53 protein-coding genes, 1 tRNA gene and 1 pseudogene (1 of these 55 cut by a window edge) are annotated in these 55,234 nt (G+C 65.9%); 31 read left to right on the top strand and 24 right to left on the bottom strand.

The annotated features are described in order from the left end of the window. Both EJI00_RS10445 and EJI00_RS10440 read right to left on the bottom strand, forming a co-directional pair. A protein-coding gene (locus EJI00_RS10445) for an ATP-binding cassette domain-containing protein (protein ID WP_126747400.1) crosses the window boundary here: on the bottom strand, positions 1-522 show its 5' end (the start). Its footprint begins 1,290 nt before the window's first position; only the first 522 of its 1,812 coding nucleotides appear in the window; it begins with the start codon at positions 520-522; its stop codon lies beyond the left edge, outside the window. Positions 523-684: 162 nt separating this feature from the next. Then, on the bottom strand, positions 685-1,695 hold the full coding sequence (locus EJI00_RS10440; RefSeq protein WP_126747399.1) for an HlyD family efflux transporter periplasmic adaptor subunit: 1,011 nt from the start codon (positions 1,693-1,695) through the stop codon (positions 685-687). Between the two features lie 97 nt (positions 1,696-1,792). On the opposite strand from EJI00_RS10440, the gene EJI00_RS10435 reads away from it, so the two are divergent. Further along, positions 1,793-2,515 (top strand): TetR/AcrR family transcriptional regulator, encoded by a 723-nt coding sequence (locus tag EJI00_RS10435; RefSeq protein WP_126747398.1) that lies wholly within the window; start codon positions 1,793-1,795, stop codon positions 2,513-2,515. Here EJI00_RS10435 and EJI00_RS10430 read toward each other — a convergent pair. The 3 genes from EJI00_RS10430 to EJI00_RS10420 are packed head-to-tail and all read right to left on the bottom strand — an operon-like array spanning position 2,493 to position 5,748. Continuing rightward, positions 2,493-3,872, bottom strand: coding sequence for a phospholipase D-like domain-containing protein (locus EJI00_RS10430; RefSeq protein ID WP_126747397.1), 1,380 nt, complete (start codon positions 3,870-3,872; stop codon positions 2,493-2,495). The two genes, EJI00_RS10435 and EJI00_RS10430, sit on opposite strands and share 23 nt — an antisense overlap. A gap of 40 nt (positions 3,873-3,912) precedes the next feature. After that, complete coding sequence (locus EJI00_RS10425; protein ID WP_126747396.1) at positions 3,913-4,599, bottom strand: glutathione S-transferase family protein; 687 nt, start codon at positions 4,597-4,599, stop codon at positions 3,913-3,915. Between the two features lie 27 nt (positions 4,600-4,626). Then, the gene (locus tag EJI00_RS10420; protein ID WP_126747395.1) at positions 4,627-5,748 is read right to left on the bottom strand and encodes a 5-methyltetrahydropteroyltriglutamate--homocysteine S-methyltransferase; all 1,122 of its coding nucleotides are present in this window, start codon (positions 5,746-5,748) and stop codon (positions 4,627-4,629) included. 145 nt (positions 5,749-5,893) lie between these two features. On the opposite strand from EJI00_RS10420, the gene EJI00_RS10415 reads away from it, so the two are divergent. From EJI00_RS10415 to EJI00_RS10375, 9 genes are all read left to right on the top strand, one after another. Continuing rightward, positions 5,894-7,000: an aromatic ring-hydroxylating dioxygenase subunit alpha gene (locus tag EJI00_RS10415; RefSeq protein ID WP_126747394.1), complete on the top strand. Its 1,107-nt coding sequence runs from the start codon at positions 5,894-5,896 to the stop codon at positions 6,998-7,000. Next, positions 6,997-7,779, top strand: coding sequence for a GntR family transcriptional regulator (locus tag EJI00_RS10410; protein WP_126747393.1), 783 nt, complete (start codon positions 6,997-6,999; stop codon positions 7,777-7,779). Before EJI00_RS10415 ends, EJI00_RS10410 begins: the two co-directional genes overlap by 4 nt. Before the next feature lie 41 nt (positions 7,780-7,820). After that, on the top strand, positions 7,821-8,807 hold the full coding sequence (locus EJI00_RS10405) for a PDR/VanB family oxidoreductase (RefSeq protein ID WP_126747392.1): 987 nt from the start codon (positions 7,821-7,823) through the stop codon (positions 8,805-8,807). A 154-nt stretch (positions 8,808-8,961) separates the two neighbouring features. Beyond that, a complete protein-coding gene (locus EJI00_RS10400) occupies positions 8,962-10,137 on the top strand; it encodes an ABC transporter substrate-binding protein (protein ID WP_126747391.1) in 1,176 nt (391 codons plus the stop codon). Between the two features lie 328 nt (positions 10,138-10,465). Next, positions 10,466-11,338, top strand: a complete 873-nt coding sequence (locus EJI00_RS10395) for a branched-chain amino acid ABC transporter permease (protein ID WP_126747390.1) — start codon at positions 10,466-10,468, stop codon at positions 11,336-11,338. Then, entirely contained in the window at positions 11,339-12,322 is a 984-nt protein-coding gene (locus EJI00_RS10390; RefSeq protein WP_126747389.1) for a branched-chain amino acid ABC transporter permease, read from the top strand. It begins immediately after the preceding gene. Beyond that, positions 12,319-13,080, top strand: coding sequence for an ABC transporter ATP-binding protein (locus EJI00_RS10385; RefSeq protein ID WP_126747388.1), 762 nt, complete (start codon positions 12,319-12,321; stop codon positions 13,078-13,080). Before EJI00_RS10390 ends, EJI00_RS10385 begins: the two co-directional genes overlap by 4 nt. Beyond that, on the top strand, positions 13,073-13,777 hold the full coding sequence (locus EJI00_RS10380) for an ABC transporter ATP-binding protein (RefSeq protein WP_126747387.1): 705 nt from the start codon (positions 13,073-13,075) through the stop codon (positions 13,775-13,777). Before EJI00_RS10385 ends, EJI00_RS10380 begins: the two co-directional genes overlap by 8 nt. Positions 13,778-13,810: 33 nt before the next feature. Further along, a complete protein-coding gene (locus EJI00_RS10375; RefSeq protein WP_126747386.1) occupies positions 13,811-15,511 on the top strand; it encodes a tannase/feruloyl esterase family alpha/beta hydrolase in 1,701 nt (566 codons plus the stop codon). A gap of 21 nt (positions 15,512-15,532) precedes the next feature. Here EJI00_RS10375 and EJI00_RS10370 read toward each other — a convergent pair whose 3' ends face one another. The 3 genes and pseudogenes from EJI00_RS10370 to EJI00_RS10360 all read right to left on the bottom strand — a co-directional run bounded on the left by EJI00_RS10370 (position 15,533) and on the right by EJI00_RS10360 (position 18,186). Then, positions 15,533-16,261: a DsbA family protein gene (locus EJI00_RS10370; RefSeq protein WP_126747385.1), complete on the bottom strand. Its 729-nt coding sequence runs from the start codon at positions 16,259-16,261 to the stop codon at positions 15,533-15,535. Then, positions 16,255-17,148, bottom strand: a pseudogene (locus tag EJI00_RS10365) (MBL fold metallo-hydrolase); the annotation flags it as partial. The gene EJI00_RS10370 and the pseudogene EJI00_RS10365, both read right to left, overlap by 7 nt. A 135-nt stretch (positions 17,149-17,283) precedes the next feature. Continuing rightward, on the bottom strand, positions 17,284-18,186 hold the full coding sequence (locus tag EJI00_RS10360; RefSeq protein WP_126747383.1) for a LysR family transcriptional regulator: 903 nt from the start codon (positions 18,184-18,186) through the stop codon (positions 17,284-17,286). A 117-nt stretch (positions 18,187-18,303) separates the two neighbouring features. On the opposite strand from EJI00_RS10360, the gene EJI00_RS10355 reads away from it, so the two are divergent. The 3 genes from EJI00_RS10355 to EJI00_RS10345 are packed head-to-tail and all read left to right on the top strand — an operon-like array spanning position 18,304 to position 21,514. After that, entirely contained in the window at positions 18,304-19,275 is a 972-nt protein-coding gene (locus EJI00_RS10355) for a hydroxymethylglutaryl-CoA lyase (protein ID WP_126747382.1), read from the top strand. Continuing rightward, positions 19,272-20,486, top strand: coding sequence for a CaiB/BaiF CoA transferase family protein (locus tag EJI00_RS10350; RefSeq protein WP_126747381.1), 1,215 nt, complete (start codon positions 19,272-19,274; stop codon positions 20,484-20,486). Before EJI00_RS10355 ends, EJI00_RS10350 begins: the two co-directional genes overlap by 4 nt. A 41-nt stretch (positions 20,487-20,527) precedes the next feature. Then, positions 20,528-21,514, top strand: coding sequence for a tripartite tricarboxylate transporter substrate binding protein (locus EJI00_RS10345; RefSeq protein ID WP_126747380.1), 987 nt, complete (start codon positions 20,528-20,530; stop codon positions 21,512-21,514). A 10-nt stretch (positions 21,515-21,524) separates the two neighbouring features. On the opposite strand, the gene sugE is transcribed toward EJI00_RS10345, so the two are convergent. From sugE to dnaG, 5 genes are all read right to left on the bottom strand, one after another. Then, complete coding sequence (gene sugE / locus EJI00_RS10340) at positions 21,525-21,845, bottom strand: quaternary ammonium compound efflux SMR transporter SugE (protein WP_126747379.1); 321 nt, start codon at positions 21,843-21,845, stop codon at positions 21,525-21,527. Between the two features lie 20 nt (positions 21,846-21,865). Next, positions 21,866-22,999, bottom strand: a complete 1,134-nt coding sequence (locus EJI00_RS10335; protein ID WP_126747378.1) for an HPP family protein — start codon at positions 22,997-22,999, stop codon at positions 21,866-21,868. 4 nt (positions 23,000-23,003) lie between these two features. After that, positions 23,004-24,239, bottom strand: coding sequence for a multidrug effflux MFS transporter (locus EJI00_RS10330; protein ID WP_126747377.1), 1,236 nt, complete (start codon positions 24,237-24,239; stop codon positions 23,004-23,006). A gap of 89 nt (positions 24,240-24,328) precedes the next feature. Beyond that, positions 24,329-26,683 (bottom strand): RNA polymerase sigma factor RpoD, encoded by a 2,355-nt coding sequence (gene rpoD, locus EJI00_RS10325; protein ID WP_126747376.1) that lies wholly within the window; start codon positions 26,681-26,683, stop codon positions 24,329-24,331. 337 nt (positions 26,684-27,020) lie between these two features. Next, entirely contained in the window at positions 27,021-29,003 is a 1,983-nt protein-coding gene (dnaG, locus tag EJI00_RS10320; protein WP_126747375.1) for a DNA primase, read from the bottom strand. A 93-nt stretch (positions 29,004-29,096) separates the two neighbouring features. Here dnaG and EJI00_RS10315 point away from each other — a divergent pair, with 93 nt between their 5' ends. After that, complete coding sequence (locus EJI00_RS10315; protein ID WP_126747374.1) at positions 29,097-30,038, top strand: YihY/virulence factor BrkB family protein; 942 nt, start codon at positions 29,097-29,099, stop codon at positions 30,036-30,038. Here EJI00_RS10315 and EJI00_RS10310 read toward each other — a convergent pair. Together EJI00_RS10310 and EJI00_RS10305 are read right to left on the bottom strand one after the other, a co-directional pair. Continuing rightward, a complete protein-coding gene (locus EJI00_RS10310; protein ID WP_126747373.1) occupies positions 29,986-30,744 on the bottom strand; it encodes a 3-hydroxyacyl-CoA dehydrogenase in 759 nt (252 codons plus the stop codon). The two genes, EJI00_RS10315 and EJI00_RS10310, sit on opposite strands and share 53 nt — an antisense overlap. A gap of 136 nt (positions 30,745-30,880) precedes the next feature. After that, positions 30,881-31,432, bottom strand: coding sequence for a phasin family protein (locus EJI00_RS10305; protein ID WP_126747372.1), 552 nt, complete (start codon positions 31,430-31,432; stop codon positions 30,881-30,883). A gap of 185 nt (positions 31,433-31,617) precedes the next feature. On the opposite strand from EJI00_RS10305, the gene EJI00_RS10300 reads away from it, so the two are divergent. Then, positions 31,618-32,544: a histone deacetylase gene (locus EJI00_RS10300; protein WP_126747371.1), complete on the top strand. Its 927-nt coding sequence runs from the start codon at positions 31,618-31,620 to the stop codon at positions 32,542-32,544. Then, positions 32,541-32,984, top strand: coding sequence for an acyl-CoA thioesterase (locus EJI00_RS10295; RefSeq protein ID WP_126747370.1), 444 nt, complete (start codon positions 32,541-32,543; stop codon positions 32,982-32,984). Before EJI00_RS10300 ends, EJI00_RS10295 begins: the two co-directional genes overlap by 4 nt. 68 nt (positions 32,985-33,052) lie before the next feature. Here EJI00_RS10295 and EJI00_RS10290 read toward each other — a convergent pair whose 3' ends face one another. Both EJI00_RS10290 and EJI00_RS10285 read right to left on the bottom strand, forming a co-directional pair. Beyond that, the gene (locus EJI00_RS10290; protein ID WP_126747369.1) at positions 33,053-33,460 is read right to left on the bottom strand and encodes a hypothetical protein; all 408 of its coding nucleotides are present in this window, start codon (positions 33,458-33,460) and stop codon (positions 33,053-33,055) included. An 85-nt stretch (positions 33,461-33,545) separates the two neighbouring features. Further along, the gene (locus EJI00_RS10285) at positions 33,546-33,779 is read right to left on the bottom strand and encodes a CsbD family protein (protein WP_126747368.1); all 234 of its coding nucleotides are present in this window, start codon (positions 33,777-33,779) and stop codon (positions 33,546-33,548) included. A gap of 174 nt (positions 33,780-33,953) precedes the next feature. Here EJI00_RS10285 and pncB point away from each other — a divergent pair, with 174 nt between their 5' ends. Genes pncB through EJI00_RS10260 form a run of 5 tightly spaced genes read left to right on the top strand, consistent with a single transcriptional unit; the run spans position 33,954 to position 40,178 of the window. Then, on the top strand, positions 33,954-35,174 hold the full coding sequence (gene pncB / locus EJI00_RS10280; RefSeq protein WP_126747367.1) for a nicotinate phosphoribosyltransferase: 1,221 nt from the start codon (positions 33,954-33,956) through the stop codon (positions 35,172-35,174). Between the two features lie 25 nt (positions 35,175-35,199). Further along, positions 35,200-36,612: a sodium:proton antiporter gene (locus tag EJI00_RS10275; protein WP_126747366.1), complete on the top strand. Its 1,413-nt coding sequence runs from the start codon at positions 35,200-35,202 to the stop codon at positions 36,610-36,612. A 14-nt stretch (positions 36,613-36,626) separates the two neighbouring features. Continuing rightward, entirely contained in the window at positions 36,627-37,613 is a 987-nt protein-coding gene (locus EJI00_RS10270; RefSeq protein ID WP_126747365.1) for a 2-hydroxyacid dehydrogenase, read from the top strand. Positions 37,614-37,662: 49 nt separating this feature from the next. Continuing rightward, the gene (locus EJI00_RS10265; RefSeq protein ID WP_126747364.1) at positions 37,663-39,018 is read left to right on the top strand and encodes a DNA recombination protein RmuC; all 1,356 of its coding nucleotides are present in this window, start codon (positions 37,663-37,665) and stop codon (positions 39,016-39,018) included. Beyond that, positions 39,015-40,178: an MFS transporter gene (locus EJI00_RS10260; RefSeq protein WP_126747363.1), complete on the top strand. Its 1,164-nt coding sequence runs from the start codon at positions 39,015-39,017 to the stop codon at positions 40,176-40,178. The genes EJI00_RS10265 and EJI00_RS10260 overlap by 4 nt, the downstream gene beginning before the upstream one ends. A gap of 31 nt (positions 40,179-40,209) precedes the next feature. On the opposite strand, the gene EJI00_RS10255 is transcribed toward EJI00_RS10260, so the two are convergent. From EJI00_RS10255 to earP, 4 genes are all read right to left on the bottom strand, one after another. Then, positions 40,210-41,073 (bottom strand): TIGR00730 family Rossman fold protein, encoded by an 864-nt coding sequence (locus tag EJI00_RS10255; RefSeq protein ID WP_126747362.1) that lies wholly within the window; start codon positions 41,071-41,073, stop codon positions 40,210-40,212. A 61-nt stretch (positions 41,074-41,134) separates the two neighbouring features. After that, on the bottom strand, positions 41,135-41,914 hold the full coding sequence (locus EJI00_RS10250; RefSeq protein ID WP_126747361.1) for a crotonase/enoyl-CoA hydratase family protein: 780 nt from the start codon (positions 41,912-41,914) through the stop codon (positions 41,135-41,137). Positions 41,915-41,998: 84 nt separating this feature from the next. Next, positions 41,999-42,553: an elongation factor P gene (gene efp / locus EJI00_RS10245; protein WP_012746921.1), complete on the bottom strand. Its 555-nt coding sequence runs from the start codon at positions 42,551-42,553 to the stop codon at positions 41,999-42,001. A 164-nt stretch (positions 42,554-42,717) separates the two neighbouring features. Beyond that, the gene (gene earP, locus EJI00_RS10240) at positions 42,718-43,815 is read right to left on the bottom strand and encodes an elongation factor P maturation arginine rhamnosyltransferase EarP (protein WP_126747360.1); all 1,098 of its coding nucleotides are present in this window, start codon (positions 43,813-43,815) and stop codon (positions 42,718-42,720) included. A 106-nt stretch (positions 43,816-43,921) separates the two neighbouring features. Here earP and uvrC point away from each other — a divergent pair, with 106 nt between their 5' ends. The 3 genes from uvrC to EJI00_RS10225 are packed head-to-tail and all read left to right on the top strand — an operon-like array spanning position 43,922 to position 47,390. After that, positions 43,922-45,883 carry an excinuclease ABC subunit UvrC gene (gene uvrC, locus EJI00_RS10235; RefSeq protein ID WP_126747359.1) on the top strand — a complete coding sequence of 654 codons (1,962 nt, stop codon included), beginning with the start codon at positions 43,922-43,924 and terminating at the stop codon, positions 45,881-45,883. 56 nt (positions 45,884-45,939) lie between these two features. After that, on the top strand, positions 45,940-46,506 hold the full coding sequence (gene pgsA / locus EJI00_RS10230) for a CDP-diacylglycerol--glycerol-3-phosphate 3-phosphatidyltransferase (protein ID WP_126747358.1): 567 nt from the start codon (positions 45,940-45,942) through the stop codon (positions 46,504-46,506). Beyond that, complete coding sequence (locus EJI00_RS10225) at positions 46,503-47,390, top strand: DMT family transporter (protein ID WP_126747357.1); 888 nt, start codon at positions 46,503-46,505, stop codon at positions 47,388-47,390. Before pgsA ends, EJI00_RS10225 begins: the two co-directional genes overlap by 4 nt. Before the next feature lie 20 nt (positions 47,391-47,410). Here the strand turns inward: EJI00_RS10225 and EJI00_RS10220 are convergent, their stop codons facing one another. Beyond that, positions 47,411-48,358 carry a LysR family transcriptional regulator gene (locus EJI00_RS10220; protein ID WP_185868110.1) on the bottom strand — a complete coding sequence of 316 codons (948 nt, stop codon included), beginning with the start codon at positions 48,356-48,358 and terminating at the stop codon, positions 47,411-47,413. 85 nt (positions 48,359-48,443) lie between these two features. On the opposite strand from EJI00_RS10220, the gene EJI00_RS10215 reads away from it, so the two are divergent. From EJI00_RS10215 to EJI00_RS10190, 6 genes are all read left to right on the top strand, one after another. After that, complete coding sequence (locus EJI00_RS10215) at positions 48,444-49,358, top strand: alpha/beta fold hydrolase (RefSeq protein ID WP_126747355.1); 915 nt, start codon at positions 48,444-48,446, stop codon at positions 49,356-49,358. Beyond that, positions 49,355-50,440 carry a tartrate dehydrogenase gene (locus tag EJI00_RS10210; RefSeq protein ID WP_126747354.1) on the top strand — a complete coding sequence of 362 codons (1,086 nt, stop codon included), beginning with the start codon at positions 49,355-49,357 and terminating at the stop codon, positions 50,438-50,440. The genes EJI00_RS10215 and EJI00_RS10210 overlap by 4 nt, the downstream gene beginning before the upstream one ends. 212 nt (positions 50,441-50,652) lie before the next feature. Beyond that, complete coding sequence (locus EJI00_RS10205) at positions 50,653-50,925, top strand: HU family DNA-binding protein (RefSeq protein WP_007830705.1); 273 nt, start codon at positions 50,653-50,655, stop codon at positions 50,923-50,925. 27 nt (positions 50,926-50,952) lie between these two features. Further along, positions 50,953-51,028: transfer RNA gene (locus tag EJI00_RS10200), tRNA-Val, on the top strand. Between the two features lie 75 nt (positions 51,029-51,103). Further along, positions 51,104-53,014 carry a SurA N-terminal domain-containing protein gene (locus tag EJI00_RS10195; RefSeq protein WP_126747353.1) on the top strand — a complete coding sequence of 637 codons (1,911 nt, stop codon included), beginning with the start codon at positions 51,104-51,106 and terminating at the stop codon, positions 53,012-53,014. Positions 53,015-53,074: 60 nt separating this feature from the next. Next, complete coding sequence (locus EJI00_RS10190) at positions 53,075-53,749, top strand: histidine phosphatase family protein (RefSeq protein WP_126747352.1); 675 nt, start codon at positions 53,075-53,077, stop codon at positions 53,747-53,749. A gap of 41 nt (positions 53,750-53,790) precedes the next feature. Here EJI00_RS10190 and EJI00_RS10185 read toward each other — a convergent pair whose 3' ends face one another. Together EJI00_RS10185 and EJI00_RS10180 are read right to left on the bottom strand one after the other, a co-directional pair. Continuing rightward, positions 53,791-54,123, bottom strand: coding sequence for a hypothetical protein (locus EJI00_RS10185; protein ID WP_126747351.1), 333 nt, complete (start codon positions 54,121-54,123; stop codon positions 53,791-53,793). Between the two features lie 19 nt (positions 54,124-54,142). Beyond that, a complete protein-coding gene (locus EJI00_RS10180; RefSeq protein ID WP_126747350.1) occupies positions 54,143-54,391 on the bottom strand; it encodes a GlsB/YeaQ/YmgE family stress response membrane protein in 249 nt (82 codons plus the stop codon). Positions 54,392-54,600: 209 nt separating this feature from the next. Here EJI00_RS10180 and EJI00_RS10175 point away from each other — a divergent pair, with 209 nt between their 5' ends. Further along, on the top strand, positions 54,601-55,233 hold the full coding sequence (locus EJI00_RS10175; protein ID WP_126747349.1) for a YbhB/YbcL family Raf kinase inhibitor-like protein: 633 nt from the start codon (positions 54,601-54,603) through the stop codon (positions 55,231-55,233). Position 55,234 lies beyond the last annotated feature (1 nt).

Below are 55,234 nucleotides of genomic sequence, written 5' to 3'. Positions count from 1 at the left end.
ACCCACGGTGGGCTCGTCGAGCAACAGCAGGTCGGGCGAGCGCACCAGCGTGCACGCCAGGCCGAGCTTCTGCTTCATGCCACCTGAGAGCTTGCCCGCGGGGCGATCGGTAAAGCGGCCGAGGTCGGTCATTTCCATCAGCCGCGCATAGCGTTCGCGCCGCCTGGCCGGCGGCACGCCGTGCAGGTCGGCGTAAAGGTCGAGGTTCTCCTGCACGCTCAGGTCTTCGTACAGGCCGAAGTGCTGGGGCATGTAGCTGATGCGGTCCTGCACCGATTGCGGGTCGGCGGAAACATCGATGCCCAGCACGCGCAGTTCGCCTTCGTCGGCACGCATCAGGCCGGCCATGAGCCGCAGCAGCGTCGTCTTGCCCGCGCCGTCGGGGCCGACCAGCGCGGTGAGCGTGCCGGCGGGAATTTGAAGCGACACGTCGTTGAGCGCGTGCACGGCCGTCTTCGTCGCCTTGACCGTGAAGCGCCTGTGCAGCGAGCGTCCGCTGACGGCCGGCTCAGCGCGCAGCATTCAACGTCCCTCCGGGTATGCGGTCTTGCTCCTTCCCCTTCCGGGGGAAGGTTGGGATGGGGGCAGGGCAGAGCGCCCGATAGACACGCCGCTTGCCCCCACCCCAGCCCTCCCCCGAAAGGGGAGGGAGCAATGCGCGACGACGAGCGATGAGGTTCGTCATCACGGGCTGCCATTCGAAGTCAGCTGAAGCCGCACCGTGGCCGGCATGCCGAGCCGCAGCCGGTCTTCCTTGTCGTCGACCATCACGCGGATTTCATACACAAGGCTGCTGCGCAGCTCTTCGGTCTGCACCGTCTTGGGCGTGAACTCGGCCACCGAGGAGATGTAGCCCACCTTGCCCGCAACCGGCCGGTCGGGACGGCTGTCGGTGGTCACGCTCGCCTGCTGGCCCGGTCGCACGCGGCCGAGGTCGGGCTCGGCCACGTAGGCCCGCACCCACTTGGGATCGGTGATGGCCAGCGTGAAGGCCGGGCGCTGCGGCGAGGCCATGTCGCCGGGTTCGAGCAGGCGGGCGCGCACCACCGCGTCGATGGGAGACGTGAGCTCGGCTTCGGCCAGCTGGTGGTTCATGAACGCGAGGTCGGCGCGGGCCGATTCGAGCTGCGCCTGCGCCTGCGCAATGTCTTCCTTGCGCGGACCGGCCACGGCAAGCTGCTGCGCCTTGCGCGCGTTGTCCAGCTGCGCAAGCGCCACCTTGCGGCGCGCCTGTGCGCTGTCGAGGTCTTGCTGGCTCACGGCGCGGCCGGCCGTGGTCTGGCCGATGGCCTGCAGGCGCTCGAGCTGCTGCTGCGCCAGGTCGGCATCGGCCCGCGCGGCGGCCACCTGCGCGCCGGCCTGGGCGAGTTCTTCAGGGCGGCTGCCGGTCTTCAGGCGCAGCAGCGCCTGTTCCTGCACGCCGATGCGCGCCTGCGATTGCGCCACGCGCAGCGCCAGCGAGCGGGTGTCCAGTCTGCCCAGCACCTGCCCGGCGTGAACGTGGTCGCCTTCGCGCACGGCGAGTTCCGCCACGCGCTCGTTGGCGTTGAAGGCCAGCGAGACCTGGCGCACATCGACATTGCCGTACAGCACGAGCGTGTCGGACGGCGGTGCCGAGCGATGGAGGTACCACCAGCCACCCGCCGTGACGGCGAGCGCCACGAGGGCAACGGCGATGAGAGGTTTCTTGTTCATGAGCGGTTCCTGCCGGGTTCCAGACTTGGAGTGGCCGCATGTTATCAAATTCAAATTTGAATTTGAAGTATTTTTTCAATTCGATTAACCTTAGGCCATGGCTTCACGCTCTTCCAGTACCCGTTCTCCCGCTCCACGCCAGACAGCCGCCCGCACCTCGCGCACCGATGGCAACGCCACCCGGCTGCACATCCTCGAGACGGCCGGCCAGCTGTTTGCGGAACGCGGCTTCGCCGAAAGCACCAGCAAGGAAATCTGCACACGCGCCGGCACCAACATGGCGGCCGTCAATTACCACTTCGGCAGCAGGGACGGCCTGTACGAAGCCGTGCTCATCGAGGCGCACCGCCAGCTCGTGAGCATGGATGAGCTGGTCAGCCTGGCCAGCGTGCCGGCCGACCCGCGGCTAAAGCTGCGCACCTTTCTCACGCATCTGATGGAGATGGGCAGCCAGCCCAAGGCGCCGTGGGGATTTCGGGTGGTGCTGCGCGAGGCGCTGTCGCCTTCACCGGCGCTGCCGGTGATGGTGCGCCAGGCTGTGCTGCCCAAGGCCAAGCTGATCCGCGGCCTGATCGGCGGCATCATGGGCCTGCCGGACGATCATCCCTCGGTGCAGCGGGGCATGCTCTTCGTGGTGCTGCCCTGCATCGTGATGACGGTGGCCCCCAAGGACCTGCGCAATGAAGTGCTGCCGGCCCTGAAGAACACCGAGGGCCTGGCGGACGACCTGATGCGTTATGTCTTCGCCGGCCTCGACGCCGTTGCGAAGGAGGCCAAGGCCGCGGCGCCCGCTGCCGCTACAGCTGGAAAGCGACGGTGAGCAGCAGCCCCTCGGCCACGTCGCGCAAAAGGCCCGGGCGCCGGGCGCGGTAGGGCTCGCCGGCGGAGGCCGTGGTTTCGATCCACTCGGCCAGCCAATCGATTTCATGCGGGCCGTAGAACACCACGGCCGCCTCGTGGTTGAGCAGCAGGCTGCGCAGGTCGAGGTTGATCGATCCGCACATGGCCAGTTCGTTGTCGACCACCACCGCCTTGGCATGCGCCATGAAGGGCAGCATGCGAAAGCTCACGCCCGCGCGGGCCAGGTCGCGCATGGCGCGTGCGCGCACGAAGTCCGCCAGGCGGTGGTTCGACTGCGCAGGCATTGCGATGGTGACCTGCACGCCGCGCCGCGCGGCCAGCCGCAGCGCATCGCGCAACCCGTCGCCAGGCACGAAGTAGGGCGTGATTGCAAGCACGCGGTGCTCGGCCCGAAAGCAGGCATCGATGAGCAGCGCGTGGGCGGTGTCCTCGGTCTGGTCGGGGCCGCTCGGCAGGAACTGCGCCATGGCGCAGCCCGGGCCTTCCTGCACGTCGTCGGCCGTGATGGTGCGCGCCTTACGGCTGCGCACCGAGCTCCAGTCATGGTCGAACTGCCGCGCCGCCGCCGCGGCCACGCTGCCGCGCAGGTCGAATGAAAGATCGTGCCAGGCCTGGGGGTATCTCTCGCTGCCGGTGAAGTATTCGCCTGCCAGGTTGCGGCCGCCCGACCACAGCCAGCCGTCGTCGGCGATGGTGAACTTGCGGTGGTTGCGCAGGTTGCGCGGTCCGATGCGGCGCAGGCTGAAGAAGGGTCGGAACACGGCAATCTCGCCGCCTGCCGAGCGCAGCACTTCGAAGTGGCGGCGCGGCAAGGTCAGCGCGCCAAAGCCGTCGAGCAGCACGCGCACCTTGATGCCTTCGCGCGCGCGCTGCGCCAGCCGCTCGATGACGGCGCGGCCCATCGCGTCGTCTCCGATGATGAAGGTGCACACGTCGATGCGCTCCCGCGCGCCTTCGATCACCTGCCACAGCGCCTCGCGCGCGGCTTCGCCGTCGGCATGCAGGCGGATCGCGCAGCGCCCGGGCGGCGCAAGGCCGAAGCTCTCGATCAGGTCGGCCGCCCAGTGCCCCGGCGGCATCGAGCGCGGCGGCCGTGGCGAGCCCGCCGGGCGCAGCTTGCGCTGGCCGAACAGCAGGTAGGCCGGCAGGATCAGGTAGGGCATGAGAACCAGCCCCATGACCCAGGCAATGGCGGTGGTGGGCGCGCGCTGCTCGCGGCGCGCGCGCGTGGTCAGTATGTAGACCAGCAGCGCGAAGGTGACGACGAGAAAATGCTGTGACGGTGAAGGCAGCCAGTCGAAACTCGTGTTCGGCATGCGGCAATGATGCCTGAGGACCGGGTGGTGCCGCCAGCGATCAGCGCGGCATCAGGAACGAGGCCACGTCGCGCCCCTCGGAGGCGAGAAAGCGCATCATCGGATCGACCACCATTCGCACCGCGGGCCGCTCGCCTACGCGGCTGCGCCACGCCAGGAGCCGCGGCGTGGCGTCGGTCATGCGGGCGCCCTTGCGGTCGGCAAAGATGCAGGCCATGTAGAAGGCGATGTCGGCGAAGGAATACGGACCGGCGAGGTAATCGCGCGTGGCCAGCAGGCCTTCCATCTCGTCGTAGTAACGCGCGCAGGCGGCGCAGGCCGCGACGGCCGGTGCGCTTTGCATGTCGTGCTGCAGGCCGAAGAGCCTGATCACGTTGGGGAAGAAGACCTCGTCGGACTTCTGCTCCAGCTGCCGCGCCCGTGCCCGTTCGGCAATGCCCTGGGGCCAAAGCGCGAGGTGCGCGGGGCCTGGGTAGCGGTCTTCGAGGTATTCGAAGATCTGCGTCGAGTCGAAGAGCTCGACCTCGCCGTCGATCAGCACCGGCACCTGCTGCTTGACGGGGTTGATGCGCAGCACATCCGGGTGCTTGGGCTCGTAGGCATCGCCCTTGGTGAACGGCACCATCACCAGTTCGAAGTCGATGCCTTTTTCGAGCGCGGCGATCTGCACCTTCGCGCCGAACATGCTGAGGGGGCCTGAGTAGATTTTTGTGGTGGTCTTTGTCATGCCCCCGACTTCACCAGAAATGCCGCTTCAGGTCGAGCCCCACACCTCTTGTGCCGTCTCGACCACGAGGCGCAGCTTGTTGCGTTGCGCTTCCACCGCAATGTTGTTGCCGTGCACCGTGCTCGAGAAGCCGCACTGCGGCGACAGCGCGAGCTGCTCGAGCGGCGCGTACTTGGCGGCGTCCTCGATGCGGCGCTTGAGCTCGTCCTTGTCTTCCATCTCGCCGAACTTGGTGGTCACGAGGCCCAGCACCACGGTCTTGCCCTTGGGCAGGTAGCGCAGCGGCTTGAAGTCGCCCGAACGCGCGTCGTCGTATTCCATGAAGTAGGCGTCCAGGTCCATCTCCTTCAAGAGCGCCTCGGCCACGGGCTCGTAGTTGCCGGCCGCGGCGTGCGTGCTCTTGAAGTTGCCGCGGCACAGGTGCATGGCGAGCAGCATGCCCGGCGGCTTCTGCGCCACCACCTTGTTGATGAAGGCGGCGTAGCGGTGCGGCAGTTCGTTCGGGTCGTCGCCGCGCTTGCGTGCGGCTTCGCGCATGTGCTCGTCGCACAGGTAGGCCAGGTTGGTGTCGTCCATCTGCACGTAGGTGCAACCGGCCGCGGCCAGCGAGCGCAGCTCGTCGCCATAGGCCTTGGCCACGTCGTCGTAGAACACGGGGTCGAGCTCTGGATACGCGTCCTTGCTGATGCCGGCGCGGCCGCCGCGGAAGTGCAGCATGGTGGGCGAGGGAATGGTCACCTTCGGCGTGCGGCCCGCGGACACCTGGCTCTTGAGGTACTGGAAGTCGGCCAGCTGGATGTCCTTGACGTGGCGCACCTTGTCGATCACGCGCATTGCGGGCGGCGCGAGTTCCTCGGTGCCGTCGGGCTTGCGGATGGTGACCGGAATGTCGGTTTTCACGCCGCCGAGCTGGTCGAGAAAGTCGATATGGAAGTACGTGCGGCGGAACTCGCCGTCGGTAATGCTCTTCAGGCCGATGTCTTCCTGGAACCGGACGATCTCGGTGATGGCCTTGTCTTCGACCTTGCGCAGCTGCTCGGGCGTGATCTCGCCCTTGGCGTTCTGCTCGCGTGCTTCGAGCAGGTATTTGGGACGCAGAAAACTGCCGACGTGGTCATAGCGGGCGGGCAGGGCGGCGTGCTGGGACATTGAGTATCTCCGTCGTGGCTGTAAACGAATCGAGCATCGTATCGCCTTGGAAACTCTCGCGTCTGTATACATCTTTCTTGGTAATTACCCTTAATTCAGTGATTTTCAGTGGCATTTTTCTGATTTCTGTATACATTGAGTATTCATGAAGACACCAAAGCCCACTTTCCCGCTGAACGCTTGGTATGCCGCCGCTTACGACGTCGAAGTGCGTCACGCGCTGCTGCCGCGCACCATCTGCAATGAAAAACTGGTGCTGTTCCGCCGCACCGACGGCCAGGTCGCCGCACTCGAAGATGCCTGCTGGCACCGGTTGATGCCGCTGTCGCTGGGCAAGCTCGAAGGCGACGAAGTGGCGTGCGGCTATCACGGCCTGGTCTACAACAGCCAGGGCCGCTGCACCCACATGCCCAGCCAGGAAACGCTCAATCCCTCGGCCTGCGTGCGCAGCTTTCCGGTGGTGGAGAAGCACCGCTTCGTCTGGATCTGGCCCGGCGATCCGGCCAAGGCCGACCCGGCCCTGGTGCCCGACATGCACTGGAACGACGACCCGGCCTGGGCCGGCGACGGCAAGATGATTCGCGTGGCCTGCGACTACCGTCTGGTGGTCGACAACCTGATGGACCTGACGCATGAGACCTTCGTGCACGGCTCCTCCATCGGCAACCGCGAAGTGGCCGAGGCGCCCTTCGTTGCCACGCACGGCGACCGCTCGGCCACCGTCACGCGCTGGATGGAGAGCATCGACGCGCCGCCGTTCTGGGGCGGCCAGATTCGCCATGCGCGCGGCTACACCGGCAAGGTCGACCGCTGGCAGATCATCCGCTTCGAGGGGCCATGCACCGTGAACATCGACGTGGGCGTGGCCGAGGCGGGCAGCGGTGCGGTGCCGAAGGACGGCAACCCCGGCGACCGCAGCAAGGGCGTGAACGGCTATGTGCTGAACACCATCACGCCCGAGACGGACAAGACCTGCCTCTACTTCTGGGCGTTTGCGCGCAACTACTGCCTGGGCGAACAGCGCCTGACGCATGAGCTGCGCGAAGGCGTGGCCGGCATCTTCCGCGAGGACGAAATCGTGCTCGAGGCACAGCAGAAGGCGATGGACGAGCGTCCGGACCACCAGTTCTACAACCTGAACATCGACGCCGGCTCGATGTGGGCGCGCCGCCTGATCGATCGCATGATCGAGAAGGAAAAGCCCGCGCGTGCCGCGATTCCGATCCGCCCCGCCGAGAAGCAGGCCGCATGAAGACCGCGGCCATCTCTCCTGTCTCGCCCGTCGAAGCCGGCGACGGCGGCAGCTCGCAGGCCGTGAAGGCGCAGCTGCGCCTGCGCGAAATGATCCTGGCCGGCGAACTGCCGGGCGGCGCGCGCATTGCCGAAGTAGCCATCTCCGAACAACTCGGCGTCTCGCGTACGCCGGTGCGCAGCGCGCTCATGCGGCTGGAGCAAGAAGGCCTGCTCGAGGCGCTGCCCAACGGCGGCTATGCGGTGCGTACGTTTTCCGAGCGCGACGTGGCCGACGCCATCGAATTGCGCGGCACGCTCGAAGGCCTGGTGGCGCGGCTTGCGGCCGAGCGCGGCGCGGCGCCGGTGGTGCTGCGCGAGGCGCGCGCCTGCCTGGCACGCATCGACGAACTGCTGCGCGAACCCGCGCTCGACGATGCGGCTTTTTCGCGCTACGTCACGCACAACGAAAAGTTTCACGCGCTGCTGTGCGAAATGGCGGCGAGCCCTGTGATTGCGCAGCAGCTCGAGCGCGTGATCAACCTGCCGTTCGCATCGCCCTCCGGCTTTGTCGTCGTGCAGGCCAATTCGCCCGCCGCGCGCGACATGCTCGTCATTGCGCAAGACCAGCACCTGCAGGTGCTCGACGCCATCGAGGCCGGCGAGGGTTCGCGCGCCGAGGCGCTGATGCGCGAGCACAGCCGCATCGCGCGGCGCAACCTGCGCGAGGCGCTGCACGGCACGCCCGGCGCCGAGCGGCGCGCGCTGCCCGGCGTGCAATTGATCCGCCGGCGCGGCTGAGCGAACGGCCTTTCTCTTCCTTTTTTCTGTTGGTGTCCCCGATGAAAAGCGATCTTCAATGGATGCAGGCGCAGGTCGTTGCGCTGCGCGACGTCACACCCACGGTGCGCGAGTTCGAACTGCGGCCGGAGCCGGGCTTTGCCGCCACCTACGATCCCGGTTCGCACCTGCAGGTGCAGGTGATGACCGCCCAGGGCAAGCTGCAGACGCGCTCTTACTCGCTGGTGGGCGAGGGCGACGGCCAGTGCTGGTGCATCGCCGTGAAGCGGCTCGACGACGGCCGCGGCGGCTCGCTCGCAATGTGGCGCCTGGCCGTGGGCGACCGGCTGCAGGTGAGCGCCCCGCAGAATCACTTTCCGCTCGACACCAGCGCACCGGGCTACCTGCTGGTGGCCGGCGGCATCGGCATTACGCCGCTGGTGCTGATGGCCGAACGCCTGGGGGAGCATGCGCGGCGCACCGGCGTGCCCGTGAAGATGCTCTATGGCGCGCGCCATGCTGGAGAGTTCGCTTACCTCGACCGGTTGCGCGAGGCGTTGGGCGACGACGTTGCGGCGCATGAAGGCGCAGTGCCCATCGACTTCGCTTCGGCCATCGCCGCTTTGCCGCAAGGCGGCCAGCTCTACACCTGCGGGCCGGTGCCGATGCTCGAAGCCGTCAAGCGCGCCTGGCAAGCCGCGGGCCGCGCCCCGGCGGACCTGCGATTCGAAACCTTCGGCAGCAGCGGGCGCCTCGCAACGCAGGCCTTCACGGTGCGCATTCCGCGGCACGACCTGGCGATTACCGTGCCGGCCGATTGCACCTTGCTCGAGGCATTGGACGCCGCCGGCGTGGAAACGCTGTGGGACTGCAAACGCGGCGAGTGCGGCCTGTGCGCCATGGACGTGCTCGCCGTCGACGGAGAGGTCGACCACCGCGACGTGTTCCTGAGCGAACATGAGAAGCAGGCGGCCACTCGCATTTGCGCCTGCGTGTCGCGTGCCGTGGGCACCCTCACGCTCGATTCTTCGTACCGGCCCGACAGCTGAAGACCCGCTGCGCGATCATCGCGCAGTTCATTTGTTCATCGCGCAACAAAGTCCCGGCTCGGGGGCGGAGTAGGTGATTGCCTGCTCCGCCGCGTGTTGCAAAGTGTTGAAAAATGACCGCTGGTTCGCATTCCGTCTCTCCAAGGAAAACTTCATGCAAAGACGCCAACTCATCCAGACCGCAGGCCTCACGGCGCTCGCGCTTTCCATGTCGCTTGCCAGCGCGCAAGACAGCAACAAGTTCAAGATCGGCCTCATCCTGCCCATGACCGGTCAGCAGGCCTCCACCGGCCGGCAGATCGAAGCCGCCGCGCGGCTGTACATGGCGCAGAACGGCGACACCGTGGCGGGCAAGAAGATCGAGCTGATCGTCAAGGACGACGTGGCCACGCCGGACGTGACCAAGCGCCTTGCGCAGGAACTCATCGTGAACGACAAGGTGAACGTGATCGCCGGCTTTGGCGTCACGCCGGCCGCGCTGGCCGCCGCGCCGCTGGCCACCCAATCGAAGACGCCGCAGGTCGTGATGGCCGCGGCCACCTCCAGCATTACCGAAGCCTCGCCCTACATCGTGCGCAGCAGCTTCACGCTGCCGCAGGTGTCGGTGGCCATGGGCGACTGGGCACCCAAGAACGGCGTGAAGTCGGTGGTGACGCTGGTCGCCGACTACGGCCCGGGCAACGACGCGGAGAAGTTCTTCACCGAGCGCTTCCAGCTCAACGGCGGCAAGGTGGTCGAGAAGCTGCGCGTGCCGCTGCGCAACCCGGACTTCGCGCCTTTCTTGCAGAAGGTGCGCGACCTCAAGCCCGATGCGCTGTTCGTCTTCGTACCCTCGGGCGCGGGCGCGGCGGTGATGAAGCAGTTTCTCGAGCGTGGCATGGACAAGGCCGGCATCCGCATGATCGCCACCGGCGACGTGACCGACGACGATCAGCTGAACGACATGGGCGACGGCGCGCTGGGCGTGGTCACCTCGCACCACTACTCGGCCGCGCATCCTTCGCCCACCAACAAGAAGTTTGTCGAAGCCTTCCAGAAGGCCAACCCGAAGATGCGCCCCAACTTCATGGCCGTCGGCGGCTATGACGGCATGCGCGTGATCTACGAAGCCCTGAAGGCGACCAAGGGGCAGGGCGGCGGCGATGCGCTGCTTGCGGCCATGAAGGGCCAGATCTTCGAGAGCCCGCGCGGTCCGGTATACATCGATGCGCAGACGCGCGACATCGTGCAGGACGTGTATCTGCGCAAGGTCGAGAAGAAGGACGGGCAGCTCTACAACGTCGAGTTCGATGTGATCAAGGGTGTGAAGGATCCGGGCAAGGCGAAGTAATTGCCCGGGGTGCATGACGTGCGTTGTTCAGGGCGCGCACCCGCCGACGGGGTACCTTGCTCCGCGAATGTCCCCCGGGGCTGCGCCCCTCCTCCTTTATTTCGCTGCGCAAGGCACCCCGCCGGCGGGTGCGTGATTCAGAGCAGTCGTTGATCAGCGGTGCACCAGAAGCGCGTCCAAGTGCACAGGCCATCGGGTGCTCCCCGCAGCGAAATAAAGGAGGAGGCCGAAGGCCGGGGGACATTCGCGGAGGGGAGTACCCGGTGGCCTTTGCACACACCCTGAACAACAGCGCCCTGAACAACAGCACAAGACCCGAAGAACAAACATGTTGACCATTCTTTTCGACGGCATTGCCTACGGCATGCTGCTCTTCGTGCTCGCGGTAGGCTTGGCCGTGACGCTCGGGCTGATGAACTTCATCAACCTGGCGCACGGCGCCTTCGCGATGGCGGGCGGCTATCTCACGGTGTTTGCGATGCAGAAACTCGGCGTGCCATTTCTGGCTTGCCTTCCGCTCGCGTTCATCGTGGTGGCATTAGCTGGCGCATTGCTCGAGCGCACGCTGTACCGGCCCATGTACGGCAAGCCGCACCTCGACCAGGTGCTGTTCTCCATCGGCCTCGCTTTCATGGCCGTGGCGGCCATCGACTACTTCGTCGGTTCTTCGCAGCAGAACATCCAGTTGCCCGAATGGCTGCGCGGCCGCACCGAGGTGGGCGACGGTGCGCTGCTGCTCGGCATGGGGCACTACCGGCTCTTCATCATCGCCGTGTGCGCCGTGCTCACCGTGGTGCTTCAACTCATTCTCTCGAAGACCCGATTCGGCAGCCGGCTGCGCGCCGCAGTCGATGACCCGCGCGTGGCGGCGGGGCTGGGCATCAACGTCAACATCGTGTTCCTGCTGACCTTTGCGGTCGGCTCCGGCCTTGCGGGGCTCGGTGGTGCATTGGGTGCCGAGATCCTCGGGCTCGATCCGACCTTTCCGCTCAAGTACATGATCTATTTCCTGATCGTGGTGTCGGTCGGCGGCACCTCGTCGATCACCGGGCCGCTCGCGGCCGCGCTGCTGCTCGGCATTGCCGACGTGGCAGGCAAGTATTTCATTCCCAAGATGGGCGCGTTCACCGTCTACCTGCTCATGATCCTGATATTGATGTGGCGGCCGCAAGGCCTGTTCACGCGCAAGGGAGGCCGCTGAATGAACGAGCCTTCAACGTACCAGTCGACCCTGCTGCACAAGGCGCGGTGGCGCCCACTCGAATTCGTGGTGTGGGCCGTGGCGTTCGCGCTGCCGTTCCTCATGCCTTCGCATTCGCTGCTGGTCAACGAGATTGCCATCGTCGCGCTGTTCGCGATGTCGCTCGACCTGATCCTGGGCTATACGGGCATCGTGTCGCTCGGCCATGCCGCCTTCTTCGGCTTTGGCGCGTATACGGCCGCACTCTTCGCCAAGCTCGTGATGCCGGACCCGACCGTGGGCTTGTTGGTGGCCACCGTGCTCTCAGCCATGCTCGGGCTCGTGGCCAGCGTCACCATTTTGCGGGGCAGCGACCTCACGCGGTTGATGGTCACGCTCGGCACCGCGCTGCTACTGCTCGAGCTCGCCAACAAGCTCGACTGGCTCACCGGCGGTGCAGACGGGCTGCAGGGCGTGGTGATGGGGCCGGTGCTCGGCCTGTTCGAGTTCGACCTGTACGGCCGCACGGCCGCCTGGTATTCGCTGGCCGTGATGCTTCTGCTCTTCCTCGTGATGCGCCGCATCGTGCATTCGCCCTTCGGCGCCACGCTGAAGGCGATTCGCGACAACCGGCTGCGTGCCATGGCCATCGGCATTCCGGTGGTGTCGCGGGTGGTGGTCATCTACACCGTGGCGGCCGGCATTGCCGGTGCCGCCGGCGCGCTGCTGGCGCAGACCACCGGCTTCGCCTCGCTCGACGTGCTGGCCTTCGACCGATCGGCCGACGTGCTGCTCATGCTGGTGATCGGCGGCGTGGGTTGGCTCTACGGCGGCGTGGCGGGGGCCATCGTCTTCAAGCTGCTGCAGAACTGGCTCTCGGCCGTGACGCCGCAGTACTGGATGTTCTGGATCGGGCTGCTGCTGGTGCTGCTGGTTCTGGTGGGGCGCGACCGCGTGCTCAAGCCGTGGACGTGGCTGGGCAAGAGAAAGGGGAGCGGCGCATGACCGACACCGTGCTTTCGACCCAGGGACTGGTGATGCGCTTCGGTGGCATCACGGCCACCCACAACGTCACCATGGAACTCAAGCGCGGTGCGCGCCATGCGCTGATCGGCCCCAACGGCGCCGGCAAGACCACGCTCATCAACCTGTTGACCGGTGTGCTCGTGCCCACCGAAGGCCGCATCTCACTGCTCGGCGAAGACATCACCACGCTGGCGCCGCACAAGCGCGTGGCGCGCGGGCTGGTGCGCACCTTCCAGATCAACCAGCTGTTCGATTCGATGACGCCGCTTGAAACGCTGGCGCTCGTCGTGTCGCAGCACCAGGGCGTCGGTGCGCAATGGTGGCGCCCGCTGGGCTCCACCAAGGCCGTGACGGAACGCGCATCGCAATTGATTGAGCAGTTTCATCTCGGCGACGTCGCGCAGCAGCAGACGAAGTTCATGGCCTATGGCAAGCGCCGCCTGCTCGAGATTGCGATTGCGCTGGCCTGCGAGCCGCGCGTGCTGCTGCTCGACGAGCCCGTGGCCGGCGTGCCTGCGGGCGAGCGCGAAGAGTTGCTTGAGACCGTTGCCGCATTGCCGGCCGATGTGTCGGTGCTGCTGATCGAGCACGACATGGACCTGGTGTTCAGCTTTGCCGACCGCATGACGGTCCTGGTCAACGGTACGTTGCTGACCGAGGGCGACCCCGAAACCATCGCCAACGATCCGAAGGTGAAAGAGGTCTATCTTGGCCACGGGGAGCACGCCCATGTCTGAGTTGCTCCGCATCGAGAACCTGAGCGCCGGCTACGGCGAGGCCGTGGTGCTGCACGACGTGGCTTTTTCGCTCGGCGAAGGGCAAACGCTGGCGCTCCTGGGCCGCAACGGCACGGGCAAGACCACGCTCATCAACACGCTGGCGGGCGCCACGCGGCAGCACGGCGGCAGCATCTCGCTCGGTGGCTTGGCACTGCACAAGCTCGCACCGCACCAGCGCGCGGCGGCTGGCATTGGCTGGGTGCCGCAGGAGCGCAACATCTTCAAGTCGCTCACGGTGCACGAGAACCTCACGGCGGTGGAGCGGCCCGGAAAGTGGAGCCCGCAGCGCGTCTACGAGATGTTCCCGCGCCTGGCCGAGCGCAAGACCAACCTCGGCACGCAGCTTTCGGGCGGCGAGCAGCAGATGCTGGCTGTGGGCCGGGCGCTGGTGCTCAACCCCCGGCTGCTGCTGCTCGACGAGCCGCTCGAAGGCCTCGCGCCGATCATCGTGGAAGAGCTGTTGCGCGCCATCCGCCGCATCACGCAGGACGAGGGGCTGGCGGCCATCATCGTGGAACAGCACCCGCAGGCGATCCTCGCGATTTCCGACCACGCGGTGGTGCTCGACCACGGCACCATCGTGCACACCGACAGCGCGGCGGCATTGCGCAGCCAGCCCCAGGTGCTTGAAAGATTGCTGGGCGTGGCCCGGTAACTGTCCCGGCAAACAAGAAGGAGACATACACAAATGGCGATCCCCAAGACAGTGTTTTACGGGGGCGCCATGCTGGCCTCCGCCATCTTGCTGGCTGCTTGCAGCACCACCACAGGGCCGCAGAACCTCACGCTCGGCGCCAATCCGGCGGCGTCTTGCGCGGCGCTCATCGCGCCGGTGGCACCCGCGGCCATCGGCCTGCCGAGCGGCGCAGCGACGATCGACTCGGCCACGCTTGTTCCGGCCGCCGCACTGGCCGTGGCCGAGCGCGCAGGTACTCCCGCGGCGCGCATCACGCCGCCTACGCCCGCGCACTGCAGGGTGCTCGGGCGCATTGCGCCGCTCGATGCGGCGGCGCCGCCGATCCTGTTCCAGGTCAACCTGCCGCTCGCGTGGAACGGGCGCAGCGTGCAGTACGGCGGCGGCGGTTTCAACGGCGTGCTGATCACCGGCCTTGCGCTGGTGCCGGGCGCGCGCTTCGACCAGCCCACGCCGCTCGCGCAAGGCTATGTGACCTACGGCACCGACTCCGGCCACCAGAACGTGCAGGGCCAGCCGCCGCAGGCCTTTGCGCTCAACGACGAGGCACTGGTCAATTTTGCGCATGCCTCGTACAAGAAGGTGCGCGACGTGGCCGTGGCGCTGATGCAGCGCGCCTACGGGCAGGCACCGCAGAAGCTGTACTTCGTGGGCAGCTCCGAGGGCGGGCGCGAGGGGCTCACCATGGCGCAGCGCTATCCGCGGGATTTCGACGGCATCTTCAGCCGCGTGCCTGTCATCAACTGGACGGGACTGCAGCATGCCGGCACGCGCAACGGCATCGCCACCATGGGCGAAGGATGGCTGCGGCCCGCGCAGGTGCAGCTGGTGCACAACGCAGTGCTCGCATCGTGCGACGCCACTGACGGTGCTGTGGACGGCATCGTGTCGAACCCGGTGGCCTGCCTGCAGCGCTTCGATCCCGCCAGCCTGCGCTGCGCCGCGGGCACCAGCGGCGACAACTGCCTGAACGATGCGCAGGTGCAGGCGGTGCGCACGCTGCGCTCGCCGTGGCGCTCACCCGTGCCGCTGGCGCACGGCGTGGCCGAGTACCCCGGCTGGGGCATCGGCGGCGAAGGCACGCCGGCCTTTGCGGCCACGGGCGGCTGGAACGCGTGGTGGACGGGCACTGCCGCGCCCACGGTGCCGCCGCAACAGAGCAACGGCATTGCATGGTTCTACGGCAGCGGGGCGCTGCAGTATTTCTATGCGCGCAATCCGTCGCTCGACGTGCGCAACTACCGTGCGGAAGACTTCGCCGCGCGCATTGCCACCGTCTCGCAGCTGATGGATTCGACCAACCCCGATCTCAGCGCGTTCCATGCGCGCGGCGGCAAGCTGCTGATGCTGGAGCACATGGCCGACTATGCCCAGAGCCCGTTCGCCGGCATTCGCTATTACGAATCGGTGGTGGCGCGCATGGGGCGCGACAACGTCGACCGCTTCATGCGCCTTTACACCGCACCGGGCGTGGACCACGTGGGCGCCGGCGCGCCGGCCAATGTCGACATGCTCGGCGCGCTGGCCGACTGGGTCGAACGCGGCCGCGCACCGGGCGGCCTGCAATTGGCCGAGCAGGAAGTGCAGCCGCCGTTCAGGGTGGTTCGTTCCCGTCCGCTGTGCGAATGGCCGCTGTGGCCTCGCTACACGGGTGGCGACGCATCGCAGGCGGGCAGCTTCCAGTGCAGCAGGTAGCAGCGCGAAGGCTGTGATGGCCTAGATTGCGCAGCTGTCGGGGCCGCACGACGCTTGGCCGGCGCCAGCGTTTGCCGCGTCGCCAGCAGGCGCTGCCAGCGTGGCCAGCTGCGCCTTCCATTCGTCGGCACGCCCGAGCCACGGACCGATGTCGACCCGGCTCGCGCTGCCATCGGCTTGCACCAGCACAAAGGTCGGGAAGCCCTGGCCACCTGCGCGCTGCAGCAGCTGCCGGCTGGCGGCAATGTGCTGCGCAGTGGCCTCGCCGGACAGGCGTGCGAAAGCCGATGCAAAGGACTCGGCATCAAAGCCAAGTTCTGCGGCCACCGCTGCGAGCACGTCCACGTCGGCGATGCGCCGGCCTTCGACATAGTGCGCGCGCTGCAGCCGATGGATCATGTCGAGGCCGCCACCCGTTCGCAGCGCCTCAGCCGCGAGCACCGCGGTGGTCGGCGGCTCGGAATCCATTACCGCGCCGGTGTCGCGCAGCAGCCCTTCGAAGTAGGCTTCGCCGAAGGGCTGGCCCGTGAGCTCGGTAATGCGCCGGTCGTGCGGCATCACGTAGTCGCGCCACTGCGCGGTGATGGACCGCCGGTTGGCGCCGGTCATCATGCCGCCGCCATGGAACTCGACCTTGAGCCCGGCCACGCTGCGCGCCGCATCGACCAGCGGTGCGGCCGCATAGCACCAGCCGCACATCGGATCGAAGATGTAGTGCAGCGTGGTGTTGTTGTTGCTCACTGCGGCCATTTCATTTCTCCCTTGATCACCTTTGCGCTCAGTTCGAGCGACGAAGCGTGCTGCAGCTTGGGGTAGCGCTTCTTCATGGCGGCGACAAGCGCGGCCGAGTCCTTGGCCTTGGCGGCCTCGGTTTCGAAGGCTTGCAGGTAGCTGCGCGTGAACTTCACCGAAGCCACCGAGTAGGGCATCGATCCATCGGCATTGGACTCGAAGTGGCCGGGCACCACGGTCCTGGGGCGCAGCGCTTCGATGCGGCCGAGCGTCTTGAGCCAGTCGCGGCGCGATTCGGGCGTTTGCGTGTCGGCGACCCACAGGTGGATGTTGGCCGACACGGGCACGCCGCCGACCACGGCCTTGATGGAGGGAATCCACGCAAAGGTGCGCGCCGGGGTCGGGCCGTCGAGGCCCACCACCTGGATCTTGCGGCCTTCGAGCTCGATGCTGTCGCCGGCGAGCGGCTCGGGCACGACCAGTGCCTTGGGCGCGTTCTCCTTCAGGATGGGGCCCCAGTGCGCGAGCTTGCCGTCCTTCGATGCCTGGATGGCGGCCACGGTCTGCGGCGTGGCGACGATCTTCGCGTCGGGGAAGGCGGCCTGGATCACGTCGAGGCCGAAGTAGTAGTCGGGATCGCTGTGGCTGATGTAGACCGTGGTCAGCTTCTTGCCGCTGGCCTTGATCTTCTTCACCAGCGCCTCGGCGTCGTTGCGCTGGAACTGCGCGTCGATCAGCACCGCATCGGCCTGGCCCGTGACCAGCTCGGAAGACACGGGGAACATCGACTTGGCGCCGGGGTTGTACACGTCCAGCTTCAGCGGCTCGGCAGCCCCGGCTGCGAACGAGGCAAGGGACAGCGCGGCGGAAAGGGCGGCAGCGGAAATAAGGCTTCTGCGGAACATTTCGGGTCTTTCGGTTGAATGGGCTTGATGGGTGACAACGTGACAGACCCGATGGTAGGTTTCATTAAAAGGAATAAAAATCCCGATTCGACCAACGAATAGTTTCTGTTTTCGGTCGAATTGAAATGCCGATGGTCAGTCCGTGGCGCACTTTTCGAGATGTGCCACGAGCAACTGCGCCGCCAGCGACAACGTCTCTTCGCCGCGAAAGCAGATCGCGAAGCGGCGGCGCGCCCAGGCGTCGGTCAACGGCATGAGCCGCAGGCCATAGGCGTCGGCAAAGGGCTGCGCCACTTCCGCGGGCACCACGCTGATGGCCAAGCCGGCGCGCACCACGCGCAGCGCGGCGTCGAAGTTGGTCACCAGCACGCGATAGGCCAGCGGCTTGCCGGCCACGGCGGCTTCGCGGGCGAGCATCAACTGCACGGCGCTCAGCGCGGGCATGCCGACGAACTCGTGTTCGAGCACATCCTCGAAGCGCACCTTGCCGCGGCGTGCTGCCGGGTGCGACGGGTGCGCGACCACGGCCAGGTGGTCGGTGCGGTAGCTGCGCCGCTGCAGGCCTTCAAGGTCGGCGGCGTCCCAGCACAGGCCAATCGACGCGCTGCCCTCGCGAATGCCGCGCACGATCTCGGGGCTCACGCGCTCTTCCATGTCGACCCGGATGTCGCGGTGCGCGGGGTTCTGCAGAAAGTTGGCCACGTCTTCGGCCAGCGATTCGGCCATGACCGAGGCCGACGCGAGGATGCGCACATGCCCCCGCGCTCCGCTTGCGTACGCGGCCATGTCGCGCTCGATGCGCTGCGCGCTGCCGAGCATCGCGCGCGCATGCTCGAGCAATGTTTCGCCGGCCGGCGTGGGTACCACGCCGCGGCGCTTTCGCAGCAGCAGCGGCGTGCCGACGGCGTCTTCGAGTTGCGCGAGGCGCTTGCTGATGGCCGAGCCGACGATGCTGGCTTGCTCCCCGGCGCGCGCGATGCTGCGGGTTTCGCACACGGAGACGAAGAGGCGGAGGGTAGTGAGGTCGAGGTCTCTCATGTGGTTGCCGGGTCTTGAGATGTGGTATTCCATTCTGGAACGAATTGGCTTCCAAAATCTATTTTCTGATTCGAATGGGAACTCCTAACATCGCGCCAGACCACGAAGGAGACAGCCTTGAACGACGCATCGGTAGCGCCCGCCGCTCACGCCTTTTTGCCGCCCAGCGCGGTTGTCCGCGAAGTGGGGCTGCGCGACGGCCTGCAGAGCATCGCGAGAACGCTGCCCACCGCGCAGAAGCTCGAATGGATTCGCGACGCGCATGCCGCCGGCCAGCACGAGATCGAAGTCGGCTCCTTCGTGCCCGCCCGTCTGCTGCCGCAACTGGCGGACACAGCCGAACTGCTGGCCTACGCCAAGACGCTGCCGGGGCTTTTCACTTCGGTGCTGGTGCCCAACCTGCGGGGCGCGGAACTCGCCATTGCGGGCGAGGCCGACCTGATGATGGTGCCGCTGTCGGCCAGCCACGCGCACAGCCTGGCCAACCTGCGCAAGACGCCCGACGAAGTGGTGGCCGAAGTCGCACGCATCCGCGCCGCGCGCGATGCCGCGGGCTCCAAGACGATGATCGAGGGCGGCGTCGGCACCGCCTTCGGCTGCACCATCCAGGGCCACGTAGAGACGGAAGAAGTGCTGCGCCTCATGCAGGCACTGCTCGATGCCGGCGCCGACCGGGTGGGCCTGGCGGACACCGTCGGCTATGCCGATCCCGCCATGGTCCGCAGCCTGTTCGAGCGCGCGCAGCGCATCGCGGGCGACCGCTTGTGGTGCGGCCATTTCCACGACACGCGCGGCCTCGGTCTTGCCAACGTGTACGCCGCACTGGAAGTCGGTATTTCGCGCTTCGATGCGTGCCTGGCCGGCATCGGCGGCTGCCCGCACGCGCCCGGCGCCAGCGGCAACGTCGACACCGAAGACCTCGTGTTCATGCTCGAGAGCATGGGCGTGCGCACCGGCGTCGATCTGCCGAAGCTGCTCGACTTGCGCGAGCGCGTGGCCGGCTGGCTCGAAGGCGAAACGCTGCAGGGCACCGTGTGGCGCGCGGGTTTTCCGAAGACCTTTGCGGCAAGCGCCGGAGTCGCGGCATGAACGACACCACGACGAAGCCCGAGGAAAAGCGCCTGCCGCTCACCGGCATCCGCGTGGTCGAGTTCACGCACATGGTCATGGGCCCGACTTGCGGCATGGTGCTGGCCGACCTGGGTGCGGAGGTCATCAAGGTCGAGCCCATCGAAGGCGACCGCACGCGACAGCTGTTGGGCGCGGGCACGGGCTTTTTCCCGATGTTCAACCGCAACAAGAAGAGCATTGCGCTCGACCTACGCCACCCGCAGGGGCTCGAGGCGGCGCTGCGCCTGTGCGCCACGGCCGACGTGGTGGCGCAGAACTTCAGGCCCGGCACCATGGACAAGTACGGGCTCGGCTATGCCGCGCTCGGCAAGCTCAACCCGCGGCTGGTGTACGTGAACCACACCGGTTTTCTGCCCGGGCCCTACGAGCACCGCACCGCGCTCGACGAGGTGGTGCAGATGATGGGGGGCCTGGCCTACATGACGGGCCGGCCTGGCGACCCGCTGCGCGCGGGCACCAGCGTGAACGACATCATGGGCGGCATGTTCGGCGCCATCGGCGCCATGGCCGCGCTCATGCAGCGCATACAGACCGGCAAGGGCTGCGAGGTGCAGTCCGCGCTGTTCGAGAACAACGTGTTTCTGGTCGGCCAGCACATGCTGCAGTACGCCATCACGGGCCAGGCCGCAGCGCCGATGCCCGAGCGCATCTCGGCTTGGGCGCTGTACGACGTGTTCACGGTGAAGGACGGCGAGCAGATCTTTCTGGCCGCGGTGAGCGACGCGCAATGGCGGGTGTTCTGCGATGCGCTCGGCTTCGACGACCTGAAGGCCGACCCGGCCTTGCGCACCAACAACGACCGGGTTCGCGTGCGGCCCGCCTTGCTCGCGGACCTGCGCGGCCGGCTGGCCGACCATTCGGCCGCCGAGCTGTCGGCCATCTTCGAGGCGCGCGGCCTGCCTTTCGCGCCCATCGTGCGGCCTGAAGACCTCTACGACGATCCGCACCTGAAGGCCACCGGCGGCCTTGCCGAGATCCGCCTGCCCGACGGCGAGCGCGCAGGGGAAACCGCGCAGACCACCCTGTTCCCGATCACGCTGGGCGGCGAGCGCCTGGGCGTGCGGCTGGACCCGCCGACACTCGGCGAGCACACGCGGGAACTGTTGGCCGAACTCGGCTATGCCGAGGCGCAGGTGGCGGCCATGCAGGCCGAATTGGCCATCGCCTGAGCGCGATTTTTTCTTCGAAAACCATAAAGAGAGACAAGACCATGCACACGATGCTTCCCCCGATGACCCGCCGCGCCGCACTGGGTTTTGGTGCTTCCGCCGCCGCGCTGGCCGCGTGCCCCGCGCTCGCGCAGGGCTCCGACAAGCCCATACGTTTCATCCTGCCGATCAGCGCCGGTTCGGGCGTCGACGCCATCGCGCGCGCGGCATCGGTTGCGCTCGGCAAGGCCTTCGGCCAGCCGGTGGTGATAGAAAACCTGCCCGGCGCGGGCGGCATCACCGGCACATCGGTGGTGGTCAAGGCCGCGCCCGACGGGCTCACGCTCGGCATGGTGTCGAACAACCACGTCATCAATCCGGCCGTGTACAAGAAGATGCCCTTCGACGCCATCGCGGACGTGACGCCCATCAGCGTGGTGGGCGCGACGCCGCTGGTGCTGGTGGTGAATCCCAAGCTGCCTGCCAAGAACGTGAAAGAACTGGTGGCGCTGCTGCGCGCCAAGCCCGACACCTACAACTACGCTTCGTCGGGCAACGGCACCATCATTCACTTGGCCGGAGAGATGTTCATGGAAGAGGCCGGCGTGAAGGCGCGGCACATTCCCTACAAGGGCACCGGCCCGATGGTCACCGACATGATCGCGGGCCAGGTCGAGATGGGCGTGGTGGCGTTGCCCGCGGTGCAGCCGCACCTCAAGAGCGGAGCGCTGCGGGCCATCGGCCTGTGCAGCGCGCAGCGCTCGCCGGCGGCGCCCGATATCCAGACCATTGCGGAGCAGGGCCTGCCCAACTACGCGGTGGAAGGCTGGTTCGCGGTGATCGGCCCGCCGAAGATGCAGCCCGCCGAGATCCAGCGCGCGCATGCCGCGGTGGCCGCGGCTTTCACGAGCGAAGAGGTGCGCGAGGCCATGGACAAGCAGGGCAACGTCATCAAGCCCACTTCGCCCGAACAGGCCGCGAGCTACTTCAAAAGCGAAGCCGCACGCTATGCGGCGCTGGTGAAGAAGGCGAACGTCGTATTGGAATGAAGCAGGGGGCTCAGGCCGGGCTTGTGATCTTGAGCCCGAGGATGCCCGCGACGATCAGGCCGACGCAGATGAGCCGCGCCGCGTTGGCGGGCTCGTGGAACAGCACGATGCCCAGGATGACCGTGCCCACCGCGCCGATGCCGGTCCACACCGCATAGGCGGTGCCCACGGGCAGCGACCGCATGGCCCAGCCCAGCAGAACCACGCTCAGCACCATCGAAAGGGCGGTGCCGATCGACGGCCACAGCCTGGTAAATCCTTCGGTGTACTTGAGACCGATGGCCCAGCCCATTTCGAGCAGACCCGCCGCCAACAACACGACCCACGCCATGTGCGCTCCTTGAAAAGGTTTCAGTTCTCGGGCCGCACGGCGCGGTAGAGCGCGCGCACGAAATCCGACTGCGTGATCATGCCGGTGAGCCGCCTTTCATGGTCGATGATGGGGATATGGTGGTGGCCGCCCTCCGAGAACAGCGGCACCAGGTCGACCACCGGGCGGTCGGCGCTGGCCACGCGCACCTGGCGCGTCATGATCTGGCCGACCACTTCCGGCTTGTTCGACACCACGGTGCGCGTGGCGCGGATCAGGTCGCGCAGGCGCCCCGCAATGCCTTCGTGGTGCTCCAGGTCGAGCATGCGAAAGAAGTCGGCCTGCGTCACGATGCCGACCACGCGGCGCGTGCGGTCGATGACGGGCAGGGCCTTGATGCGGCGCTGGTTCATGAGCGTCCACGCCTCCTGCAGCGGCGTGCCGAACTCCACCGACACCGGCTCGCGCGACATGATGTCGGCGCAATGCAGGGTACCGAGGCGCCGCTTGTACGACTCGAGCTCGGTCTGCTGGATCAGCGATTCGAGGTCGTCGCGGCTGATGTCCAGCACCTGGTTGTAGCGCGCCAGCACCGCGTCGACGTCGGCCTGGCTGAAGCGGGCATCCGCCGACGGCGGCCGCGCCACCTGCACGTGCGGATAGCGCCTGCCGGTGAACGTGTTGTAGGCGACGCCGGCCAGCACCAGCAGCAGCGAGTTCACGAGAGTGGGAAACAGCGCCGCCGAAAAGTCGGTGGTCTGCGTCAGCACGGCGAGCAGCGCGGCAGCGCCGCCCGGCGGGTGCAGGCTGCGCGTCGCAAACATCAGCCCGATGGCCGCGCCGACGGCCAGCGCCGCGGCCCAGGCGGCATCGGGCACCCAGCGCACGCAGGCAATGCCCACCAGCGTGGACAGCGTGTTGCCCACGATGACCGACCAGGGCTGCGCCAACGGGCTCGAGGGCACCGCAAACACCAGCACGGCGCTTGCACCCATCGGCGCGATCAGCCAGACGCTGATGCCCGCCGCCTCGGCCATCCAGCGGCACAGCAGCGCGGTGATGAGCAAGCCAATTGCCGCGCCGCCCACGGCGCGCATGCGCTCGCGCACGTCGACGGTGTTGCGGCCCGGCAGCCAGGCGCGCGCATGCGTCAGCAAAGCGGAAAGCTGCGGCATGGCGTCAGACCTCCGCCGCCACACGGCGGCCAATTTCGGGCCACTGCCCGTGCAACCAGACCCAGGCGACAAGGCCGATGCCGAGCATCAGCATCGAGGTCAACGCCAGGGCCAGTGTGGAGTGCATGACCAGCGGCGCCACCACGCCGGCAACGATGCCGTTGGCAGTCGAGCCGATGACGGCCTGCAGCGACGAGGCCATGCCGCGCCGCTCCGGATGGAGGTCGAGCACCAGCAGGGTGACGACCGGCACCATCAGCGCCCAGCCGAAGGCGAACACCGCCAGCGGCCACAGGGCCCACGCCGCATGCGCGGTGAACAGCGCGTTGGCCGCAACGTTCACCAGCGAGGTCACCAGCATGATCAGAAAGCCGTCGCGGATCTGCCGCTTGGGCGCCACCTTGCCCGCCATGCGGCCGCTGGCCCACGCGCCGGACATGATGCCGCCGATGGTCAGCAGGAAGAACCAGAAGAACTGCGTCGGCGCCAGGGCGAGGTGGTCGCCCAGGAAGGCCGGCGCCGCCAGCACATAGAGGAACATGCCGTTGAACGGAACGCCGCTTGCAAAGGCGAGCAGCAGAAAGCGCGGGTCGGAGCACAGGTCCCAGTAGCCGCGCATCAGGTGGCGCACCTGGAACGGCTGGCGCTGGCTCTGGTGCAGGGTTTCGGGCAAGAGCTTGTAGTTGGCCACGAACAGGATCACGCCGACTGCCACCAGGAACCAGAAGATCGCATGCCAGCCGGCATGAACGAAGAGAAAGCCACCGACGATGGGCGCAATGGCCGGCGCCACGCCGAAGTAGATGGTCACCTGGCTCATCACGCGCTGCGCGTCGGCCGGCGGGAACATGTCGCGGATGACCGCGCGTGAGACCACGATCCCCGCACCGGTCGACAGGCCCTGCAGTCCGCGGAACAGCACCAGCTGCGCAATGTTCTGCGACAGTGCGCAGCCCAGCGAAGCAATGGTGAACACCGCAAGGCCCCATAGCACCACGGGCCGGCGGCCGAAGCTGTCCGACAGCGCACCGTGGAACAGGTTCATGAACGCAAAGCCGAACAGGTAGGCCGAAAGCGTCTGCTGCATTTCTGCGGGCGTGGCGCCAATGGAGCGCGCAATGCCCGAGAAGGCCGGAATGTAGGTGTCGATGGAAAAGGGACCGAGCATGCCCAGCACTGCGAGCAGCACGGCAAGCGCCCAGCGCGGGGCCAGCCAGAGCTTGTCTGCATCGGGATTCATGAGGTTTGCTCCATTTTTCTTATCCGAAGGCCAAAAAAGAAAGCGCCCTTGCGGGCGCCTCCTCGTCAGAGAAATACCGGGAGACCGGCTTAGAGCGTATCAATAAAGCTGCGCAGCTTGTCCGAACGCGAAGGATGCTTGAGCTTGCGCAGGGCCTTGGCCTCGATCTGGCGGATGCGCTCGCGGGTCACGTCGAACTGCTTGCCGACTTCTTCCAGCGTGTGGTCCGTGCTCATCTCGATGCCGAAGCGCATGCGCAGCACCTTGGCTTCGCGCGGCGTGAGGCTGTCCAGGATGTCCTTGACCACGTCGCGCAGGCCCGCCTGCATTGCGGCTTCGATAGGCGCCGTGTTGCTGCTGTCCTCGATGAAGTCGCCCAGGTGCGAATCGTCGTCGTCGCCGATGGGGGTTTCCATCGAGATCGGCTCCTTCGCGATCTTCATGATCTTGCGGATCTTGTCTTCCGGGATCTCCATCTTCGCGGCCAGGATGCTGGCGTCGGGCTCGAAGCCGAACTCCTGCAGATGCTGGCGCGAGATGCGGTTCATCTTGTTGATCGTCTCGATCATGTGCACCGGAATGCGGATGGTTCGGGCTTGATCCGCGATGGACCGGGTAATCGCCTGGCGGATCCACCACGTAGCGTAGGTCGAGAACTTGTAGCCGCGACGGTATTCGAACTTGTCGACCGCCTTCATGAGACCGATGTTGCCTTCCTGGATCAGGTCGAGGAACTGCAGGCCGCGGTTGGTGTACTTCTTGGCGATGGAGATCACGAGGCGCAGGTTGGCCTCGATCATTTCCTTCTTGGCGTCGCGCGAGGACGATTCGCCCTCGTTCATGCGCTTGTTGATTTCCTTCAACTGGGTGAGCGGCACCACCACGCGCGACTGGATGTCGGCGAGCTTTTGCTGCAGCTCCTGCACCGGCGGAATGTTGCGCGCGAGCACGGCGCTCCAGGGCTTGCCTGAGGCGGCCTGCTTCTCGACCCACTTCAGGTTGAGCAGGTTCGACGGCACGCGGTTGCCGTTCTTGTCGTAGCCGGAGAAGTCGCGAATGAACTCGTCCTGCGGAAAGCCGCACTTGTCCACGATGATGCGGCGCAGCTCGCGCTCCTTCTTGCGCACGTCGTCGACCTGCGTGCGAACCAGGTCGCACAGCTTCTCGATGGTCTTGGCCGTGAAGCGGATGGTCATGAGCTCGTCCGACAGGGCCTGCTGGGCCTTCTGGTAGGCCGGCGTGCCGTAGCCTTCCTTGTCGTAGATCTTGTGGACCTTCTCGAACATGACGGCGATGCGGTCGAAACGCTCGAGCGCGTCGCGCTTGAGTTCTTCGAGCTTCTTGGTCAGCGCCTTGGAGCCGCCCTTGCCGTCGTCGTCGTCTTCCTCGTCGAATTCGTCGAAGTCTTCTTCGGCCACATAGTCGTCGGCCTCGTTGGGGTTCGAGAAGCCGTCCACCACGGTGGAGATGACGACCTTGCCTTCACGGATGTCGGCGGCCAGGCGCAGGATTTCGGCGATGGTGGCGGGGGAGGCCGAAATGGCTTCCATCATGGCCATCAGGCCGCCTTCGATGCGCTTGGCGATTTCGATTTCGCCTTCGCGCGTCAACAGCTCGACCGTGCCCATTTCGCGCATGTACATGCGCACGGGGTCGGTGGTGCGGCCGAATTCGCTGTCCACCGTGGAGAGCGCGGCTTCGGCTTCTTCCTCGGCTTCTTCCACCGTGGTGGCGGTGGGCGCGGTGTTGTTCAGCAGCAGGGTCTCGGCGTCGGGCGTCTGCTCGTACACCGCCACGCCCATGTCGTTGAGCATGGTGACCACGACTTCCATGGTCTCGGCGTCGACCAGCTTGTCGGGCAGGTGGTCGGAGATTTCGCCATGCGTGAGGTAGCCGCGGGTCTTGCCCAGCGTGATCAGGGTCTTCAGGCGCGAACGGCGCTTGGCCAGGTCTTCCTCGGAGAGCACGGTCTCGTCGAGGCCGAATTCCTTCATCAAGGCGCGTTCCTTCGCCTTGCTGATCTTCATGCGCAGCGGCTTGACCTTTTCCTCGGTGGTCGTTGCAGTTGCGGGTTCGTCGCCGACCAGGTCTTCCTCGATGTCCGACAGGTCGATGTCGCTCTCGGGGGCGTCATTGCCGGCCTTGGGCTTGCGGCCGCGCTTGGCGCCGGTGGCGGGCGCGGCGGCGCCGGCGGCCTTGGGCGGGCGGCCGACTTTCTTGGCGGCAGGGGCGGCGGCAACCGTCTTGGCGGCGGCTTTTTTCGGATCGTCGATGGAGGTCGATTTCGTGGGCACGGTTTTCACTTTCGTTGCGGCTGCCGATTTGGACGCGGCGGCACCCGACTTAGTTGCCGGCATAACGCCGGCTTTCAACGGTTTTTCTGCGACAGGCTTTGCGGCGACGCCTTTGGCGAGTGAAGGAGCAGGCTTCTTTGAACTGGGCATACGACCTCGTTACAGCAAGATGGACCAAGCGAAATCACAGGGGCGCCGCCACATGGGCAGCACCGCCACGGCCCGTGCACAGGCACGGACGAGACACAAAAGCCCGCGCACAGGCACGGACAAGACAATTGGGAAAGAGGAAGAAATTCCTCGTCAGGCAAGATGTCGGGCGAACATTTGGTGTGCAGTCCTTGCGGTTATTGACCCTTTCCGACGGATTTTTTCCGTTGGAGTGCGTTGCGCTAGGGGTCGGCCCGGAGGTGCTGCTGTCGCTCTTGCCTAATTTCGCCAGTTGCGAAGCCTTACATTATAGCCTATTGCGCAAATTTCAAGCACTTTATGCACCGGAGGGCTTCAGCCGGGTGCGCAATTCGAGCCTTCGCGCCTCCAGGGCCTTGTAGCGCTCCAGGGCCTTAGGGTCGGTGCCCACAGCGGCAATGGCCTCGCTCTGCTGGGCTTTCAGGCGGTCGTCGAGCATGAAATCGAGCACGCTCGAAAGCTCCTTGGCCGCATCGGCCAGATGCTGGTCTTCTTCTCCTTCGGGTACGGGCGCCGCTTCGGACACGCTCATGAGCCGCTCCGCCAGCGGCTCGAAGTCGAGCCCGCGCATGCCTTCGCGCAGCGCCGCCCAAGGCTGCACGCCGTGCTCGTGCAACTGGCTGTCCAGCCAGGTAAAAAGCGCCCCGTGCTGACCGGGCAGGTCGCACAGCATCACATGGAGCTCATGCGAAAGGGCTTCCCACTGCGCCATGTTCGACAGCAGCAGCCGCACCGCCACGTCGGGCCGGCTTGGCGGCTTGCCCCGGCCGCGCAGGGGCTCGATGGGAGCCTCGAACTTGCCGCCCCAGCGCTTGCCCTTGATGAATTTGCCGCGGGGCTTGCTGCCGCTATCGCTTTCGTAGCGGGGCGGTTCGTATTCGGCCGGCGGCGGCATGTCGGCGTAGTCGAACGGGTCGCCCGGCTCGCCGGAATGACGCGGCGCGGGTGCCGCGGCTGCCTTGCGCGGGCCCGGCGTGGCGGCCCAGAGCTCCGAGAGGGCCTTCGCGTCCAGCTGCACCAGCGTGGCGATCTCGCTCAGCATCTGCCGCTTGAGCGCGCCGTCGGGCATGGCGCTCCAGAGCGGCCGCGCGTTGCTGCTCATGTGGGCGCGGCCCTCGGCGGTGGTGAGATCGCAGCCCTCGCGCGCGGCCTCGATCATGAAGCGCGAGAGCGGCGTGGCCTCTTGCACGAAGCGCGCGAACGCGTCGGCCCCGAATTCGCGGATGAAGCTGTCGGGGTCGTGCTCGGCCGGCAGAAACAGGAACTTGATGCTGCGCACGTCGGTGGCATAGGGCAGGGCGCCGTCGAGCGCCTTGCGCGCCGCGCGCCGACCGGCCGCATCGCCGTCGAAGCTGAACACCACCGATTCGGTGAACCGGAACAGCTTTTGCACATGCTCCGTGGTGCAGGCCGTGCCGAGCGTGGCCACGGCATTCGGAAAACCGAGCTGCGCCAGCGCGACCACGTCCATGTAGCCCTCGGTCACCAGCGCATAGCCGCGCTCGCGGAAGGCGGCGCGCGCCTCGTACAGGCCGTAGAGCTCCCGTCCCTTGCTGAAGACCGGCGTTTCGGGGGAGTTCAGGTATTTGGGCTTTTCGTCGCCGAGCACCCGGCCGCCGAAGCCGATGCATTCGCCCTTGACGTTGCGGATGGGGAACATCACGCGGTCGCGGAAGCGGTCGTAGCGCTTGGCGTCCTCTGCGCCGTCTTCGGTGTTGACGATGACCAGGCCGCTTTCGGCGAGCAGTGGATCGTCGTAGTCCGGAAACACGCTGGCCAGGGCGCGCCAGCCGGCCGGCGCATAGCCGATGCCGAACTGCTTGGCCACTTCGCCCGAAACGCCGCGGCCCTTCAGGTATTCGATGGCGCCGGGCGCCTGCCGCAGGGCCTTTCGGTAAGCCTCGCCGGCTTTTTCGAGCACGTCGGTCAGGGTGGCCTGCTTCTGGCGCTGGTTTGCGGCGCGGGCGCGTTCGGCGGGCGAGGCGTCGTCCTCGGGCACTTGCAGGCCGTATTGGCCGGCCAGGTCGTGCACCGCCTCGACAAAGCCCATGCCCGCATGCTCCATGAGAAAACCGATGGCGTTGCCGTGCACCCCGCAGCCGAAGCAGTGATAGAACTGCTTGGTCGGGCTGACCGAGAAAGAAGGCGACTTTTCCCCGTGGAACGGGCACAGGCCCATGAAGTTGGCGCCGGCCTTCTTGAGCTGCACATAGCGCCCGACGATCTCCACCACGTCGGCGCGCGCGATGAGTTCCTGGATGAAAGAAGCGGGGATGGTCATGTAGGCGAAGAGCGGCAAATCATACGCAAGCGGCGGAACGCCTGCGCCGGGCGGCATACTGCCCGCACCGGATGAACGCCCCGGAATTCACGCATGAAGACGCCCAAGCCATTGCAACACGTCGCGCCGCTGCTGCGCCACCCCCTCCGATTCATGTGGGACGCGCTCAAGGCGTTTCGCGCGAACCAGGGCCTGCTGCTGGCGGGCGCGGTGGCGTATTACGCACTGCTTTCCATCGTGCCGCTGCTCATCGTGAGCGTGATCGCGATGTCGCATGTGATCGAGCAGGCCGAATTGCTGCGCACCATCGGCCGCTATCTCGAGTGGCTGCTGCCCGGGCAATCCAAGGCCATCGTGGCGGAGCTGTCGAACTTTCTCGACCACCGGGACGTGATGGGGCCGGTGCTGCTGGTCACCATGATCTTTTTCAGCTCGCTGGCCTTCAGCATCCTCGAAAGCGCCATGGCGGTGATCTTTCATCACCGCAAGGCGGACCACAAGCGCCACTTCCTGGTGTCGGCCGTCATGCCGTACCTGTATATCCTGTTCCTGTGCGTGGGCCTGGTGCTGATGACGCTGGTGTCGGGCGCGCTGCAGCTGGTCGGGCAGGAAAGCGTCGACCTGTTCGGCCGCAACTGGTCGCTCTCGGGCGTGTCGGGGCTGCTGCTCTACCTGCTGGGGCTGGGCGGCGAGATCTTCATGCTGACCTCGCTCTACCTCGTGATGCCGGCCGGGCGGATGTCGCTGCGCCACGCGCTGCTGGGTGGCGTGACGGCCGCGCTGTTGTGGGAGGCCACGCGGCACGTGCTGATCTGGTACTTCTCGACGCTCTCGCAGGTCAACGTGGTCTACGGCTCGCTCACCACGGCCATCGTGGTGCTGCTGAGCCTGGAGATTGCCGCCACGCTCGTGCTGCTGGGAGCCCAGGTCATCGCCCAGTACGAGCGGCTGGACCGCACCGGCAGCACGGCGGTGCCGCCGCTTACCGGGGCGGAAGTCGAATCGCTCCGTCCAGACGAATCACCTCGCCGTTGAGCATGTCGTTCTCGATGATGTGCCTGGCGAGCTTGGCGTAGTCCTCCGGCGTGCCCAGGCGTGAAGGGAAGGGCACGCTGGCGGCCAGCGCGTCCTGCACCTCTTGCGGCATGCCGAAGAGCATGGGCGTGCCGAAGATGCCGGGGGCGATGGTCATGTTGCGGATGCCGTTGCGGGCCAGGTCGCGCGCAATGGGGAGCGTCATGCCGACCACGCCGCCCTTGGAGGCGCTGTAGGCCGCCTGGCCCATTTGCCCGTCATAGGCCGCGACCGAGGCGGTCGAGATCAGCACGCCGCGTTCGCTGGTGGCTTCGGGTTCGTTCTTGCTCATGGCCTCGGCCGCAAGACGAATCATGTTGAAGCTGCCGATCAGGTTGACGGTGACGGTCTTGCTGAACACGGCCAGCGCGTGCGCGCCGTTCTTGCCCACGGTCTTCTCGGCCGGCGCAATGCCCGCGCAGTTGACAAGGCCCACCAGCTTGCCGAGCTTTTGGGCCGCGGCAACCGCCGCCTGGCCGTCGGCTTCCTGGCTCACGTCGCATTTCACGAACACCCCGCCGATGTCCTTGGCGACGGCTTCGCCTTTTTCAGCCTGCATGTCGGCGACGACCACCTTGCCGCCATTGGCGGCCAGCATGCGCGCCGTGCCTTCGCCAAGGCCCGAAGCGCCACCGGTCACGATAAAAACCTTGCCGTCGATCTGCATTGAGAGTCTCCTGAAATAAGGCCCGCATTATCGAAGAGGGCCGGCAGCACATAAAAAAAGGCCTCATCCGAAGATGAGGCCCTGAATTGGATCCGTGAGGACCCAAGGAGACAACTGGTGGTGCTCGGCCGGCGGCTTAGCGCTTGCGGGCGGTGGTCGCGGTCTTGGCGGCGGCGACGGCTTGCGACGACACGGCGTTGAAGTTGGCTTCGGCAACGTCCGACGCTTGCTTGACGGCCTTCTGGACCGATTCGAAAGCGTTGTTGGCGGCAGCCACGGCGCTCTTCAGCACGGCAACGGCGGTTTCCGAGCCGGCGGGTGCATTCTTGGAAGCGCTGTCGACCAGGCCGACGAAGGTTTGCTGGGCTTCAGCGGCCTTGGCTTCGAAAGCCTTGGTGAACTCGGCGCCGGTGCCTTGGGCGATGTCATACAGATGACGGCTGTAGGCGGCGGTCTTTTCGGCCAGGGGCTGGAACAGGCTGGCTTGCAGCGTCAGCAGTTCTTGCGCGTCCTTGACGTTCAGGGCGGCTTGGGCGGTGCCGGCGGCTTCGGCCAGGGCAGCCTTGGAAGCGGTCACGTTCAGTTCGACGAGCTTCTCGACGCCTTCGAAAGCCTTGGTGGTCAGGCCGAACAGGGTTTCGAGGTTTGCTTTTTGGGCGGCGAGGATTTGGTCAGCGGTCAGTGCCATGTGGAATCTCCAGTAAGGATGATGGTGGTCGGTTCACGTTGCGCTGCCTCGTCGTCTTTGTTTTTGTTGCGGTGCAGCATGACCTCAAGTATAGGCAGCACAGCTTTGCGATCAAGGGGGTTTTGCTGCTTTGCAGCAATTTAGAACACACTTTCTAAATTCGGCTCGCACCCCAGAATGCGGCCATGCGCGCCTTCTATTCCGGCCAGTTCGTCCTGCCTTTGCCGCCCGGCCACCGCTTTCCAATGTCCCGCTACGCGCTGCTGCGCGACCGCCTGCTCGAGCACCTGCCCGGAGTAGACATGGATCAGGCCCCGCGCGCCACCGACGGCGAGCTGGCGCTGGCCCATACCCCGCAGTGGATATCAGCCATCAGCGACGGCAGCGTAAGCCCGCAGGCGATGCGCGAAATCGGCTTTCCCTGGAGCGAGGCGATGGTCGAGCGCTCGCGCCGCTCCACCGGGGCGACCATCGCGGCCTGCCGCGCGGCATTTGCCGGGGGCGTGGCGGCCAACATGGCGGGCGGCACGCACCACGCCTATGCCGACAAGGGCGGGGGATTCTGCGTCTTCAACGACGCTGCCGTGGCCGCGCGGCTGATGCAAGCCGAGCATGGCCGCAGCGGCCGGCAGCTGAAGGTGGCGGTCATCGACCTCGACGTGCACCAGGGCAACGGCACGGCGAGCATCTTTCGCAACGACCCGAGCGTCTTCACGCTCTCCCTGCACGGCCAGAAGAACTTTCCGTTCCGCAAGGAGGCGAGCGACCTGGACGTCGAGCTGCCCGACGGCTGCGGAGATGCCGACTACCTCACCGCGCTCGAGCATGCGCTCGACGAGCTGGACCGGCGCTTTGCGCCCGGGCTGGCGATCTACCTGGCGGGTGCCGACCCCTTCGAGCGCGACCGGCTCGGCCGGCTCAAGCTGACGTTCGACGGCTTGGAGGCGCGGGACCGGCGGGTGTTCGACTGGACCTGGCAGCGCCGCATTCCGGTGGCCTTTGCCATGGCCGGCGGCTACGCCAGCGACATTGCCGAGACGGTGCAGGTGCAACTCGGCACCTTCAGGGTGGCCTTCGAGTACTGGCGCCGCTGGCAAAATGCCGCGCGATGAACTCCGCCACCAAACCCACGCCGAATTCCCGGAGCGGCTACCGCGCGTTTCGCAGCATCCCCACGCGCTGGGCCGACAACGACATGTACGGCCATGTCAACAACGTCGTCTACTACAGCTGGTTCGACACGGCGGTGAACGCGCTGCTGATCGAGCGCGGCGCGCTCGACATCCACCAGGGGCAGGTCATCGGCTTCGTGGTCGAGACGCAGTGCAACTACTTCGCGCCGATCGCGTTTCCGCAAACGGTGGAGGCCGGCATCCGCGTGGCCCAGGCGGGCCGGTCGAACGTCCGGTACGAAATTGCGCTCTTTGCGGAGGGCTCGGAAACCGCAGCGGCGCAGGGCCACTTCGTGCATGTGTATGTCGACCGGGCCACGCAGCGGCCGGTGCCGTTGCCCGAGGCGCTGCAGAGAGTCGTCGACTCCTTGAAGACCTGACCCCATTAAAAACGGCGCCCGAGGGCGCCGTTTTTTCTTGCCGCGATCCGGTTGGGACCGCCGCGATCTTACATGGTCTTCTTCATGGCCTTGATGTCGGCCTTGCCCTGGGCTTCATCGGCCTTGGCCTGCTTCTCGCAGGCGGACTTGGCGTCACCCTTCTGCTCGTCGCATTTTTCCTTCGCGACTTCGTACTTGGCCTTCACCTTTTCTTCGGCAACCTTGCGGGCGTGTGCATCGCTCGGCTTGTACTGCTGCTCGAGTTCGGCCTTTGCCACGTTCTCCGTGCCCTTGGCTTCCTTCTCGCAAACGTCCTTCGCGTTGTCCTTCATCGCGTCGCACTGGGCCTTGGCGGACTTGTAGTCGGCCTCGATCTTTTCCTTGGCGGCCTTGTATTCATTCTGGGTCATGGCGCTGGCGTGCGTGGCCATGAAGCAGGTGGAAGCAAGGGCGAGCATGAGCAGATGTTTTTTCATTGGTGTTCTTTCTTTTTTGCAGTTGAGAGGAAAAACTTAAAAAGAGGCCGAGGAGCAGGGCAGCTGTTGGCTGCCCCGGCCGGCGTCAGTACTTTTCATACCAGAGGGTGTCAGGCGTGCGGCCGTCGCGCGATTCCCATTCCTTGACTTGTTTTTCGGCTTCGTCGCGGCTGATGCCGTGGCGTTCCTGGACGCGGCCGAGGAGCTGGTCGCGCTTGCCGGCAATGACGTCGAAGTCGTCGTCGGTCAGCTTGCCCCATTGCTCCTTGACCTTGCCCTTGAGCTGCTTCCAGTTGCCTTCGATGGTGTCCTTGTTCATGCGAATCTCCTTGTACGGTTGATTCGGCGGGCTGTTGGCCGCCGTGAACAAAATGTGGCGGAGCCGATTCACCCTGACGGTAGGACGTGCAGTGCAGGCCCCGTAGGCACAAGCCGACGCTGCCCGTGATAATCGAACGCACGCCGAAAAGCTTGGGACAACGCGCGCCGCACCATGATCATTCACAGCCTGCTCGACACCGACCTCTACAAGTTCACCATGATGCAGGTCGTCCTGCATCACTTTCCCGGCGCCCGGGTCGAGTACCGGTTCAAGTGCCGCAACCCCGGCGTCGACCTGGCGCAGTTCGCCGGGCAAATCCGGGAAGAAGTGCGAAGCCTCTGCTCGCTGCAGTTCCGGGACGCCGAGCTGGCCTACCTGCGGTCGATGCGTTTCATCAAGAGCGACTTCGTCGACTTTCTCGGGCTCTTCAGGCTCAACGAGAAATACATCAACATCATTCCGCAACCCTCGGGGGAGCTCGAGATCCGCATCCAGGGGCCGTGGCTGCACACCATCCTGTTCGAGATTCCGGTGCTGGCCATCGTGAACGAGGTCTACTTCCGCAACACGCAGAAGAAGCCCGACTTCGAAGAAGGCCGGCGGCGCCTGGAGACCAAGATCGGGCAACTGCAGGACGCCGGGCTGGCCGATCTCAAGATTGCCGACTACGGCACGCGCCGCCGCTTTTCCAAGGACTGGCATGAAGAAGTGCTGCGCACGCTCAACGCGCGGCTGGGCGCGGTGACGCCGCCGACGCTGCACCCCAAGCCCGGTGCGCGGCTGCCGCAGCTCGCGGGTACCAGCAATGTGCTGTACGCCATGAAGCTGGGGCTGATTCCGCTCGGCACCATGGCCCATGAATACCTGCAGGCCTGCCAGGCGCTCGGCCCGCGGCTGCGCGACAGCCAGATCTTCGGCTTCGAGAGCTGGGCCCGTGAATACCGCGGCGACCTGGGCATTGCGCTGTCCGACGTGTACGGCATGAGCGCCTTCCTGCGCGACTTCGACCTGTATTTCTGCAAGCTGTTCGACGGCGCCCGCCACGACAGCGGCGACCCCTTCCAGTGGGGTGAACGCATGCTGGCGCACTACGCCGCGAACCGTGTCGATCCGCTCACCAAGACGCTGATCTTCAGCGACGGCCTGACCGTGCCGCGCACCATCGAGCTCTATCAGCAGTTCCGCGGCCGCTGCCAGCTGGCTTTCGGCATTGGAACCAATCTCACCAACGACCTGAGCTACGAGCCGCTGCAGATCGTCATCAAGATGATCAATTGCAACGGCCAGCCGGTGGCCAAGCTGTCGGACACGCCGTCCAAGAACATGTGCGAGGACGAAAAATACCTGGCGTACCTGCGCCAGGTGTTCGAGATCGAACAGCCGCCGGCCTGACGCCCGTCTGGTACGGTACGGCCCCATGAAAAAAACAGTTCGCCTCGTGGCAGCCGCTGTGCTGCCGATGATGTTTCCCGCGCTTACCATGGCTGCCGAATTCGACAGCAGCAAGCTTTCTGCGCTCTGGGGCGTTCCGTTCGCGGGCATCCTGTTGTCGATCGCGCTGATGCCGCTGCTGGCCCCGGCCTTCTGGCATCACCACTACGGCAAGATATCGGCCGCCTGGGCGCTTGCGTTTCTTCTTCCCTTTGCCGCAATCTACGGAGCGCCGCTGGCTGGCGCCCAGCTGGTGCATGCGCTGGTGGAGGAATACATCCCCTTCATCATCCTGCTCACTGCGCTGTTCACGGTGGCGGGCGGCATCCATATTCGCGGCAACCTGCATGGCGCACCCGGGCTCAACACGGCCATTCTTGCGATTGGCGCTGTGCTTGCGAGCTTCATGGGGACCACGGGCGCATCGATGCTGCTGATCAGGCCGCTGATCCGCGCCAACGACAACCGCGTGAGCAAGGCGCATGTGGTGGTGTTTTTCATCTTCATTGTGTCGAACGTAGGCGGCTCGCTCACGCCGCTGGGCGACCCGCCGCTGTTCCTCGGCTTCCTGAAGGGCGTCGACTTTTTCTGGACGGCAAAAAACATCTTTCCCGAAACGCTGTTTCTCATCGGCACGTTGCTGGCACTGTTCTACGTGATCGACCGCCATCACTATCGCAAGGAGGGCGTGCTGCCGTTCGACCCGACGCCCGATACCCAGCGCGTCGGCTTCGATGGCGCGGCCAACTTCTGGCTGCTGGGCGGCATCATCTTCTTCGTGCTGCTCTCGGGCATCTGGAAGACGCCCACGGGCTTTGAAGTGTTCGGCACGCGTGTCGGCTTGCCGGGGCTGGTGCGCGACATCGGCCTGATCGCCATCACGCTGCTTTCGCTCAAGATCACCTCGGCCAAGGTGCATGCCGACAACCAGTTCGAATGGGGCCCGATGGCGGAGGTGGCCAAGCTGTTCGCGGGTATCTTCCTGACCATCATCCCCGTGATTGCCATGCTCAAGGCTGGCGTTCATGGCCCCTTCAGCTCGGTGGTGGCGGCGGTGACCCGGCCCGACGGCCTGCCCGATCCGGCGATGTACTTCTGGGCCACCGGCATCCTGAGCTCGTTCCTGGACAACGCACCGACCTACCTGGTGTTCTTCAATACCGCGGGCGGCGATGCCGCCGCGCTCATGACCACCTACGCCACCACGCTGGCGGCCATTTCGGCCGGCGCCGTGTTCATGGGCGCCAACACCTACATCGGAAATGCGCCCAACCTCATGGTCAAGGCCATTGCCGAGAGCCGGGGCGTTCGCATGCCGAGTTTCTTCGGCTACATGGCATGGTCGGTGGCCATCCTGATACCGCTGTTCGTTCTCTCCACCTTCATCTTTTTCCGCTAGGCGCAGACATCATCATGAGCAAGCCCAAGATCCTGGTCGCACGCGCGATCTTTCCGGAAACCATCGAGCGCCTCTCGCAGCATTTCGAAGTCGAGTCGAACCAGTCCGACGAGAGCTGGAGCAAGGAGCAGCTGATTGCCAGGCTCCAGGGCAAGCAGGGCGCCTTCACCACCGGCAGCGAGCGCATCGATGCCGCTGTGCTCGACGCCTGCCCCGACCTGAAGATCTGCGCCAACATGGCCGTGGGCTACAACAACTTCGATGTCGACGCGATGGCCGCGCACGGCGTGCTGGGCACCAACGCACCCGACGTGCTCACCGAGACCACGGCCGACTTCGGCTTTGCGCTCCTGATGGCCACGGCCCGCCGCATCACCGAAAGCGAACACTTCCTGCGCGCGGGCAAGTGGCAGAAGTGGAGCTTCGACATGTTCGCCGGCTCCGACATCCACGGCTCGACGCTCGGCATCATCGGCATGGGCCGCATCGGGCAGGGCATTGCCAAGCGCGGCGCACACGGCTTCGGCATGAAGGTGATCTATCACAACCGCTCGCGACTCGATGCCTCGCTCGAGGCCGAATGCAAGGCCAGCTATGTCAGCAAGGAAGAGCTCCTGAAGACCGCCGACCACGTGGTGCTGGTGGTGCCATATTCGCCGGCTTCGCACCACACCATCGGCGCGGCCGAAATCGCGCTGATGAAGCCGACCGCCACGCTGGTGAACATTGCGCGCGGCGGCATCGTCGACGATGCGGCGCTGGCCGCGGCGCTGCGCGAAAAGCGCATTGCGGCGGCGGGCCTGGACGTGTTCGAAGGCGAGCCCAAGGTCCACCCCGATCTGCTGACCGTGCCCAACGTGGTGCTCACGCCTCACATCGCAAGCGCCACCGTGCCTACGCGCCGCGCCATGGCCGAGCTCGCGGCCGACAACCTCATTGCATGGTTCGGCGGCAAGGGGCCGCTCGCGCCCGTCACGCCCGTTCCGGCGGCCGGCAAGTAACACCCACAAACCCAAGTGAAAACAGCGATCCATTTTGCAATCGACCGACTTGATTCTTCTTCTGCTGGCCGCCTTTGCCGTGGTGCAGCTTGTGCTGGTGATCTGGCTCCTTGCGCGCCGCCAGCCCAAGCCCGACCACAGCGAAATGCTCACCGTGCTGGCCGCGATGGGCGCGGCCAACGAGCGCACAGAGCGCGAGCTGCGCCATGAAATCGGCGAGAGCTCGCGCGGCGCGCGACAAGAAACCGCTCAGGCCTTCGCCACCTTCCAGCAGGCACTGGTGCAGCAGGGCGCCGAGGCCACGCGCACGCAGAACGCGCAGCTCGATGCTTTCTCGCTGCAGCTCGCATCGCTGCAGAAGAGCCTGGCCGACACGCTCAACACGCAGCTGCAGGGGCTGAGCGATTCCAACGCGCGCCGCCTCGCCGAAGTGCGCGAGACCATGGAAGCGCAGTTGGCGCAGCTGCAGCAGAGCAACACCGCCAAGCTCGACGAGATGCGCAAGACCGTCGACGAGAAGCTGCAGAGCACGCTCGAAGCGCGGCTGGGCGAGAGCTTCAAGCAGGTGGCCGACCGGCTCGAGCAGGTGCACAAGGGCCTGGGTGAAATGCAGACGCTGGCGGTGGGCGTCGGCAGCCTGCAGCGCGTGCTGACCAACGTGAAGACGCGCGGCGTGTTCGGCGAAGTGCAGCTCGAGGCGCTGCTCGAGCAGGTGCTTACCCCGGACCAGTACGCCAAGCAGATCGAGACCAAGCCGCGCAGCGGCCAGCGGGTCGACTTTGCGATCCGCTTTCCAGGTCGTGGCGACGACGGCGCGCCGGTATGGCTGCCGATCGACGCCAAGTTTCCGCGCGACGACTACGAGCGCCTGATCGATGCGCACGAGCGCGCCGATGCGGCGGGGGCGGAGCTTGCCGCGAAGGCGCTTGAGGCGCGCATCCGCAGCGAAGCCAGGTCAATTGCGGAGAACTACCTTGCCGCGCCGCACACCACCGATTTCGCGATTCTCTTCCTGCCGGTCGAAAGCCTCTACGCCGAGGTGCTGCGCCGCCCGGGCCTGATGGATGCCATCCAGCGCCAGCACCGCGTGACGCTGGCCGGGCCGACCACCTTGCTGGCCATGCTCAACAGCCTGCACATGGGCTTTCGCACACTGGCCCTGGAGCAGCAGGCCTCCGAGGTCTGGAAGGTGCTGGGCGCGGTCAAGACCGAATTCGAACGCTATGGCGAATGGGTGTCGCGCATCAAGGAGCAGGTGGCCAAGGCCTCCGACACGCTCGACAAGGCCGACACGCGCGCCAAGCAGATGCGCCTTGCACTGCGTAAGGTCGAGGCGCTGCCCGAGGCGCAGTCGCAGGTGCTGCTGCCTCCCACGGCCGACAGCGAGGGCGACGACACCCCGTGAAAGGCTCCGAACTGCTGCGCGTGATCGGGGCCCAGGTGTGCCTGCACGCCACCATGGCCGGCATGCGGCTCGCAACGCCGCTGCTGGCGCTGCAGCAGGGGTACAGCGCAGCGGCGGTCGGGGTGCTGATTGCGCTGTTTGCGCTCACGCAGGTGTTCCTTGCGCTGCCGGCGGGGAGGTTTGCCGACCGGCACGGCTTCAAGCGGCCGCTGTGGCTTTCGGTCCTGGCGGCTTCGGGCGGTGCGGGGCTCGTGGTGATTTTTCCGGTCTTCCCGGTCATGTGCCTGGCGGCGCTGCTGACCGGCGGGGCCACCGGCGCGACCGTCATTGCGCTGCAGCGGCATGTGGGTCGCTCCGCTACCAATGCCACGCAGCTCAAGCGCGTGTTCAGCTGGCTGGCGATTGCGCCCGCGGTCGCCAACTTCGTCGGCCCGTTCGTCGCTGGCATGCTCATCGACCACGCCGGCCGGGCGCCCGCGGACATGCTGGCATTCCGGGTCTGCTTTGCGGCCATGGCTGTGCTGTCCATCGTCTGCTGGCTGTTTGCACGCGGCGCGCACGAGCCGCCGCCCGTCGCGCCCTCCGCAGGGGCTGCACCGACTCGGGCCTGGGACCTGCTGCGCGAACCGATGTTCCGGCGCCTGCTGTTCGTGAACTGGCTGCAGTCGTCGAGCTGGGACGTGCATGCCTTCGTGCTGCCCGTGCTGGGGCACGACCGTGGCATCAGCGCTTCGGTCATCGGCTCCATTCTTGGCGCCTTTGCCATTGCGGCGGCCGCCATCCGTGTCGTGCTGCCGCTCATTGCCTCGCGCGCATCGGAGCGCAGCGTGATCCTGATTTCCACCATCGTGACGGCGGCGGTGTTCGCCGTCTATCCGCTGCTCGATTCGGCCCTGACGATGGGCCTGTGCTCCGTGGTGCTGGGCTTCGCGCTCGGGGCCGTGCAGCCCATGGTGATGAGCATGCTGCACCAGATCACGCCGCACGCGCGGCACGGCGAGGCGCTGGGCCTGCGGCTCATGACGATCAATGCGTCGAGCGTGGCCATGCCGATGCTGTTCGGATCGATCGGCGCGCTGATCGGCATTGCCGGCGTTTTCTGGGTGGTGGGCGCCGTGGTTGCGCTGGGCGCCCGGGCCACCTGGGGCTTGAAGGCCTGAAAGCCCGAAGGCCTGGCGCCCTCTGGCGCGCCTACAGCTTGTAGAAGCGCTTGATCGCGTCCCACGCGTCTTCGGGGGCGTCGACGTATTCGAACAGGTTCACATCCGTCGGCGAAATCACGCCTTCGTCGACCAGGAAATCGAAGTCGATCAGCTTCTTCCAGTAGGCCGAACCGAACAGCACGATCGGCACCGGTTTCGACTTTTTGGTCTGCACCAGCGTGATCACTTCGAACAGCTCGTCGAGCGTGCCGAAGCCGCCCGGGAAGGCCACCAGCGCCTTCGCACGCATCATGAAGTGCATCTTGCGGATGGCGAAGTAGTGGAACTTGAAGCTCAGCGCCGGCGTGACGTACGGGTTGGGTTCTTCTTCCATCGGCAGCGCAATGGCAAGGCCGACCGAAAGACCGCCGCCTTCATGGGCGCCCCGGTTGGCCGCCTGCATGATGCCGGGGCCGCCGCCGGTGCAGACGAAGAGCTTGTCTTCGGGCTGCTTGCCTTCGCTGTATTGCGCCACAAGCTTGCCGAAGGCACGCGCCTTCTCGTAATAGTGCGAGCTGCGGGCCAGCCGGCGCCAGCGCTCGGCCGCCACGGCATCGCCGCTGGCTTCGGCCTGAGCAACCAGGGCGGCGGCTTCTTCCTCGCTGCGAAAGCGGGCGCTGCCGAACACCACCACGGTGTTTTCGATGCCGTGGGCGCGCTGCTCGAGGTCGGGCTTCATCAGCTCGAGCTGCATGCGGATGCCGCGGGTTTCGCGCCGCAGCAAGAACTCGGGGTCCGCGAAGGCGATGCGCGAGGGATCGGGGTCGAGCGGGAGGCCTTTTTCCGAATGCGTCTTGAGCGTGGCCCAGGCATCGGCAAGGCGTTTGTCGTGAAGGTCGTGCGTGTTGTTCATGAAGGAATCAGACAGGAAGACTTCTGCATTGTGCAGCCTTGCAACCGGCATGCCCGCCGGTTTAGAAAGTGCCGTGCCGCCCCGCGCCTCGAACAAAGCGTTCGGCGCCGGCAGCGCCTTCGGCCGCGACGATCGGCACGCCCAGGCGCCCCTCCTGCTGCAGCGCCTCGGCGAGCGGCAAGTCCCACTGGGCGTAGGCGGAATGGCGGTCCGCCAGCATGCATTGCTGCGGAAACGCCGCAATCTCGCGGGCAAGCGCTTCTGCTGTCTCGCGGGCCTTGCCGCTGGGCACCACTCGGTTTACCAATCCCATGGCGGCTGCTTCCTGGGCGCTCACGCCCCGGCCCGTCAGGATGAGATCAAGCGCGCGGCCCATGCCGACGATGCGCGGCAGCCGCACGGTGCCGCCGTCGATCAGCGGCACGCCCCAGCGGCGGCAGAACACGCCCAGCACCGCATCTTCTTCGGCCACCCGAAGGTCGGCCAGCAGGGCCAGCTCGAGCCCGCCGGCCACCGCATGGCCGCTGATGGCGGCAATCAGTGGCTTGTTCAGCGCCATGCGAGTTGGCCCCATCGGGCCGGAGCCGCCACCCTCGGGGTCGAGCTCATTGCGCCGGGCCGGGTCTCCGACCGCGCCCAGGTCGGCGCCAGCACAGAAGGTGCCGTGCTCGCCCCACAGCACGGCCACGCGCTGGCTTTCATCGGCTTCGAAGCGCTCGAAGGCGGCGCGCAGCGCGTCGGCCATGGGCCGGTCGACGGCGTTGCGCTGCTTCGGGCGGCTCATGACGATGGTGCTGACCGGCCCATCGATTTCGGTGCGAACGCTGGCGGACGTGTTCATGAGGGCAAAGGGTACGCCCATCAACGAAAAAAGGCTCCTTTCGGAGCCTTTTGTCAGGTGACTGTTCAGCCAGCCAGGAAACGCTTAGACGCGCTTGCGGTATTCGCCGGTGCGGGTGTCGATTTCGATCTTGTCGCCTTGCGAGACGAAGAGCGGAACCGGCACTTCGAAGCCGGTTGCGATCTTGGCGGGCTTGAGCACCTTGCCCGAGGTGTCGCCCTTGACGGCCGGCTCGGTCCAGGTGATTTCGCGCTCGACGCTGGTCGGCAGTTCGACGGAGATGGCCTTGCCGTCGTAGAACACCACTTCGACCGGCATGCCGTCTTCGAGGTAGTTGAGGGCGTCGCCCATGTTCTCGGCTTCGACTTCGTACTGGTTGTACTCGGTGTCCATGCAGACATACATCGGGTCGGCGAAGTAGGAGTAGGTGCACTCCTTCTTGTCGAGCACGATCTGGTCGATCTTGTCGTCGGCCTTGAAGACCACTTCGGTGTTGAAGTTGGCGATCAGGCTCTTGAGCTTCATGCGAACGGTGGCGGAGTTGCGGCCGCCGCGGCTGTATTCGGTCTTGAGGACGACCATCGGGTCCTTGCCGTGCATGATGACGTTGCCGGCGCGGATTTCTTGAGCGATTTTCATATCAGGTTCTCTGGATGTTGGCCGCTCGGTGCACGGGGCCATGGGCGACGTTTGCAATGTTGCGGTGCAACGTCTTGGCCCCGCGGTACATGTCCCGCGGCAGGTTTGGCGGACAGCATCTCGGATCTGTGTAATCCGGGCCGAAATCCGCAAAGCCCGCTATTTTAGCTTTTTCCGGCGACCAGATGCCGCAGTTGCGTGACCAAGTCCTCTTGCGCGCACAGCTTTTCGCGGGCCGCCAGCACGCTTTCATGCCATGCCCCGGGTATTTCGAGAGGGGGCAGAGGGCTGTCGCCGAAGCCGTTCCAGGCGCGGTGAAACTGCCGCAGTGAAGGTGGCGCGCCCAGCCAGTCGAGCCAGGCGCCGAGCTTGACGTGGTGCGCGTCATCGTCCTGCAGATAGATTTGCCAAACCAGGGGCGTGCCAGCCCAGAGGGCGCGCACCAGCGAATCTTCGCCGCGCACGAAGTTCAGGTCGCACGCCCACAGAAGATGGTCGAAATCCGCCTGCGTGAGGTAGGGCAGGTATGAAATTGATAGCGCTCCCCACCCTGAAAGTCCGTGGTCCGGTTGGTCCCGGCCTGAAAAGAACGCCCTGACCGCATGGGCGGCGCGGCCTGAAGTCACCAGGAGGCGCGTCGGCTGCGAATCTGCCGCCAGTTGCTCGAGCAGGGTCGCCAGCGCCGGAGGTTCGTAGCAGAAGAGCGAAACGAGCCGCTCGCCTTCGCGCCAGGGGATTTCCTGCGCCGCCAGCCATTGCCCACGGTCGAAATGCGCCCGCCTTTCCAGAAGGCCGGGCTCCCGCAGCAACCCTCCCGTGGCGGGCGTGAAGCCGGGATAGAAAAAGCGTTTGGTCAGCCCTGCGCCGGGTCCCTTGAACACCGGCGAAGGCAGGCCGTGCAGACGCTCGACATAGGGCTCGGCCGAGAGGTATTCGAGATTGATCCACGCCCGGCCCGGCCCGCCTGCGGCCGGCGACTCGGCGAAGCGGGCGATCAGCTCGGGTGCGGGTTCGCAGCCGAAGGCCTCGATCAGCACGTCGGGCGGCGGGGCTGCGGCGGCCTGCCGGATGGCGGCGGGGTCGAGCCAATCGACCACGCTCACGCCCTCGCAGCCGGCGGGCGCCATCCAGTGCAGCGCCGTGGCATCGTCGATCCACAGCCGCACGCGCTCGCCGAGTGCCGCCAGCTGGCTGGCCAGCCGCCAGCACACACCCAGGTCGCCGTGGTTGTCGATGACCTTGCAGAAGATGTCCCATTGCATGGCGCCAGTGTGCCTGTCTTCGGTAGACCGAGGCAGCGGGGTCTGCTTGGTATGCTGGCCGAGCCGGCCGCCTTCCCACCTTCTTCAGCGCGCCACAATAGCCGCCATGTCAGACGTGCATTCCGATCAATTGCTCAGCGAAGTCGCGGCGTTGCCGCAGCTGCCGGGCGTGTACCGCTATTTCGATGCGGCCGGCGCGGTGCTCTATGTGGGCAAGGCGCGCAACCTCAAGAAGCGGGTTGCGAACTATTTCCAGAAGAGCCATGGCGGCACGCGCATCGGCCACATGATCTCGAAAATCGCGCGCATGGAGACCACCGTGGTGCGCTCCGAGGCCGAGGCGCTGCTGCTCGAGAACAACCTCATCAAGACGCTCAAGCCGCGCTACAACATCCTGTTTCGCGACGACAAGAGCTACCCGTACCTGAAGATCGCCTCGCACGAGTTTCCGCGGCTGGCCTACTACCGCGGCGCGGTCGACAAGAAGCACCGCTACTTCGGGCCGTACCCGAGCGCCTGGGCGGTGAAGGAATCGATCCAGCTGCTGCAGAAAGTGTTCAAGCTGCGCACCTGCGAAGACACGGTGTACGCCAACCGAACGCGGCCCTGCCTGCTGTACCAGATCAAGCGGTGCACCGGGCCGTGCGTGGGCTACATCACGCCCGAGGCCTATGCGCAGGACGTGGCCAGCGCCGAAGCCTTTCTGATGGGCGACACGCAACTGGTGCTGTCGAAGCTCGAGGCGCGCATGACCGAGCACGCCGAGAAGCTCGAATTCGAGCAGGCGGCGGAGCTGCGCAACCAGATGTCGGCGATCTCGCGTGTGCTGCACCAGCAGTCGATCGAAATTGCTTCCGACAAGGACGTGGACATCCTCGCCGTGAAGGTGCAGGGCGGCAAGGCTTGCGTTAATTTGGCAATGGTGCGCGGCGGCCGCCACCTGGGCGACCGCGCCTACTTTCCCGTGCACGTGGAAGACGCGGCGCAAATCCATCATGGCGAACTCGATGCGGAAGAGGGCGTGGTGCCCACGCCGGCCGATTCGATCGAAGTGCAGGTGCTCGAGGCGTTCATTGCCCAGCACTACATCGATGTGCCGGTACCCGCCACGCTGGTGCTGAGCCATCTGGTGGGCCGCGAGCTGATCGAGGCGATCTCGCAGCAGGCCGGCTCGCGCGTGACGGCGGTGTTCCAGCCGCGCGAGCAGCGCCGGCACTGGCTCGAAATGGCCGAGACGAACGCGGGCCTGCAGCTGGCGCGCCTCCTGGCCGAAGAAGGATCGCAGCAGGCGCGCACCCGCGCGCTGGCCGATGCGCTGGAGCTTGCGCCCGACGACCTCGACAACTTTCGCATCGAGTGCTTCGACATCTCGCATACCGCGGGCGAGGCCACGCAGGCATCCTGCGTGGTGTTCGAGCACCACACGATGCAGAACCGCGAGTACCGCCGCTACAACATCGAGGGCATCACGCCCGGTGACGACTACGCGGCCATGCGCCAGGTGCTGCATCGCCGCTACGGCAAGCTCGCCGAGGCCATGGCGGCCGAGACCGATGCGCCGCCCATGGGCGATGCCGCGGGCGCGGGCAGCGACGCGCCCGCACGGACCAAGGCCGCGCGCATGCCTGACCTGGTGCTGGTCGATGGCGGCAAGGGCCAGGTCTCGATGGCGCGCGAAGTGTTCAGCGAACTGGGCCTGGCGCTCTCGCTCATCGTGGGCGTGGAGAAGGGCGAGGGCCGCAAGGTCGGGCTCGAGGAACTGGTGTTCGCCGATGGCCGCGAGAAGGTCTACCTGGGCAAGGACTCCGCCGCCCTGATGCTGATCGCCCAGATCCGCGACGAGGCGCACCGCTTTGCCATCACGGGCATGCGAGCCAAGCGCGCGAAGGTGCGCGTGGGCGGCAGCCAACTCGAAGACATTCCGGGCATCGGGCCGAAGCGCCGGGCACGCCTGCTGCAGCGTTTCGGTGGAATCCGCGGGGTGGCGGCCGCCAGCGTCGAGGACATCGCATCGGTCGAAGGCATTGCCACCGACCTTGCCGAGGAAATCTATCGCGCACTGCACTGACGCCGATTTGCCCTTTGGCCTTCGGCCGGTCACGCGCGCATGACACAATCGCCCGCATGTTCTGGACCCTCCCGACCATCATGACCTGGACGCGCATCGTCGCGATTCCATTGATCGTTGGCGTGTTCTACCTGCCGATCGCCGAGCCGATGCGCAACCTGATTGCCACGGTGATGTTCATCGTCTTTGCCGCCACCGACTGGCTCGACGGCTACCTGGCGCGCAAGCTCAACCAGACCTCGTCCTTCGGCGCCTTCCTGGATCCAGTGGCCGACAAGTTCCTGGTGTGCGCCGCGCTGCTGGTGCTGGTGCACCTGCAGCGCGCCGATGTTTTCGTGGCGCTGATCATCATCGGCCGCGAGATCGCCATCTCGGCGCTGCGCGAATGGATGGCGCGAATCGGCGCCGGCAAGAGCGTGGCGGTCCACATGATCGGCAAGGTGAAGACCACTGTGCAAATGGTCGCGATTCCCTTCCTGCTCTATGACGGGCGTCTGTTCAAGGTCATCGACACGGGCCTCTGGGGCCAGTGGCTGATCTGGATCTCGGCGGTGCTCACCGTGTGGTCGATGGTCTATTACCTGCAAAAGGCCATTCCCGAGATCCGGGCCCACAGCAAATGACGATGGCGGCCACGGCACGCAGCTCGGGGTGGCTGCGGGCCATGCCGGCGGTCTTCGTGCTGATCTGGAGCACGGGTTTCATCGTCGCGCGCTATGGCATGCCCTACGCGCCGCCGCTCAAGTTCCTGGCCGTGCGCTATGCGCTTTCTCTCGTGTGCTTTTGCATCTGGGTCGCACTGGCGCGGGTTGCCTGGCCGAAGGAGCGCGCGCAGTGGGGGCACCTTGCGGCTACGGGCGTGCTGATGCAGGCGGGTTACCTGGGCGGCGTTTGGGCTGCTGTGCATGCGGGCATGGGCGCGGGACTGGTGGCGCTGATGGTCGGCGTTCAGCCGGTGCTGACCGCCATCTGGCTTTCCTTCACCGGCGGGCGCATTTCGCAGCGCCAATGGGCGGGGCTGGTCCTGGGGTTTGCGGGTCTGGTGCTCGTGGTGTCGCGCAAGTTCGGGCAGGGTTCCGAGGTGAGCGCGTTGACGATGGGGCTTGCAGTCATGGCGCTCCTTTCAATCACGGCGGGCACGCTGTACCAAAAGCGCTTCGTCGCGCCGTGCGACGTTCGCAGTGCGAGCGCCGTGCAGATGGCGGCGGCGTTGCTCGTGACCTTGCCCTTCGCGGCAATGGAAACGCAAGGCATCGAATGGAACGCTTACTCGACCGGCGCCATGGCGTGGTCGGTGCTGGTGCTGTCGCTCGGCGGCAGCTCGCTGCTCTACATGCTGATCCAGCGCGGCACGGCCACCGCCGTCACAAGCTTGCTGTACCTTGTGCCGCCATGCACGGCGGTAATGGCCTGGCTGCTGTTCCGCGAGCCGATTACCCTGGTGACCTTGCTGGGCATCGGGCTGACCGCGGCGGGCGTGAGCCTGGTGGTGCGCAGCGAGCGCTGACCCGACGGTTTTTTCCTTTATCAGCGCGGCGAACCGGCCTTGCCCGGTTTCCAGGGCTCGCCGCGAAACTGTTCGGCCAGGTGATCGAGCAGCAGGCGCACGCGGCGCGGCGTCTTGGGGCGCCAGGGGGCGATCCAGTGGATGTCCGCATCGGGCATGGCGTAGTGGGGCAGCACGCGCACCAATTCGCCGGACGCCAGTTGCGGCGCAATATCCCACAGGCTGCGCAGCATGATTCCGTGGCCGGCCAGGCACCAGTCGCGCACCATCTCTCCGGAATTGCTTGTCAGCGGCCCCTGGACGCGCACGCGCGCCGTGCTGCCGTCGCGCGCGTGGCGCAGCGTCCACAGCGCGAACTGGTGCTGGTTGACCTCGCCGTTTTCGCGCGCCACGAGGCAGTCGTGCGTGCCCAGGGCATCGACCGTGGCCGGCAGGCCGCGCCGCTCTATATATGAAGGAGAAGCGGCAAGCACGCGCTGGTTGCGCGCGATGCGGCGCGTGACCCAGTCGGCCGCACGGCGCTGCTGCACGGCCCAGAGCCACAGCGCACCGTCGTACCCTTCGGCCCCGAGGTCCGGGAGCCGCTCGGTCAGCAGCAGTTCGATCTGCAGCCCAGGGTGCCGTGACTGAAACGCTGCCAGCGCAGGGCCGAGCCAGCGCCGGCCGAAGCCGAAGGTGGCGGCGAGCCGTATCGTGCCGACCAGCGCGTTCTGTCGTTCGCCGAGTTCGCTTTCGAGTGCCGCAAAACCCTCGAGCAGCGCCCTGGCATGCAGGCAGACAGCCTCGCCCTCGGCCGTGACGCTGAGCCGGCGCGTGGTGCGTTCGAACAGCCGCTGGCCCAGCCGCGCCTCGAGCGCGCCGAGCCGCTTGGTCACCACCGAAGGCACCACGCCCAGCGAGGCGGACGCGCCCGCCAGGCTGCCCTGGTCGCGAATGGCCAGCACCAGCTCCAGATCGCCCCGGTCCATCGACAATGGATTCATGCAAAATTGGAAAGTATGAATTGGCTGATTGTTGCTTGATGGCGGGCGGAGCGCAACGCACAATGGCTGCGTGACTGCTTCCTTTTTCGACTTTCCTGAATTCGACATCGAACGCGACGGCGTGCGCGTGCATGGCCGCATCGGCGGCCGCGGCGCTCCGTTGCTGCTGCTGCATGGTCATCCGCAAACGCACCTCATCTGGCATCGCGTGGCGCCGGCGCTTGCCGAGCGGTTCACGGTGGTGGCGGTGGACCTGCGCGGCTACGGCGACTCGGGCCGCCCCGCGGACGATGCCGATCACGTGGCCTACAGCAAGCGCGAGATGGCGCTCGATGCGCTTGCCGCCATGCGCCACCATGGCTTCGAACGCTTCGGCGTGCTCGCGCATGACCGCGGCGCGCGCGTGGCGCATCGGCTGGCGGCGGACCATGCCGCCGCGGTCGACCGCATGATGCTGCTGGACATCGCGCCCACGCTCTCGATGTACGAGAACACCACCGAAGCGTTTGCCCGCGCTTACTGGCACTGGTTCTTCCTGATCCAGCCGCCGCCTTTGCCCGAGGCGTTGATTGCTTCGGACCCTGTGCGCTACGTGCGCAGCGTGATGGGCGGGCGCCACGCGGGGCTCGCGCCCTTCGCGCCCGAGGTGCTGGCCGAGTATGAGCGCTGCGCCGCAATCGCGGGCACGGCCGAATCCATCTGTGGCGACTACCGGGCCTCCGCCACCGTCGACCTGGTGCATGACCGCTCCGACATCGACGCCGGCCGCCGGCTTGTGCAGCCCCTGCGCGTGCTTTGGGGCGAACATGGCGCGGTAGGCCGGTGCTTCGATGTACTGGCGCTCTGGCGCGAATGCGCCCGGCAGGTTTCAGGGCGCGCCTTGCCGTGCGGCCACTATGTTCCGGAAGAAGCTCCCGGCGAGGTGCTCGCCGAGGCACTCCAGTTCTTTACACCCCCTCTCCAGCAAGAAGGAACCAGACCATGACCACCCACAGAATCGCAGTCATCGCCGGCGACGGCATCGGCAAGGAAACCATGCCCGAAGGCCTGCGCGTGGTCGATGCCGCGGCGCGGAAGTTCGGCATCGACCTGAAGTTCGACCACTTCGATTTCTCTAGCTGGGACTACTGCGAGAAGCACGGCAAGATGCTGCCCGACAACTGGAAAGACCAGATCGGCGGCCACGATGCGATCTACTTCGGCGCGGTGGGCTGGCCCGAGAAGATTGCCGACCACGTGTCGCTGTGGGGTTCGCTGCTGCTGTTCCGCCGCGAGTTCGACCAGTACATCAACCTGCGCCCCGCACGGCTGATGCCCGGCATCACGGCTCCCGTGGTGCGCCGCGACGGCACGCCGCGCGAGCCTGGCGAAATCGACATGTACATCGTGCGCGAGAACACCGAGGGCGAATACTCCAGCATCGGTGGGCGCATGTACGAAGGCACGCCGCGCGAAATCGTGGTGCAGGAAACGGTGATGTCGCGCGTGGGCGTGGACCGTGTGCTCAAGTTCGCCTTCGAGCTTGCGCAATCGCGTCCGAAGAAGCATCTGACAAGCGCTACCAAGTCGAACGGCATCTCGATCACCATGCCCTACTGGGACGAGCGCGTGGCCGAAATGGCGAAGAACTACCCGGGCGTGAAGCTCGACAAGTTCCACATCGACATCCTCACCGCGCACTTCGTGCAGCGGCCCGACTTCTTCGACGTGGTGGTGGCCAGCAACCTGTTCGGCGACATCCTGTCCGACCTGGGCCCGGCATGCACCGGCACCATCGGCATTGCGCCGAGCGCCAATCTCAACCCCGACCGCACCACGCCTTCGCTGTTCGAACCGGTGCACGGTTCGGCGCCCGACATCGCGGGCAAGGGCATTGCCAACCCCATCGGGCAGATCTGGTGCGGCGCGATGATGCTCGAGTTCCTGGGGCACAAGAAGGCGCATGACGCGATTCTTGCCACCATCGAAAAGGTGCTCGCGCCCCAAAGCGGAGCACCGCGCACGCCCGACATCGGCGGCAATGCGAGCACCAGCGACCTGGGCAAGGCAATTGCCGAAGCGCTTTGAAATAGAGTTCACGAAACGCCCCTAAAATCGCGCGCTCCGCTGTTCTGCATGGCCTCGTGTCGTATTGACACCCTGCAGACCAGTGGTTGTAATCCTCGCTGGCAGCGCGCTGCCGAGGCGTCAGTCCTGCCACACTTCTTGCGCCGCGTCATTTCGCGGCCAGGTCGCACTGACGAAAGCCGACCAACTTTATTTCTCGACAAGGGGCCCTTGTGAACAAGACCGAACTGATTGAGCACATCGCAAAAAACGCCGATATTTCCAAGGCAGCCGCCACGCGCGCGCTCGAATCCACCATCGGCGCCATTCGTACCACGCTCAAAAAAGGCGGCTCCGTGTCGCTGGTCGGTTTTGGCACTTTCGCAGTGGGCAAGCGGGCTGCTCGCACCGGCCGCAATCCCCGGACCGGCGACGCGATTAAAATCAAGGCCGCCAAGATTCCGAAGTTCCGTCCGGGCAAGGCGCTGAAAGACGCGCTCAACTAAGACGTAGACTCGGAGAGTTTCCCGGTGGGGTGCTTAGCTCAGTTGGTAGAGCGGCGCCCTTACAAGGCGTAGGTCGGGGGTTCGAGCCCCTCAGCACCCACCACCACCGATGCAAAGGCGAACACAGGTTCGCCTTTTTTATTGCCGTTCGACATCCGTCGCAAGAGAGTGTTCAAGCATGTTTGATTTCTTCCGCAAGTACAACAAGATCGTCATGATTTTCTTGTTCTTGCTGATCATTCCCTCGTTCGTCCTCTTCGGTGTGGACCGCTACCAGGGCTCCGGCAACGAGGAAAAGGTTGCGCGCGTCGATGGCAACAACATCACCCGTTCCGAATGGGACGCGCAGCACCGCAATGAAGTCGACCGCATCCGGCAGCAGTCGCCGAACGTCGACCCGACGCTGCTCGATTCCGATGCAATGCGCTATGCCACGCTGGAGCGGCTGGTGCGCGACCGCGTGCTGGCAGCCGCTGCTGCCAAGTCGAACATGACGGTGTCCGAAGAGCGGCTGACCCGCATCTTCGCGCAGGACTCGGGCCTTGCCGCATTCCGCACGCCGGATGGCAAGTTCGATCGCGAGACCTTCCAGCGCGTGACCGGCCGCACGCCGGAGCAGTACGAGGCCTCGATGCGTGCCGACCTCGCAACGCAGCAGGTGCTGCTGGGCATTTCGGGCACGGCGTTCACGCCGCCCGCGCTGGCTGCCGCCACCATCAACGCTTTCTATGACAGCCGAGAGATTCAGGTCGCGCGCTTCACTCCCGATAGCTTCGCATCGAAGGTGACGATCAGCGACGCCGACATCGAGACCTACTACAAGGACCACACGGCCCAGTTCCAGGCGCCCGAGCAGGCCAGCATCGAGTACCTGGTGCTCGACCTCGAGGCAGCCAAGAAGAACGTCTCGGTGAACGAGGCCGACCTCAAGACCTACTACGAACAGAACAAGGCGCGCTTCGGCACGAAGGAAGAGCGCCGCGCGAGCCACATCCTGATTACCGCACCGGCGAGTGCGTCGGCGGCCGACCGCGAAAAAGCCAAGGCAAAGGCGGAGCAGCTGCTGGCCGAAGTGAAGAAGGCACCTGCCACCTTTGCCGATGTGGCGCGCAAGAATTCGCAAGATCCCGGTTCCGCCGAGAAGGGCGGCGACCTCGACTTCGTGACCCGCGGCGCAATGGTCAAGCCTTTCGACGACGCGATGTTCGCGCTCAAGAAGGGCGACATCAGCGACGTGATCGAAACCGAGTTCGGCTATCACATCATCCGGCTGACCGACATCAAGCCGGCCGTGGTGCCTCCGTTCGAGCAGGTGCGCGCCACCATCGAGAGCGACGTTCGCGCGCAACAGGCAACGCAGGAGTTCGCAAAGGCCGCGGAAGCCTTCACCGACGCGGTGTACCAGCAGCCCGACAGTCTCAAGCCCGCGGCGGAAAAGCTGAAGCTCACGATCCAGACCGCCACCAATGTGGCGCGCACGCCCGCACCGGGCGCCACAGGCGCGCTGGCGAGCCGCAACTTCCTGAGCGCGTTGTTTGCGCCCGATTCGCTCGACCGCAAGCAGAACACCGAAGCCATCGAAGTCGGTTCCAACCAGCTCGCATCTGGCCGCGTGACGCAGTACTCGCCGGCGCGTCCCATTCCGTTGGCCGAAGTGAAGGACAAGATCCGCGCGCAACTCGTCACCGAACGCGCCGCGGTATTGGCAAAGATCGAAGGCGAAGCCAAGCTTGCTGCCTGGACCACCAAGGCCGACGGCGCAAACTTTGGTGCACCGGTCACTGTTTCGCGCCGTGAATCGCAGAGCCAGCCCCTGGCGATCATCGATGCGGCGCTGCGTGCCGATGCGTCCAAGCTGCCGGCGCTCGTGGGTGTCGACCTGGGCACCCAGGGCTATGCGGTGGTTCGCGTGACCAAGGTCGTTCCGCGGACGCCTTCTGCCCCTGAACAGGCGCAGCAAGAGAACGCGCAGGTCGGCCAATCCGTAGCCGCTGCGGAAGATGTTGCGTACTACAACATGCTGAAGGAACGCTTCAAGGTCGAGATCCTTGTGCCGAAGCCGGCTGACACGCTGCCGGTGGCACGCTGACCCGGCGTTCCGTCGCACGAGGGACAAGCGCGCACTGCGCTTGTCGCCAGAATCGCGTGCATGGGAACCCTCTACCTTGTGCGCCACGGGCAGGCCAGTTTCGGCGCTGCCGACTACGACAACCTGAGCGAGCTCGGACACAGGCAGTCCGTGCGGCTGGGTGAATACTGGCGCGAGCGCGGCATGCACTTCGATGCGGTGATCACGGGCACCTTGAAGCGGCATCGGCAGACCTGGGAGGGCATTGCACAGGGGCTCGGCCTCGCGCGCGACGACGTGCTGCCATGGCCCGGGCTCAACGAGTACGACAGCGAGGCTGTCATTGCCACCATTCACGAAGGCAAGCTCGAAAAGCCCGATTCGCCCGAGATGTACCGCCACCATTTCCGCCTCTTGCGCAGCGGGTTGGGCGCTTGGATGCAAGGCAAGACCCAGCCTGCCGGCATGCCGAGCTATGTGGACTTTCTGGCGGGCGTGACCACGGCGCTCGACCATGTGCGCGACCGCCACCATGGTGCCAAGGTGCTGGTGGTGTCGAGCGGTGGACCGATCAGCACGGCGGTCGGGCATGTGCTTGGCACGAACCCGGAAACGACGATCGAGCTCAACTTGCGCATTCGCAATACGGCGGTGACGGAGTTCGCCTTTACGCCCAAGCGCCACATGCTTGTGACGTACAACACCCTGCCGCACCTGGATGCCCCGGCCTACGAGGGCTGGATCACTTACGCCTGAGTCTGCAGCGCCAGAAAGGGCGTTGAAAGAGGGCGCCGGCCTCAGGCCTGCCAGACGCCGTAGCCGTTCGCGCGCAGCCGGATGCCGAGTTCGACCTCCATCGACCGCGCGTCCTCGTAGCTCATCGGGTTGTAGCGCTCATAGAGGGCTGGCAGCAGCCGCAGGCCGAACTCCTGCACGAAGGTGTTCGCCTGGATGCCGGCCTTGTGCTTGTCGAAGCGAATGTCGGGGTCGAGCCCGGTCATTCCGACATAGACGAAAGGCTTGCCGAGTTGATAGTCGGGGTTGGCCCGCCTGAAGCGGCCATGGTTCCATACGCGGTCGTCGAGCTCGACCACGTAGACATGATGCTTGGCGCGTGGTTTGCGCGGCATCAGTCCGCAGCCCCCGGAATCAGCTCTTGCGCTTGATCAGGCCGTAAAGAACGAGCAGCACGATCGCGCCGAGCACCGACGCGATGAAACCGGCGCCCTGGCCCGCGGTGTACCAGCCCATGGCCTGGCCGACATAGGTCACGATCAATGAACCCGCAACGCCGATCAGCGTGGTCACGATGAAGCCGGCGGAATCGTCGCCCGGCTTGACGGCCCGCGCAACCAGACCCACGATGAACCCGATCAGAATAGTCCAGACGATGCTCATGAAGAAGTTCCTTTGGCGGTGAATTGGAAGAAGCGGGAAAGCATTGCCCGTTGATTCAGGCAACGATCATGATAGCGGAGCAAAACCGGATCCACGGGCCAGGAAATACATCGAATTTGCGTTCGAGAAATTTGGCGCGGTCTACCGCCATCTCTTGCATGCAGCGGCGTCCTACAGAGTGAACTGCCGCACGGGGCTATACCGAAGCCATGCTCGAAAAATTGCCTGAAGTCATTGGCCACGCGCTGCACGGCGTGCGTGCCGGCCTGGACAAGATCGTTTTCAATACGCTCGGAATGCGGCAGGGAATGGCGTCCATCGCCCTGACCAGCGTCGCATTCGTGGACCGTGGGCCGCTGCCCCTGCGCTATACGGCCGATGGCGAAGGCTTGTCGCCGCCGCTTCAGTGGGCCCAACTGCCCGCGGAAACCACTTCGTTGGTGCTGGTGGTGGAGGATGCCGACTCGCCGACCCCGAATCCGCTGGTGCACGCAATCGTGGTGGGGCTGCGGCCGAGCGACGGCAAGCTCGACGAGGCCGCCATTCCGAGCCGCGACAACGAAGGCGCGGCCGGCCTGCAGGTGGGACGCAACTCGGGGCTGCAGGCCGCGTGGCTACCGCCCGACCCGCCGCCGGGGCACGGCGCGCACCGTTACGCCTTTCAGTTGTTTGCGCTAGGTAGCGCGCCTTCGTTCTCGTCCACGCCGGGGCGCGACGAAATAGTCGAAGCGCTGCGCGAGCATGCGCTGGCGAGCGGCCTGCTGATCGGCACCTGCGAAAGGCCGGACGGCTCCATCAAGATCGAAAAGACCGCGCCGGCGGGCCCCTTGGCAACGGGCTAAG

It is taken from the genome of Variovorax sp. DXTD-1 (assembly GCF_003984625.1).
Classification (GTDB): domain Bacteria; phylum Pseudomonadota; class Gammaproteobacteria; order Burkholderiales; family Burkholderiaceae_C; genus Variovorax.
The sequence above is the reverse complement of the archived record's forward strand: the minus strand, read 5'-3'. Positions and strand labels throughout refer to the sequence as shown.

Excerpts from the sequence above, each read along its gene's own strand:
- EJI00_RS10405 (WP_126747392.1), top strand. The coding sequence starts at position 7,821 with ATGAAAAGCGATCTTCAATGGATGCAGGCGCAGGTCGTTGCGCTGCGC.
- EJI00_RS10420 (WP_126747395.1), bottom strand. The coding sequence starts at position 5,748 with ATGTCCCAGCACGCCGCCCTGCCCGCCCGCTATGACCACGTCGGCAGT.
- EJI00_RS10225 (WP_126747357.1), top strand. The coding sequence starts at position 46,503 with ATGACGATGGCGGCCACGGCACGCAGCTCGGGGTGGCTGCGGGCCATG.
- EJI00_RS10440 (WP_126747399.1), bottom strand. The coding sequence starts at position 1,695 with ATGAACAAGAAACCTCTCATCGCCGTTGCCCTCGTGGCGCTCGCCGTC.
- EJI00_RS10345 (WP_126747380.1), top strand. The coding sequence starts at position 20,528 with ATGCACACGATGCTTCCCCCGATGACCCGCCGCGCCGCACTGGGTTTT.
- EJI00_RS10335 (WP_126747378.1), bottom strand. The coding sequence starts at position 22,999 with ATGCCGCAGCTTTCCGCTTTGCTGACGCATGCGCGCGCCTGGCTGCCG.
- uvrC (WP_126747359.1), top strand. The coding sequence starts at position 43,922 with ATGTCAGACGTGCATTCCGATCAATTGCTCAGCGAAGTCGCGGCGTTG.
- EJI00_RS10185 (WP_126747351.1), bottom strand. The coding sequence starts at position 54,123 with ATGCCGCGCAAACCACGCGCCAAGCATCATGTCTACGTGGTCGAGCTC.
- efp (WP_012746921.1), bottom strand. The coding sequence starts at position 42,553 with ATGAAAATCGCTCAAGAAATCCGCGCCGGCAACGTCATCATGCACGGC.
- EJI00_RS10285 (WP_126747368.1), bottom strand. The coding sequence starts at position 33,779 with ATGAACAAGGACACCATCGAAGGCAACTGGAAGCAGCTCAAGGGCAAG.
- EJI00_RS10375 (WP_126747386.1), top strand. The coding sequence starts at position 13,811 with ATGGCGATCCCCAAGACAGTGTTTTACGGGGGCGCCATGCTGGCCTCC.
- EJI00_RS10425 (WP_126747396.1), bottom strand. The coding sequence starts at position 4,599 with ATGACAAAGACCACCACAAAAATCTACTCAGGCCCCCTCAGCATGTTC.
- EJI00_RS10195 (WP_126747353.1), top strand. The coding sequence starts at position 51,104 with ATGTTTGATTTCTTCCGCAAGTACAACAAGATCGTCATGATTTTCTTG.
- EJI00_RS10250 (WP_126747361.1), bottom strand. The coding sequence starts at position 41,914 with ATGAACACGTCCGCCAGCGTTCGCACCGAAATCGATGGGCCGGTCAGC.
- EJI00_RS10430 (WP_126747397.1), bottom strand. The coding sequence starts at position 3,872 with ATGCCGAACACGAGTTTCGACTGGCTGCCTTCACCGTCACAGCATTTT.
- EJI00_RS10180 (WP_126747350.1), bottom strand. The coding sequence starts at position 54,391 with ATGAGCATCGTCTGGACTATTCTGATCGGGTTCATCGTGGGTCTGGTT.
- earP (WP_126747360.1), bottom strand. The coding sequence starts at position 43,815 with ATGCAATGGGACATCTTCTGCAAGGTCATCGACAACCACGGCGACCTG.
- EJI00_RS10220 (WP_185868110.1), bottom strand. The coding sequence starts at position 48,358 with ATGGACCGGGGCGATCTGGAGCTGGTGCTGGCCATTCGCGACCAGGGC.
- EJI00_RS10255 (WP_126747362.1), bottom strand. The coding sequence starts at position 41,073 with ATGAACAACACGCACGACCTTCACGACAAACGCCTTGCCGATGCCTGG.
- EJI00_RS10175 (WP_126747349.1), top strand. The coding sequence starts at position 54,601 with ATGCTCGAAAAATTGCCTGAAGTCATTGGCCACGCGCTGCACGGCGTG.
- EJI00_RS10210 (WP_126747354.1), top strand. The coding sequence starts at position 49,355 with ATGACCACCCACAGAATCGCAGTCATCGCCGGCGACGGCATCGGCAAG.
- EJI00_RS10380 (WP_126747387.1), top strand. The coding sequence starts at position 13,073 with ATGTCTGAGTTGCTCCGCATCGAGAACCTGAGCGCCGGCTACGGCGAG.
- EJI00_RS10190 (WP_126747352.1), top strand. The coding sequence starts at position 53,075 with ATGGGAACCCTCTACCTTGTGCGCCACGGGCAGGCCAGTTTCGGCGCT.
- EJI00_RS10305 (WP_126747372.1), bottom strand. The coding sequence starts at position 31,432 with ATGGCACTGACCGCTGACCAAATCCTCGCCGCCCAAAAAGCAAACCTC.
- pgsA (WP_126747358.1), top strand. The coding sequence starts at position 45,940 with ATGTTCTGGACCCTCCCGACCATCATGACCTGGACGCGCATCGTCGCG.
- EJI00_RS10330 (WP_126747377.1), bottom strand. The coding sequence starts at position 24,239 with ATGAATCCCGATGCAGACAAGCTCTGGCTGGCCCCGCGCTGGGCGCTT.
- EJI00_RS10275 (WP_126747366.1), top strand. The coding sequence starts at position 35,200 with ATGAAAAAAACAGTTCGCCTCGTGGCAGCCGCTGTGCTGCCGATGATG.
- EJI00_RS10435 (WP_126747398.1), top strand. The coding sequence starts at position 1,793 with ATGGCTTCACGCTCTTCCAGTACCCGTTCTCCCGCTCCACGCCAGACA.
- EJI00_RS10385 (WP_126747388.1), top strand. The coding sequence starts at position 12,319 with ATGACCGACACCGTGCTTTCGACCCAGGGACTGGTGATGCGCTTCGGT.
- EJI00_RS10350 (WP_126747381.1), top strand. The coding sequence starts at position 19,272 with ATGAACGACACCACGACGAAGCCCGAGGAAAAGCGCCTGCCGCTCACC.
- EJI00_RS10395 (WP_126747390.1), top strand. The coding sequence starts at position 10,466 with ATGTTGACCATTCTTTTCGACGGCATTGCCTACGGCATGCTGCTCTTC.
- sugE (WP_126747379.1), bottom strand. The coding sequence starts at position 21,845 with ATGGCGTGGGTCGTGTTGTTGGCGGCGGGTCTGCTCGAAATGGGCTGG.
- EJI00_RS10300 (WP_126747371.1), top strand. The coding sequence starts at position 31,618 with ATGCGCGCCTTCTATTCCGGCCAGTTCGTCCTGCCTTTGCCGCCCGGC.
- rpoD (WP_126747376.1), bottom strand. The coding sequence starts at position 26,683 with ATGCCCAGTTCAAAGAAGCCTGCTCCTTCACTCGCCAAAGGCGTCGCC.
- dnaG (WP_126747375.1), bottom strand. The coding sequence starts at position 29,003 with ATGACCATCCCCGCTTCTTTCATCCAGGAACTCATCGCGCGCGCCGAC.
- EJI00_RS10270 (WP_126747365.1), top strand. The coding sequence starts at position 36,627 with ATGAGCAAGCCCAAGATCCTGGTCGCACGCGCGATCTTTCCGGAAACC.
- EJI00_RS10415 (WP_126747394.1), top strand. The coding sequence starts at position 5,894 with ATGAAGACACCAAAGCCCACTTTCCCGCTGAACGCTTGGTATGCCGCC.
- EJI00_RS10400 (WP_126747391.1), top strand. The coding sequence starts at position 8,962 with ATGCAAAGACGCCAACTCATCCAGACCGCAGGCCTCACGGCGCTCGCG.
- EJI00_RS10295 (WP_126747370.1), top strand. The coding sequence starts at position 32,541 with ATGAACTCCGCCACCAAACCCACGCCGAATTCCCGGAGCGGCTACCGC.
- EJI00_RS10360 (WP_126747383.1), bottom strand. The coding sequence starts at position 18,186 with ATGAGAGACCTCGACCTCACTACCCTCCGCCTCTTCGTCTCCGTGTGC.
- EJI00_RS10290 (WP_126747369.1), bottom strand. The coding sequence starts at position 33,460 with ATGAAAAAACATCTGCTCATGCTCGCCCTTGCTTCCACCTGCTTCATG.
- EJI00_RS10370 (WP_126747385.1), bottom strand. The coding sequence starts at position 16,261 with ATGGCCGCAGTGAGCAACAACAACACCACGCTGCACTACATCTTCGAT.
- pncB (WP_126747367.1), top strand. The coding sequence starts at position 33,954 with ATGATCATTCACAGCCTGCTCGACACCGACCTCTACAAGTTCACCATG.
- EJI00_RS10310 (WP_126747373.1), bottom strand. The coding sequence starts at position 30,744 with ATGCAGATCGACGGCAAGGTTTTTATCGTGACCGGTGGCGCTTCGGGC.
- EJI00_RS10410 (WP_126747393.1), top strand. The coding sequence starts at position 6,997 with ATGAAGACCGCGGCCATCTCTCCTGTCTCGCCCGTCGAAGCCGGCGAC.
- EJI00_RS10315 (WP_126747374.1), top strand. The coding sequence starts at position 29,097 with ATGAAGACGCCCAAGCCATTGCAACACGTCGCGCCGCTGCTGCGCCAC.
- EJI00_RS10390 (WP_126747389.1), top strand. The coding sequence starts at position 11,339 with ATGAACGAGCCTTCAACGTACCAGTCGACCCTGCTGCACAAGGCGCGG.